This is a genomic window from Nemorincola caseinilytica (assembly GCF_039540515.1).
In the GTDB taxonomy this organism is placed as follows: domain Bacteria; phylum Bacteroidota; class Bacteroidia; order Chitinophagales; family Chitinophagaceae; genus Nemorincola; species Nemorincola caseinilytica.
In genome coordinates this window covers 115,343-173,013 of record NZ_BAABFA010000004.1, presented here as the reverse complement: position 1 = coordinate 173,013, position 57,671 = coordinate 115,343, and the positions used below count along the sequence as shown (strand labels likewise).

The 57,671-nt window shown below is 51.3% G+C and carries 45 protein-coding genes and 2 tRNA genes (2 of these 47 running past the window's edge); 19 read left to right on the top strand and 28 right to left on the bottom strand.

What is annotated here, in order from left to right; all coding sequences use genetic code 11:
* From ABD843_RS01475 to murB, 10 genes are all read right to left on the bottom strand, one after another.
* Positions 1-1,433, bottom strand: the 5' portion of a protein-coding gene (locus tag ABD843_RS01475) for a M56 family metallopeptidase (protein WP_345077424.1). The gene continues 433 nt to the left of window position 1, outside the view; only the first 1,433 of its 1,866 coding nucleotides appear in the window; its start codon is at positions 1,431-1,433; its stop codon lies beyond the left edge, outside the window.
* A 51-nt stretch (positions 1,434-1,484) separates the two neighbouring features.
* Complete coding sequence (locus tag ABD843_RS01470) at positions 1,485-1,868, bottom strand: BlaI/MecI/CopY family transcriptional regulator (protein WP_345077421.1); 384 nt, start codon at positions 1,866-1,868, stop codon at positions 1,485-1,487.
* Positions 1,869-1,984: 116 nt separating this feature from the next.
* The gene (locus tag ABD843_RS01465; protein WP_345077418.1) at positions 1,985-2,674 is read right to left on the bottom strand and encodes an alpha/beta fold hydrolase; all 690 of its coding nucleotides are present in this window, start codon (positions 2,672-2,674) and stop codon (positions 1,985-1,987) included.
* A gap of 90 nt (positions 2,675-2,764) precedes the next feature.
* The gene (locus tag ABD843_RS01460) at positions 2,765-4,852 is read right to left on the bottom strand and encodes a DUF4394 domain-containing protein (RefSeq protein WP_345077415.1); all 2,088 of its coding nucleotides are present in this window, start codon (positions 4,850-4,852) and stop codon (positions 2,765-2,767) included.
* Between the two features lie 391 nt (positions 4,853-5,243).
* Entirely contained in the window at positions 5,244-5,642 is a 399-nt protein-coding gene (locus tag ABD843_RS01455) for a hypothetical protein (RefSeq protein ID WP_345077412.1), read from the bottom strand.
* 189 nt (positions 5,643-5,831) lie between these two features.
* Entirely contained in the window at positions 5,832-6,095 is a 264-nt protein-coding gene (locus ABD843_RS01450; RefSeq protein WP_345077409.1) for a hypothetical protein, read from the bottom strand.
* 139 nt (positions 6,096-6,234) lie between these two features.
* Entirely contained in the window at positions 6,235-6,627 is a 393-nt protein-coding gene (locus ABD843_RS01445; RefSeq protein ID WP_345077406.1) for a hypothetical protein, read from the bottom strand.
* A gap of 201 nt (positions 6,628-6,828) precedes the next feature.
* Positions 6,829-7,335 (bottom strand): GbsR/MarR family transcriptional regulator, encoded by a 507-nt coding sequence (locus tag ABD843_RS01440; protein WP_345077403.1) that lies wholly within the window; start codon positions 7,333-7,335, stop codon positions 6,829-6,831.
* A gap of 104 nt (positions 7,336-7,439) precedes the next feature.
* Positions 7,440-10,004: a TonB-dependent receptor domain-containing protein gene (locus ABD843_RS01435; protein WP_345077401.1), complete on the bottom strand. Its 2,565-nt coding sequence runs from the start codon at positions 10,002-10,004 to the stop codon at positions 7,440-7,442.
* Between the two features lie 144 nt (positions 10,005-10,148).
* Positions 10,149-11,183, bottom strand: coding sequence for a UDP-N-acetylmuramate dehydrogenase (murB, locus tag ABD843_RS01430; RefSeq protein WP_345077398.1), 1,035 nt, complete (start codon positions 11,181-11,183; stop codon positions 10,149-10,151).
* A gap of 197 nt (positions 11,184-11,380) precedes the next feature.
* Here murB and ABD843_RS01425 point away from each other — a divergent pair, with 197 nt between their 5' ends.
* Entirely contained in the window at positions 11,381-13,141 is a 1,761-nt protein-coding gene (locus tag ABD843_RS01425) for an Ig-like domain-containing protein (protein ID WP_345077395.1), read from the top strand.
* A 78-nt stretch (positions 13,142-13,219) separates the two neighbouring features.
* On the opposite strand, the gene ABD843_RS01420 is transcribed toward ABD843_RS01425, so the two are convergent.
* Both ABD843_RS01420 and ABD843_RS01415 read right to left on the bottom strand, forming a co-directional pair.
* Positions 13,220-14,353: a cysteine desulfurase family protein gene (locus ABD843_RS01420; protein ID WP_345077392.1), complete on the bottom strand. Its 1,134-nt coding sequence runs from the start codon at positions 14,351-14,353 to the stop codon at positions 13,220-13,222.
* Between the two features lie 177 nt (positions 14,354-14,530).
* The gene (locus ABD843_RS01415; protein WP_345077390.1) at positions 14,531-15,508 is read right to left on the bottom strand and encodes a hypothetical protein; all 978 of its coding nucleotides are present in this window, start codon (positions 15,506-15,508) and stop codon (positions 14,531-14,533) included.
* 167 nt (positions 15,509-15,675) lie between these two features.
* Between ABD843_RS01415 and ABD843_RS01410 the strand changes: the two genes are divergently transcribed.
* On the top strand, positions 15,676-15,921 hold the full coding sequence (locus ABD843_RS01410) for a hypothetical protein (protein ID WP_345077387.1): 246 nt from the start codon (positions 15,676-15,678) through the stop codon (positions 15,919-15,921).
* A gap of 7 nt (positions 15,922-15,928) precedes the next feature.
* Here ABD843_RS01410 and bla read toward each other — a convergent pair whose 3' ends face one another.
* Complete coding sequence (gene bla / locus ABD843_RS01405; RefSeq protein ID WP_345077384.1) at positions 15,929-16,681, bottom strand: subclass B1 metallo-beta-lactamase; 753 nt, start codon at positions 16,679-16,681, stop codon at positions 15,929-15,931.
* A gap of 27 nt (positions 16,682-16,708) precedes the next feature.
* Complete coding sequence (locus ABD843_RS01400) at positions 16,709-18,046, bottom strand: APC family permease (protein ID WP_345077381.1); 1,338 nt, start codon at positions 18,044-18,046, stop codon at positions 16,709-16,711.
* A gap of 146 nt (positions 18,047-18,192) precedes the next feature.
* Here ABD843_RS01400 and ABD843_RS01395 point away from each other — a divergent pair, with 146 nt between their 5' ends.
* A complete protein-coding gene (locus tag ABD843_RS01395) occupies positions 18,193-19,248 on the top strand; it encodes a rhomboid family intramembrane serine protease (protein ID WP_345077378.1) in 1,056 nt (351 codons plus the stop codon).
* A gap of 116 nt (positions 19,249-19,364) precedes the next feature.
* Here the strand turns inward: ABD843_RS01395 and ABD843_RS01390 are convergent, their stop codons facing one another.
* Positions 19,365-24,704 carry a metallophosphoesterase gene (locus tag ABD843_RS01390; protein ID WP_345077375.1) on the bottom strand — a complete coding sequence of 1,780 codons (5,340 nt, stop codon included), beginning with the start codon at positions 24,702-24,704 and terminating at the stop codon, positions 19,365-19,367.
* A gap of 158 nt (positions 24,705-24,862) precedes the next feature.
* Here ABD843_RS01390 and ABD843_RS01385 point away from each other — a divergent pair, with 158 nt between their 5' ends.
* Complete coding sequence (locus ABD843_RS01385) at positions 24,863-26,671, top strand: cytochrome-c peroxidase (RefSeq protein ID WP_345077372.1); 1,809 nt, start codon at positions 24,863-24,865, stop codon at positions 26,669-26,671.
* Here the strand turns inward: ABD843_RS01385 and ABD843_RS01380 are convergent, their stop codons facing one another.
* From ABD843_RS01380 to ABD843_RS01360, 5 genes are all read right to left on the bottom strand, one after another.
* Positions 26,672-28,264, bottom strand: coding sequence for a hypothetical protein (locus ABD843_RS01380; protein WP_345077369.1), 1,593 nt, complete (start codon positions 28,262-28,264; stop codon positions 26,672-26,674).
* Positions 28,265-28,366: 102 nt separating this feature from the next.
* Positions 28,367-29,341 carry a deoxyhypusine synthase family protein gene (locus ABD843_RS01375; RefSeq protein ID WP_345077367.1) on the bottom strand — a complete coding sequence of 325 codons (975 nt, stop codon included), beginning with the start codon at positions 29,339-29,341 and terminating at the stop codon, positions 28,367-28,369.
* 185 nt (positions 29,342-29,526) lie between these two features.
* The gene (locus ABD843_RS01370; RefSeq protein WP_345077364.1) at positions 29,527-30,564 is read right to left on the bottom strand and encodes an OmpA family protein; all 1,038 of its coding nucleotides are present in this window, start codon (positions 30,562-30,564) and stop codon (positions 29,527-29,529) included.
* Between the two features lie 242 nt (positions 30,565-30,806).
* Positions 30,807-30,881, bottom strand: a tRNA-Val gene (locus tag ABD843_RS01365).
* A gap of 146 nt (positions 30,882-31,027) precedes the next feature.
* Positions 31,028-31,105: transfer RNA gene (locus ABD843_RS01360), tRNA-Val, on the bottom strand.
* Between the two features lie 222 nt (positions 31,106-31,327).
* Here ABD843_RS01360 and ABD843_RS01355 point away from each other — a divergent pair.
* The gene (locus tag ABD843_RS01355) at positions 31,328-32,647 is read left to right on the top strand and encodes a citrate (Si)-synthase, eukaryotic (protein ID WP_345077361.1); all 1,320 of its coding nucleotides are present in this window, start codon (positions 31,328-31,330) and stop codon (positions 32,645-32,647) included.
* Positions 32,648-32,726: 79 nt separating this feature from the next.
* On the opposite strand, the gene ABD843_RS01350 is transcribed toward ABD843_RS01355, so the two are convergent.
* Positions 32,727-33,734: a WD40 repeat domain-containing protein gene (locus ABD843_RS01350; protein ID WP_345077358.1), complete on the bottom strand. Its 1,008-nt coding sequence runs from the start codon at positions 33,732-33,734 to the stop codon at positions 32,727-32,729.
* Positions 33,735-34,257: 523 nt separating this feature from the next.
* On the opposite strand from ABD843_RS01350, the gene ABD843_RS01345 reads away from it, so the two are divergent.
* The 4 genes from ABD843_RS01345 (at position 34,258) to ABD843_RS01330 (ending at position 37,752) form a co-directional block, all read left to right on the top strand.
* Entirely contained in the window at positions 34,258-34,872 is a 615-nt protein-coding gene (locus ABD843_RS01345; protein ID WP_345077354.1) for a YdeI/OmpD-associated family protein, read from the top strand.
* 81 nt (positions 34,873-34,953) lie between these two features.
* Positions 34,954-36,120, top strand: a complete 1,167-nt coding sequence (locus ABD843_RS01340) for an AIR synthase related protein (RefSeq protein WP_345077351.1) — start codon at positions 34,954-34,956, stop codon at positions 36,118-36,120.
* A gap of 132 nt (positions 36,121-36,252) precedes the next feature.
* Positions 36,253-36,975, top strand: coding sequence for a hypothetical protein (locus ABD843_RS01335; protein WP_345077348.1), 723 nt, complete (start codon positions 36,253-36,255; stop codon positions 36,973-36,975).
* Between the two features lie 105 nt (positions 36,976-37,080).
* Entirely contained in the window at positions 37,081-37,752 is a 672-nt protein-coding gene (locus tag ABD843_RS01330) for a porin family protein (RefSeq protein ID WP_345077345.1), read from the top strand.
* Positions 37,753-37,758: 6 nt separating this feature from the next.
* On the opposite strand, the gene ABD843_RS01325 is transcribed toward ABD843_RS01330, so the two are convergent.
* Positions 37,759-40,203, bottom strand: a complete 2,445-nt coding sequence (locus ABD843_RS01325; protein WP_345077342.1) for a DUF5916 domain-containing protein — start codon at positions 40,201-40,203, stop codon at positions 37,759-37,761.
* A 42-nt stretch (positions 40,204-40,245) separates the two neighbouring features.
* Positions 40,246-41,886, bottom strand: a complete 1,641-nt coding sequence (locus ABD843_RS01320; RefSeq protein WP_345077339.1) for a DUF6029 family protein — start codon at positions 41,884-41,886, stop codon at positions 40,246-40,248.
* Positions 41,887-41,983: 97 nt separating this feature from the next.
* On the opposite strand from ABD843_RS01320, the gene ABD843_RS01315 reads away from it, so the two are divergent.
* A complete protein-coding gene (locus ABD843_RS01315; protein WP_345077336.1) occupies positions 41,984-42,478 on the top strand; it encodes a TlpA family protein disulfide reductase in 495 nt (164 codons plus the stop codon).
* A 52-nt stretch (positions 42,479-42,530) separates the two neighbouring features.
* Here the strand turns inward: ABD843_RS01315 and ABD843_RS01310 are convergent, their stop codons facing one another.
* The 3 genes from ABD843_RS01310 to ABD843_RS01300 all read right to left on the bottom strand — a co-directional run bounded on the left by ABD843_RS01310 (position 42,531) and on the right by ABD843_RS01300 (position 44,898).
* Entirely contained in the window at positions 42,531-43,217 is a 687-nt protein-coding gene (locus ABD843_RS01310) for a polysaccharide deacetylase family protein (protein WP_345077332.1), read from the bottom strand.
* A 35-nt stretch (positions 43,218-43,252) separates the two neighbouring features.
* Positions 43,253-44,149 (bottom strand): DUF4349 domain-containing protein, encoded by an 897-nt coding sequence (locus ABD843_RS01305; RefSeq protein WP_345077329.1) that lies wholly within the window; start codon positions 44,147-44,149, stop codon positions 43,253-43,255.
* A 170-nt stretch (positions 44,150-44,319) separates the two neighbouring features.
* Positions 44,320-44,898 carry a thioredoxin family protein gene (locus ABD843_RS01300; RefSeq protein ID WP_345077326.1) on the bottom strand — a complete coding sequence of 193 codons (579 nt, stop codon included), beginning with the start codon at positions 44,896-44,898 and terminating at the stop codon, positions 44,320-44,322.
* A gap of 166 nt (positions 44,899-45,064) precedes the next feature.
* Between ABD843_RS01300 and ABD843_RS01295 the strand changes: the two genes are divergently transcribed.
* The 4 genes from ABD843_RS01295 (at position 45,065) to ABD843_RS01280 (ending at position 48,038) form a co-directional block, all read left to right on the top strand.
* Entirely contained in the window at positions 45,065-46,435 is a 1,371-nt protein-coding gene (locus tag ABD843_RS01295; protein ID WP_345077322.1) for a methyltransferase RsmF C-terminal domain-like protein, read from the top strand.
* Between the two features lie 311 nt (positions 46,436-46,746).
* A complete protein-coding gene (gene trmB / locus ABD843_RS01290) occupies positions 46,747-47,505 on the top strand; it encodes a tRNA (guanosine(46)-N7)-methyltransferase TrmB (RefSeq protein WP_345077319.1) in 759 nt (252 codons plus the stop codon).
* A 10-nt stretch (positions 47,506-47,515) separates the two neighbouring features.
* A complete protein-coding gene (locus ABD843_RS01285; protein ID WP_345077316.1) occupies positions 47,516-47,716 on the top strand; it encodes a C1orf53 family protein in 201 nt (66 codons plus the stop codon).
* Positions 47,688-48,038 (top strand): MGMT family protein, encoded by a 351-nt coding sequence (locus tag ABD843_RS01280; protein WP_345077313.1) that lies wholly within the window; start codon positions 47,688-47,690, stop codon positions 48,036-48,038. The genes ABD843_RS01285 and ABD843_RS01280 overlap by 29 nt, the downstream gene beginning before the upstream one ends.
* A 1,030-nt stretch (positions 48,039-49,068) precedes the next feature.
* Here ABD843_RS01280 and ABD843_RS01275 read toward each other — a convergent pair.
* Entirely contained in the window at positions 49,069-49,257 is a 189-nt protein-coding gene (locus ABD843_RS01275; protein WP_345077310.1) for a hypothetical protein, read from the bottom strand.
* 125 nt (positions 49,258-49,382) lie between these two features.
* Between ABD843_RS01275 and ABD843_RS01270 the strand changes: the two genes are divergently transcribed.
* Positions 49,383-50,309: a TIGR01777 family oxidoreductase gene (locus ABD843_RS01270; RefSeq protein ID WP_345077307.1), complete on the top strand. Its 927-nt coding sequence runs from the start codon at positions 49,383-49,385 to the stop codon at positions 50,307-50,309.
* Here ABD843_RS01270 and ABD843_RS01265 read toward each other — a convergent pair.
* A complete protein-coding gene (locus ABD843_RS01265; RefSeq protein ID WP_345077305.1) occupies positions 50,296-52,422 on the bottom strand; it encodes a reprolysin-like metallopeptidase in 2,127 nt (708 codons plus the stop codon). The two genes, ABD843_RS01270 and ABD843_RS01265, sit on opposite strands and share 14 nt — an antisense overlap.
* Before the next feature lie 341 nt (positions 52,423-52,763).
* Between ABD843_RS01265 and hppD the strand changes: the two genes are divergently transcribed.
* The 4 genes from hppD to ABD843_RS01245 form a co-directional block, all read left to right on the top strand.
* Complete coding sequence (hppD, locus tag ABD843_RS01260) at positions 52,764-53,894, top strand: 4-hydroxyphenylpyruvate dioxygenase (RefSeq protein ID WP_345077302.1); 1,131 nt, start codon at positions 52,764-52,766, stop codon at positions 53,892-53,894.
* 172 nt (positions 53,895-54,066) lie between these two features.
* The gene (locus ABD843_RS01255) at positions 54,067-54,867 is read left to right on the top strand and encodes an alpha/beta fold hydrolase (RefSeq protein WP_345077299.1); all 801 of its coding nucleotides are present in this window, start codon (positions 54,067-54,069) and stop codon (positions 54,865-54,867) included.
* Positions 54,868-54,875: 8 nt separating this feature from the next.
* Positions 54,876-57,347 (top strand): hybrid sensor histidine kinase/response regulator, encoded by a 2,472-nt coding sequence (locus tag ABD843_RS01250; protein WP_345077297.1) that lies wholly within the window; start codon positions 54,876-54,878, stop codon positions 57,345-57,347.
* On the top strand, positions 57,344-57,671 hold the 5' portion of the coding sequence (locus ABD843_RS01245; RefSeq protein ID WP_345077295.1) for an Hpt domain-containing protein. The gene runs 47 nt beyond the window's last position; only the first 328 of its 375 coding nucleotides appear in the window; its start codon is at positions 57,344-57,346; the stop codon falls past the right edge of the window. The genes ABD843_RS01250 and ABD843_RS01245 overlap by 4 nt, the downstream gene beginning before the upstream one ends.

Genomic DNA, 57,671 nt, shown 5'->3' with positions numbered 1-57,671 from the left:
TCTGCCTGTATCTGGTCCCAGTCTATGTTCTCCAGTTCTACATGTACGTTCTCCAGTTCCTTGCCCAGGTCGTCCAGGTTCAGCACTATGCTGTTGGCACCTCTGCCGCCCGATGCCATCACTATCTTCTTACATTTCTTCTTGCCCTCGCAGCAGTCGCCTACATCGTTCACGGTCACTACCCTGGCATGGCCATGTTTGTTATCATCGTCATCTACCAGCACCTTTACGTTCACATTGCCTACATGCACATCCTCATCCTCTGTAATGTCTGATGAGGTTTTGGTCTTTGTCACCACTTTTTTCTTACCGCTGCCGTCTACGGTCACTGTCTTCGATGTGGTGGTCTTCTTCTGCGGTGCGGCCTTCTTCTCGGTCTCTACCTTCTGGGCAAATGTGGTGGTGAAAGTGGTCATAGATGCAATGAACAGTGCGGCGGCCACAGCTACTACCACCAGCGAGTACCTGCGATGGGCGATATTCTCTTTTTTCATTTCCATTATTCTTTTTATACGGTCAAACAATTGGTTTCTGCTCCCTGTCGCAGCCAGGGAAAGGCTGTTATTATTCATACGGTCTTCTTCCAGCAGTGCCAGGGCGCGGGCATAATGCAGCGGATCGGCAGCGCAGGACACTACAAGGTCGTCGCAGCAATGCTCGCGCTCGCGGCGAATGACGGACGACATGAGCCATACGAACGGATTGAAGAAAAGTATGGTCTCTACTACCGTCTGAACAAGATTGAAAAGATAATCGTGCCGCTTGATGTGAGCCAGCTCATGCATGATGATGGATTCTACCTGCTCTGTGGTAAGGTGATTGATGGTGGCCACAGGCAGCAGTATCACGGGCTTCAGCGCGCCCAGCATCATGGGCACATTCACCCGCTCAGACAGCATTATCCGCACCGGGCGCGATATGCCGAAATTGTGCCGCCACATGTTCACGAACCCGGTCCACTCTGTAGCAGGTGTAGATGCTGCTGTGCTGGTAAGCGAGCGTAACTGCCGCATATTGATGCTAAAGCGCAGCAGCATGAACAGCAGGCCTACGCTATACACCATCATGATGATGGGCACATACTGCCCTACCAGCGGCAGGTACTCCCTGAAGATATCGAACCGGGCCGGGGTGCTGGCATTGGCGGTGAGCGGCTGTGCAAGGCCGGTGACAGCGCCATTGGCCGCTGTACGGGTGATGTATACTGTAACGCCCTGCAGCTTGCTGTACTGGCTCTCCCATGTATCGGCGAACCATATGAAGAGCGCTGCCAGTGCACCAAATGAAAGGCTGTAGCGGGTGCGGGCGCCCATGCCGGGCAGCGCCCTGAGCACTACAAAAAGCATGCCGTAGATAAGCAGCCCCTGCCACAGCGAATAGAGCAGTGCATAAGAGAAAGAGTGCGCAAGAGATGTAATGGATATGGCGCTCATAGAAAATAGTTTTGGGGAATTAAGTGATGGTATCATGCTAACACTAAAACACTACTTGCTCTTCTTTTCTATCTCCTCCAGGTATTTCTTTATCTGGTCCAGTTCCTTCTTATTGGTCTTGTGGTTGCCCAGCGCCTGCATCACCAGTTGCGATGCCGATCCGTTGAACATGCTATCTATCAGTTTCTTTACCAGTTGGCCCTGTGTCTTCTCCTGCGATATATTAGCGGTATATACATGGCTCTTGCTGCCCGTGTCGCGGGCCAGCAGCTTTTTATCGTGCATTATCTGCATCAACTTCAGCGTGGTGGTATAGCCTGCCTCTTTGCTCTGCTCCAGCACCTCGTGCACATCGCGCACAGTGCTGGGGCCTCGCTCCCAAAGAATGTTCAGTATCTCCAGCTCGCTCTCGGTAGGTTTCGGTGTCTCGCTCATTCCTGTGTCTTTACTGTTCTACGAATTGTTTCGTAAGCAAACCTACGAAGAAATTCGTAAACAAAAAGCACAAAAGCGATCTTATATTTTCTTTAACAGAAGTAAGGGTGGGAATATCACTGCCCGGCGAACCTGTTAATGAGCGCAGCCAGCAGGGCCGCATCTACCTGCTCTATAGGGTGTGGCGTACCCGGTAGTATACCCAGCTGCGCTGTAGGTAGCGCCTTGTATACGGCAAGTGTCTCATCTTGTGTCACCATCTTGTCCCTATCGCCCAGCAGCACCAGCACAGGTGTGGTTATGGCCGCATGGTCTTCCTGTTTTAGCGTATTGTTGACACCAAGGGCCACCATCATATCGGCGGTCTTCTTTAGTACTTCCTTCCAGTCGTTAGGCGCATGGCGCTGCTGCAATGTGGCAGCGAACGCAGGCAGCTTGGCCTCTATCTTCGCAGGGTCCAGCATCAGTATCTCTTTGGCTGCCGTGGCCTCATCCCAATGATATTTTGTGGCCAGTGTTATCACCTTGTTCATCCTGTGTGCATGGTGGCGCGCCAGGTACATACCCACATAGCCGCCCATGCTGTAACCAAAGATGGATACTTTGGAAAGTCCTTTCTCATCCATATACGCCAGCACACTCTGCGCAAAAAGCTGCATAGAAAAAGGCGCGTCTGCAAATGCCCTGCCACCATGGCCCGGAAGGTCGGGCACATGTACATCGTATGTTGCAGACAGGGCATCGGCCAGTGGCATCAGTTGCGAAGAAGAACCTATAGCGCCATGCAATAGCAAGAGTGTTTCCATAGGGGTAAATATAAGGAGCAATTTCTTATATGCACAAAAAAACGCCCCGTCTTCCGGGGCGTTAACGACCATTGATAATTGCTGAACGAATTACTGTTTAACAACTCTCAGGTTTGTGGTCGCAATGCCTGCGCCCGATACCTGCACATTGTACAAACCTACAGGAAGTGTACTCATATCGAGGTACAACACACGGGTACCGGGTGCATATTTGTAAGTGGCTTCTATACGGCCGGTCATGCCCAGTACAGATGCTTGTACTATGCCTGTCGGCTGCTCGTTCAGCATTATGCGCGTATCGCTGAGCACAGGGTTGGGATATACCAGTAGTTTATTGCCACCTGCAGCATAGGGCACTATGGTAGATGGCGGCAATGCCCACCTTCTCAGCGCTATATCCTTTACAGGTGTGCCATACCCTACCCTGCCTACCATGGCAGGCGCGCCTGCCGTACCACGGTGGTATGCGGTGAGCATGCTGCTCATATCGTACATTACAGAGTAGTTGTTCACCATGCTGCTGTCGCCATAGTAGTTGGCCACCATATAGCCATAGTTGCTGGCCGATGCCTGGTCGTAAGATATGTTCATGTAGGCATTGTTGTAGGCGCTGGTATGCAGCAGCAGGCTCAGTATGGCATTCAGGTTCATGATAGTATTGATGTAGCCGCTGGAACCATCTCCATAGCCTGCAGTACTGTTGGTGTTATTGAACATCACCATAGAACCCGTACTGGCATCGAACCCGAACATCTGCGTAACGGTATCGCCGCTATAGCCGGTATAGGCTATCGAGGTCACATTGGCCGTGGTACCGAAGTAGGTATCGCCGGTCACATACTGCAGCGGGCTGTTGGTGGCCACTATGGCGCCGCTATTGGCATCCAGTTGCACATTCACGCTGCCATTGCTGCTGGTAAGTCTTATGCGGTCGTGCGTGGTAGCCGTGGCAATGAACCTGAAACCAACGCGCACATAATTGCCCGACCCATCATCCGTGCCCAGGTTCAGCGATACAGGTGTGCTGTTCACTGCGGTCACTGCGCCGCTCAGGGTATCTATCTTGTATAGCTGGTAGTTATGCGCTGTGCTATTGTAGCCCAGGCCGTACAGCCAGCCATTGGCAGAATAGTCTATGGCTACCATGGCCTGCCCGGCGGCCATACCTGTGAGGCGTACCATCTTGCGTATGTTCTGCGGCCTGTCCGAGTCGAACCATACCAGGTTGCGCATATTCAGCGTCAGCCCCGTTATCATATTTCCTGTGATGGCCGTTGTTGTATCGCGGTCCGATGCAAAGGCGATATCGCGCACATGCAGTGTACCGCTGCCCATAGCGCCCAGATCTATCAGTGTACCTGTACCACTGCTCATGGTATACTTGTACAGGTGCGCACCACCGCTCAGCAGGGCCGTACCGCTCAGGTATATGGTATTCACTCCGGTAAGGGTATCGTACCAGGTATCCATGCCCATGCTGCTACCCGAGGCGAACACCACACCCGATGTAAGCCCTATGGAATGCGTGAAGTTGGATGCATTATTGAAGCCATTGCCAAAGTTGCCGGGCTCCATTTTTACCAGCACATTGTTCAGTACATCGAAGCCCACCTGCTGTGTGGCATCGGCACCAAAGAAGTTATTGGTATAAGCCGTAGCGCCCATCACCATAGTACCTACATGCGCATCGCCCGATGCGAACGAAAGCCCGCTGATGCCTGTGCTCATAAGTGTACCGTTATCGGCATTCAGTATGTAGTTATTGCCATTGCGGCCTATGATGCGTATCTGGTTGCCGGTACTAGAGATAAAGTCCATAGAGGCATTATTGGTCACACCAAGGTCTATGGCCGTCATGCCGCTACCTATAGTTACTGCAGAATACGCGCCGGTAGAGGCGTTATAGGTAATGCGGTACAACTGCGAGATGGTAGTGAGCGAATCGTAACCCAGCGCATACAACTGGCCATTGGACGAACGGGTATCGAGGGCCACCAGTGCCTGCCCCGTTGCCACACCCGATACAGTGTACGGGCCCGACATAGAGCCCGGGGAATTGACATCGCTGATAGCGAAAATGGCATTGGCCGATGTGATACCATAGAGAGTCGTCTGCGCCTGCGCAGAATAGGTAAAAAATGATGCGATAAATGCTAATAGTAATGTACTCCGTTTCATAGCTTCAGGTTTTTAGTGATCGATGAATGAAAGCTCTGCACTTGTATATAGGTGTATATTCGTCACACAAAGTTCCGACGGCCAAAGGCCGATACCATTACAAGATCCGCCTCAGAATTTATAACATCACCACATATATTACCGCAGCATACCTATATACCTGAAAGCTATGAGCGAAGAAAGGGCCGCCGCACCATTATCTACCCGGTAGCGCGCCATGTTCGAGACGAAGAGGCCGCTGGTTCGGAGCCGGTCATCCCGACTTAAAATGAGAGCGGGTGCGCAGACTTTGCGCACCCGCTCTCATTTTATCCTCCACTCTCATTGTTGTGTAACCTAATCTAAGCAACTGTCGTTGAAGCAGTGCATACTCATATGCTAATAATTTGCACTAATTTTTAGTGACTTCTAAAAGCTTCCGTTTCGATTCTGCCTTTCTCAAATACAGTTCTTTTTCTTCATGCAGCTTATAGTATTCACGATACTTATTAATAAACTCAAAGGCTGACTCAAGGTTATTGCACTTCCATATCTTGTTCCAGTAATATAAATAGATCCAAACATAACGCCCATTAGATTGATTTGCAGCAATCATCCCATAAATTTCAAGGGAAGCATTTTTGTCATAGATCAAGGGCAATTTAATCTTCTGTATTAACTCCGTAGCATGTCCGTCTAATAAGTACTTTGCTTCTTTTTCTGATCCTACATAAAGATTATTAGTTGCCAAAATGTAGCTCAACAAATTCCGTATTCTTTTTTCTAAAGAGAGTAATTCAGGATCTTTCATACGAACGTTTTTTTTGTATAAAAAATGAATATTACATAAAAATAAGTAAAAATATATTAAAAAATAATCTAAAAACTCGATACAGGAATGTGTTCCAAAAATTTGTGTAGGATGAACAATCCTTCTTACCCCACAACAAAAGCCGGGTGCAGACCAACAACTGCACCCGGCCTTTCACACCTTTCTCACTCACACATACTGTTTCCTGTCTACCAAACTGCGCACATACCGTGTTTCCTTGTAGCTTATGGCCCCATACCATATGGCCAGGAATGGGGCTATGAAAAATAGAGCAATAAGGCCCGCCGCCACTGTGGATGACCCTTGTATGAACAGATATATAAAGAACAGCACCAGCAACACTACCGCTATTTCGCACCCTAACCTGCTACCATGCCTCAGATGATCGTTCAGGAACAACCGGTTGAACAAGCAACTGAGCGCCTGTACCATACCATACTTACTGTAAAGTATGCCAGCAAAAAATAAGAGGCATCGTAAAGACCCATTCCAAAGGGCACGAGCAGAGCCATTGATTGCAGGTACAGGTCTACCCGTTTCAAGAATAATGTAGTACGCATGGTTATTGGTGTTAGGCGTTCATTTTACTGTAGTCATAAAGGTCGTTCTCGCGTTTGTCTATCAGGGCGCGCTTGCGCAGGCGGAAGAATATGAACATGTTCAGGAAATGCATGCAGCCCAGTATCAGTATTATGAGGCCTATCTTCACGCTTAGTATCTCTATTACCAGCCGTGCGCTGTCTACTTCATTCACTACCCGCAGGGTATATACGGCATATCCTATATTGATGAGGTAAAAACCCACCCATAGCAGGTTGTTCACGGCATCGGCCAGTGTGGCATTGCCATGAAAGATGTCTATCAGGAATACCTTGCCGTTCTTGAACAAGGTATGAGCTACCCATACCGTAAGTGTAACTGTGATGAGGATGTACATGATGTACAGAACGATAATGTGATTCATAAAATATGTTTTAGAAGAGTGATAATGAATGTGATGTGCGACAGGGCCTACAGGGGCTTGCTTTGCCTTGCAGGCGGGGCATGTATATGTTCTGTTCGTTTCATAAATACTGTATTGATAGAATTTTCAGAAATTTTTGAAATTTATTCTTCTTAAAAAAACCGGCTGCCCGGTCTTGAACTATACTTTAGATAACACACCCTACTTGAACATTTTCAGCAACGTACCTGTGAACCAGTGTTCATCCATCCTCACCAATCCATCTACACCCTTGCTGGCCTGGTTGGCAAATTTCTGAATGTCGCCTATAGTGTCCACAAATACTTTTACGTCCTTGCTGTTCTTGTCACCCTCTACTTCCTTCAGCTCGTTCAGGGCGCTCAGTATGGGTTCTACCTCGCGGCGTTTGCGTTCCTTCACTATCCGCATGGCCACCTTCCATATATCTTTCTCTGCGCTGAAGTACTCTTTGCGCTCGCCGGGTATCAGCACCTTTTCTACTATGCCCCAGTCCAGCAGCTCGCGCACATTCATGTTCACATTACCACGGCTTATCTTCAGTTGGGTCATTATATCATCTGCACTCAGCGGATCGGCAGATACCAGCAGCAGGGCATGTATCTGTGCCATAGTGCGGTTTATACCCCACTGCGTGCCCAGTGCGCCCCAGTTCTGAATGAATTGCTGTTTTGCCTCCTGCAGTTTCATGACGTAAAGGTAGAACACATTTTTTGAACTTTCAAAATTTTCTGAAAAATAATTTTCATGAATAGTTCAAATGAAGGAGAACGCCTGCGATCCCAACGGGAAAACTATTGTCCTCGCCTTTGCCCGCCACCGTTACCACCTCCACCACCGCCATTGTCGCTGTCGTCGTTCTGCTTCAGGTTGTTGGCACGGTCCTGCTCGGTAGGCTTTTCGGCCTTTCGGCTCTCGGCACGCTTGGCACCCCTACCCTTATCGCCACCCGGGCCCATACCCTTATTGCCCATATCCTGCTTGCCAAAGCGGTAGGTAAATGTAAGGTTGCCTATACGGGTCTCCTTCACGCGGTCTATGGTCTGTGTGTAGAGGGGGGTATTGTAGTTGTTTATGAACTGGCGGGTCTTGAACACGTCCGAGCAGTTCACTATCAGTGTGGCCTTGTTCTTCCACAGGTTCTTGCGCAGGGCCACATCCAGCCAGTAGCTTTCGCGCTGCCTGCCCTGGGTTATCACCTTCGGCGATTCGTAGTTGCCGTTGAACTGCAGGGAGAAATTGGCAGGCAGCTTTATGCTGGTGTTCACCTTAGAGAACCACCCATAACCACTGGTGTTCGATATATAGGCCGAATAGCCGTCTGGCAATTCGCCTATATTCAACTGGTTATTGAACAGGTTTGCACTAAGTGTTGCATCCCAGATCTTTGTGAATTGCAATTTTGCTGTTCCCTCCAGACCATATGTCACACCCGAAGCTATGTTCATCGGGCGCGACAATAATTGGCCCACCTCGTTCTGCAACCCCAGATCCACATCCAGCGCATCGCCGGTTATAGGTTTAAGAATACGTTCCGAAAGGTTGCTGGTATTTGCAAAATACGCACTGAATATCAGCGTATTACCCTTGTCATCTGAATAACTGTAGTTGGCCTCTATATTGTCTATGAACTCAGGCAGTATGTCAGGGTTACCCATAGATACGGTACCGGGGTTGGACAGGTCTTTAAAGGGCATCATCTGGAAGAAACCCGGCCTGTTGGTACGGCGGCTGTAGTTCAGGTACACGCTATGCTCCTGTGTGAGCTGATAAGACACGAATGCCGATGGAAACAAGTTCAGGAAACTGTTCTTGAATGTCTGCTTCGTGGGTACCTCACCCGTACCATTGTATTGGGCATCTTCTATACGCAGGCCCAGTTGGTAGGCCAGCTTGCCTTTCTGGTCGCTCCAGTTCACATAGGCAGCATGTATCTGCTGCTTGTAGTTATACTTGGTAAGCTGCGTATAGTCTATACGTTTGATGTCTGCTGAATCTGTGTTCCATATCAGCGGATCATTGCTGCTGTAGAACTCATAGAACTGCGATTTCATGCCCGCACCCAGCTTGCCGGTCTCTGTTATGGGGTTCACATAGTCGGCCCATGCATTGAAGCTGTTATTACCTCCCCTACCGGGGGCTTCCGACCTGATACCCAATATTTTACCATTGGTATCTAATTTGGTATCGTATATCTGGCTGCGCTGTATGGTGGAAGATGCGTAGGTGGCATCTATGTTCATCTCCTCGCCCTTCTTCTTGAATTTATGCTTGTAGTCCAATGCGCCGGAGAACGATAGGGGGCCACCCAGACCCTCAGAGTATCGGTTGCGGTACATCTTCATACTACCACCCTCCCTGCCGGGTTCGTCATAAACGTAATAGTCCGAATTGTCGCGAAAACCCCACTGCATGGTATTCACATTGCCGGTAAGGGTAAAAGAGTTGTTCTTGTCCAGGTCGTAAGTAGTGCCCAATGTGTTGAAGAACCCGCCGAACAACCTGGGCACATGCTCATAAGTATAGTACGAGTCTCCGTGCAGGCCGGTATCCTGCCTGTCGGTGGTCACATTATTGAAAGTATTGTTCTGCCTGAAGCTGCTGTTCAGGAAAGTGTTCCACTTACCCTTGCGTACGTTCAGCCCCAGGTTGGCGTTATACTTGTCGCGGGTGCCTGCACCTACGGTCACATTGCCATTTATACCCAGGCGGCCATCTTTTTTGGTGATGATGTTGATGATACCCGTAGTACCCTGCGCATCATATTTGGCCGATGGATTGGTGATGACCTCCACGCTCTCTATACTGCTGGCCGGCAGGCTCTGCAGTGCCGATGTGATGTCGGTACCCATCATGGTGGCAGGCTTGCCGTCTATCAGTACCGTCACATTGCCCTTGCCGCGCAGGCTCACATTGCCATCCATGTCTACCGATATGGCAGGTACGTTCTGCAGCACATCGGTAGCGCTGCCACCGGCCGTGGTGGTGTTCTTCTCTACGTTGAACACTTTTTTGTCCACCTTCAGCTCCATCACTTTCTTCTCAGCGGTCACGTTCACGGCATTCAGCTCGGTGGCCACCGCGGTCAGTTTTATGGCGCCCATCTTCACATCGGGTTTGGCGGCGGTCACAGGCACGGCCACATATTTACTGGTAAAACCTATCGACTCTATGCGAATGGTATAGCTACCCTCGCCTACCGGCGAAATGCGGAACGAGCCATCGTCCTTCGACAGGTCGCCATTGGCCACCGATGAGTCTGCCCGAAGCAGGGTCACATTGGCATAGGCTACAGGGGCCCCACTGCCATCGGTCAGTTTACCCGAAACGCTGCCGCTCACCTGGGCAAGAACAGGCAAGGATAAAAGGACAGCAAAAAGAAAAAGAGAATGCCTAACGGCGGTCGTGCGCATTGTGTAGAGGAAAATAAGATGCAAAAGTCCATGAAATATGGGACAGTTGGGCAGGGTAAAAATGTTAATGTGGTGCCAAATCCCTGTATGTTACCACACCTGCACCTCTCGCTCCAGCTCTATACCGAACTTACCCGCCACAGAGGCCACTATCTCGCCCGATAGCTCCCATACCTCCCTGCCTTTGGCACCACCATAGTTCACCAGTACCAGCGCCTGGCGGGTGTGTACACCGGCATCGCCCCTGCGGTGGCCCTTCCAGCCGCACTGCTCTATAAGCCATGCAGCCGGTATCTTCACCATGCTATCGCTTACCACAAAATGCGGCATAGAGGGGTATGCGGGTAACAGAGCCTCATACTGTGCACGCGGCACGGTAGGGTTCTTGAAAAAGCTGCCCGCATTGCCCGTCACCCTGGGGTCTGGTAGTTTGCTGCTGCGTATGTTCATCACCGCCTGCGCTATCGCCTGTACCGTTGGTGTCTGCACGTCCATTGCAGCCAGTTCCTGTTCTATAGCGCCATAGCTGGTATTGAATACCGGCTGCTTACTAAGCCGCAGCACCACCGATGTGATGAATGCCCGTCCTCTCAGCTCATGCTTGAACACACTATCCCTATACCCGAAACGGCAGTCGGCATTGCCGTATGTTACAAAGGTCTTGTCCTGCAAATGATAGAAGGTCACCTCTTCCAGCACCTCGCGCACCTCTGCTCCATAGGCGCCTATGTTCTGTATGGGGGCCGCACCTACGGTACCCGGTATCAGGGCCAGGTTCTCTATACCACCCCATCCCATACCGGTGGCATACAGCACCAGATCGTGCCATACCTCTCCGGCCTGTACCTGCAGCCATACATTGTGCGCATCCTCCCGCAGCACGCTGTGCCCCTTCAGGGCATTGTGCGCTACTACCCCCTGTACGGGGGCCGTAAGCAATATATTACTGCCGCCACCCAGCACCTGCAGCTTATATGGCAGGTCTGCGACATCCTGCAGGTCGTCCAGGTCACTGATGGTGGCAAAATACTCGGCCACCTCATCTATACCGAATGTATTGAATGGCTTTAGGTGTATGTTCTGTTGCAGCAGCATATAAGGGTAAAGACCTCTACGGGTACGCAAATGTAGCATATATGTACCAGTGCTCTTTGCGGCGGCCTGCGGCACAGTAAGGATGTCATTCTCACCACTCCCAAGAAAAACACACCACTACCATGAAATGACCTATGCCGCACTAACAATGGGTATGCTGGTACAGCCAATACTCCTTTGCATACTATACTTCATCTACATCACCATTAAAAACAACAGTCACACACATGAAGAAAAAGATCGTACTCTTACCATTTATCTGCGCCCTCATCTATGTACTGCTCGGTGGCAATGCAGGCGGCCCCGGCGCTGTCAGCAACCTGGAGCTTACCGGCATCACAGGTACTGCCAGTTGCGGCGGCGCCAGTTGCCATACCATGTCGGGCTCGGTGCTCACCACCATAGAGCTTATAGGACCGCTCGGCAGCACTACCAGCTATACCCCGGGTGGCACTTACAATATCCGCATTTCGGGTTTCAATGCCTCTACCACTGCTGTGCTGCCCCGTTTCGGTTTCCAGGTATCGGCGGTAACTACGGCCACCTCATTGGGTGCCGGGTCTATGACACCGCCCATAGCCATATTCACCCAACTGTCCTACCCTGCCGGTGGCATAGAGGTGGTAGAGCATGCCTCTTCGCTGCCTGCCACCAGCGGCACCGGCGCACCCGGCACATCCTATGTACTGAACATACCATGGACGGCCCCCGGCGCCGGTACAGGCTCAGTGACCCTGCGCGGCATACTGAATGCCGTGAATGGCGACGCCACTAATGCAGGCGATGCCTGGGGCGCAGGCTCACTTGTGGTCACCGAGACCACCGGCGGCCCGGCAGGTATATCGGGCGCCAGTGTAGTATGTGTAGGGGCCAGCACCACGCTTACCCACACCACTGCAGGTGGCACATGGAGCAGCAGCGCCCCCGGTGTGGCCAGCATATCATCGGGCGGCGTGGTCACCGGCCTTACACCGGGCACTACCACCATCAGCTACACCCTCTCTTCCGGTACGGCCACCCACATTATGACGGTGAACCCCAATCCCGGCCCCATATCCGGCACGCCTGCGGTATGCCCCGGCGGCACCACGCCACTATCCAATAGCACTGCCGGCGGCACATGGAGCAGCAGCAATACCGCAGTGGCCACAGTATCGGCCACGGGTGTGGTATCGGGTGTTTCGGCAGGCACTACCACCATATCCTACATCATAGGCGCTACGGGCTGTTATAGCACGGCCACCGTTACCGTAAATACGGTTCCGGCCATCACAGGTACTACCAGTATGTGTACAGGTGGCTCTACCACGCTCTCGCACTCCATACCCGGCGGCACATGGAGCAGCAGCACACCTGTAGTAGCTACTGTCAGCAGCACAGGGGTGGTAAATGGTATATCGGCCGGTACGTCCACTATATCCTATACTTTCGGTACCAGTGGCTGTGCCGCTACCACAGTGGTAACGGTGAATGGCGTGCCTGATGCCAGCATCACCGGTAGCAGCACGGCATGTGTGTCGCATACAACCACCCTTACAGGCAGCCCCACCGGCGGTACATGGACCAGCCTCAATACCGCCCGCGCCACTGTAGGTGCATCTACCGGTATAGTAACGGGCGTGACCCTGGGTACGGTCACTATCAAATACAAGGTAGTAACGGCCTGCGGCACAGACAGCGCCACACACAATATGAATGTACTACCTGCGGCCAGCTGCCCTACAGGTATAGTGGCCACACCTGTGCAGGAAGACGGGCTGCGTATACTGCCCAATCCCAACAGTGGCGACTTCGCTATACGGATCAATTCGCTGAACAATGAAATGGCAGACCTTGTGATATCCGATATGGCAGGCAGAGTGGTAGAACGCACTACGGCACCTACCAATACCGATACGCGTGTAAGACTGGATGTACCGCCGGGCATCTACTTCATAGCAGCCACATGGGGCCCTCAACGATATATTACCAAAATAGAAGTAAAGTAGCTGATACCATATAGACCCCTATAAGGAACGGCCGCCCGATAGAGGCGGCCGTTCTAATTATATACGTTGGCATGGTTTTTATATCAGTTCTTTCAGTTTCTCTATCACCATATCTACCTGCGCGGTAGTATTGTGCCTGCTGAACGAAAAACGTATGGGCACCATAGTGGCAGACATGCCATTGTGTATGGCCTTTATCACATGGCTCACCGAATTGGCACCGCTGGTACATGCGCTACCACCGCTTACGCATATGCCGCTCATATCCAGGTTGAAGAGCAGCAGCTCCGAACGCTCCGTCATGGGGAACGACACGTTCAGCACCGTATACAGGCTGCTGCCAAAGGTATCGCCATTGAATATTATGCCGGGAAAATGCTCCCTCAGCTTTTCGGCCATATACAGTTTCAGGCCCTTTACATGGGCGCTGTCCTGCTCGTAACGCTCTGTGGCCAGCTCCAGCGCCCTGGCAAAGCCTACTATACCGTATATGTTCTCGGTACCGGCGCGCATATTGCGCTCCTGCGAGCCACCGTTTATGTATGGTCTTATCTGTATGTTCCTGTTCACATACAGTATGCCTATGCCTTTCGGCCCGTGGAACTTATGCCCTGCACCGTTTATGAAATGTACTTTCAGCCCTTTCAGGTCAAAAGGGTAATGTCCTACCGTCTGTACCGTATCGCTATGGAATATGGCATCGTACTTTTCGCACAGGTCGCCTACTGCCTTTATCTTCAGCAGGTTGCCTATCTCATTATTGGCATGCATCAGGGTCACTACGGTACGCTCGGGGCTGGTGGCCAGCAGCTCTTCCAGGTGCGCTATATCTATATGGCCCTTATCGGTAAGCCTCACAAAGCTCAGCCTTGCCTGGCCCGTATGCGCAAGGTACTCCACCGTATGCAGCGTGGCATGGTGTTCCAGTGGCGATGTGATGATGTGCCTGCAGCCCAGATCGCGTATGGCGGCATTGAGGGCCGTATTGGTGCTCTCCGTACCGCCCGATGTGAAGAATATCTCTCCCGGCTCGGCATTCAGTATGCGGGCCACTGTCTTGCGGGCATTCTCAATGGCCATCTTGGTCTCGCGCCCATAAGAGTACACAGATGAGGGGTTGCCGAATTTCTCCGAAAGGAACGGCATCATCACATCCAGCACCTGGGGATCTAGCGCGGTCGTAGCGGCATTGTCAAAGTAGATACGGTCCATCAACATTGGTATTTGCGGTGCAAAATTAACCTAAATATTACTATCTCAACCATTTGCCTCCTACCTATGAAGGTTACATGACAAACATTAGAATAAAAATAACAGGTTCTCCTTATAAAACCGAGTGACCGGCCATATCATACGGCCGGTCACAGGTAAACGTCTCACAAGGGGTTATCAGTTCTTGCTTTTCTTCTGTTTCAGGCCATATTTACGGTCGTTGCCATACAGTATGAAGTTGAAGCTGAGGCGAAAATGGTTGACGAATGAACTGATACCCTCCGGCCCGAACAGAGACAGATCGGGCAGGTTATCGTTGCTAAAGGCGATATGGGGCATTTTACCCAGCTCTACACAGGTAGATGATGGGCCGCGGTCGGCACGCCATATCACCCTATAGCCCAGCGGTGCCGAATTGGCATTGTTTATAGGGTATGTCACGCCGCCTACTGTTATGTCCTGCATTTTGCTGGGTCCGCTCAGTACCTGGAAGCTCCAGCTGGTGGCCTTGAAATTGCGGTAACGATAGCCTCCGCTGCTCACGGCCGCCTTCTTTATCTTGCGGAACGATACCCCACCGAAGAAACCGGCGGTACTGATGTAGGAATGGAAGATCTTGTCCTGAGCAGGCTGCAGTTTTTGGGTACCCGATGTGAAATAATGTGCCGAATCGCGCTCCATATAGTAGTTGTGGCCATAAGAGAAGAACCCGCCACCTACGGTGATGAGTTTCCTCAGGTCGCAAGTGGCATGGAAGTAGCGTTCGCTCGTCATATTCGATGACGTCACTATCCTCATCTTCCCCTGATCCATCTTGTCCCTTATGGCCCATTCGGCGCCGGCCTCCATATACCTGCCGCTTTTTTCGGTCTGTGTCGTTTGCAGGTCGCCGGTAGCTGCAACACCTGCGTTAGAGAAACCCCGCACCAGTACCTTGCGGTATTCCACGCCATAGAACAGCTTATTCATCAGGCAGCCCTGCACTATGCCGCCAGCACCTATCTGGTTGCCCGATGCGAATGCCAGTGTAAGGCCCACTTTCACCGGTGCCAGCTTTTTTGTCTGGTCGTCAGTTTTGTAATCTACCATTTGTGCTGTTGCAGCATAGCAAAAAAATGTGGCCAGTATGGCAGCAATGTGTTTGTGTGTTCTCATAATGGTATCATTTATTGCAAAATTCATCCCGGAACATATACCACGAATAATACTTTAGTGGTATTCCTGTTATACCTCGCCTACACTAACCTAAAGTTACAACGATCGGAAAAGGCTTCGTATATTTAACTGGTAATACCATACACATGAAACGAGCGGCGAGATATATGTTAGCATTCGCAATGGCTGCGCTGCTATCGGCGAATGCCATTGCGCAGCGGACCGAGAACGAGACCAATGACAAACGGGCAAAGACAGCGAACGAGCAAACAGCCCCTGCTGCTACCGGCACAGCAAAAAAGTCATCTACTACTACCGGCAAGAACAACTCGGCCGACGAACCAAAAAGATGGTCGCTGCGCGTAAAGCAGGGCGAAAAATGGTACCAGCTTTCGATAGAGCTTACCTATTAACAGCACTTCATCGCCTGGCAGGGAACAGACCCATGGTATGTTCCAGCAACTCCTCATCACCGGCATCATCATGGCCGGGCACTACATGCTTTACATCAGGATATGCGTCTTTTATGGCCTGTACCGTACTGTGCCATGCGGTGGTATCGGCATCGTTCAGGTTGCCACGGCCGGTGCCCACGGCTTTAATGAGGCAGCCTCCGAATAGCACCTTTTCCCGGGATATGTAGCAAACTATATTATCGCGCGTATGCCCGGGGCCAAAGTACCTGCATATCACCTTTTCTCCACCCACATCCAGCACCTTTTCCTGCTCAAAGCCCACCAGTGGTATGGCCGGCCGGTGCACCGTATCGCGCGTGGCATAGGCCTGCGTCAGCTTATTGGCATACGATGCCACGCCCTGCCTGTGGAACTCGCGCAGTCCCCCCAGCCGGTCATCGTGAAAATGGGTCACCACCACCCCCTCGAAGCGCACATACTTGTAGTGTCTTATCCAGGCCAGCAGTTCGGCGGCCACGGTATCGTTCGTGGCGGCATCTATCACCAGTGCCTCTTTGTTGTTGATGTATATGAGCCCGTTGCAGGCCACCTTACCCCATTTATTGTCATAGAGAAAGGTGCGGTGTATAAAGGTATTTTTTGTCAGCCTGTCCACCTCCAGGGTAGGTGACCGGTACAGCGCCGTCTTCCTGAATACATGACACGCCTGCAGCAGCATGGCCACAGAGAATAGCAGGATCAGCCCCCATCGGTTCATTATATAAAGATAGGTAAAAGAGGTACGCTATGTGGTCTTCCCCAGTACAAGCCTGCGCAATTGGTATGCGACAATTCCCGACAGTATCACCCCCAGTGCGAACAACTGGTACTTCGTTTCGTTATTGAAGAATATGAACAGCCATATGGCTATGCTCAACAGGGCAGGCAAAGGGAACAGCGGCATACGGAAGGGGCGTTCATCGTGAGGTCGCCGGTAATGCCACGCTATCACCCCCACCGCCTGCGATACGAACTGTATCAGTATGCGCATCATCAGTATGGTGGTTATCACCTCTCCCAGCCTGAACAGCAGGCTGAACAGGAAACCCGCACCACCTATGGCCAGCAGCGATACATGCGGGAATTTGTACCGCGGATGCACCTTTCCGAACACACTGAAGAAATCTCCGTTCTGCGCTGCCGCATAGGGTATGCGCGAATACCCCAGTATGGCCGAGAATAGCGAAGCCATGGCTATGATGAGTATAAGAAAGGTAGCCACCTGCCCCACGAAATGGTTGTTATAGATACGCTCGAAGTAGATACTTGCCACAAAGTCCGATGCGGCGGCCTCCTGCCACGGCAGCACACCTACTACTACCGTCTGCATACCCAGGTACAGTATGGCTATACCGGTTATGGACAGCAGCATACTGCGGGGTATATTGCGTGCGGGGTCCTTTATCTCTGCGCCCAGGTGGCATACGTTGTAGTAGCCCAGGTAAGAATACACCGCATTCAGCGACGACCGGCCCAGCGCGGCATACAACAGCGTACTACTGCTAAACCCATCGAAACGCCAGTCGAAGGCCTGCCGGGCATTGAAGTGGCCTATACCCGACCCTATGAGCCATAGTATGGTGCCACCCGTTATCACCCACAGCACTACCGATATCTTCCCTATGCTCTTAATGTTTCGGTATAGCAGGACCACCAGCAGTATCACCAGCCCGCCGCTCACCATCTTCTTCTGCACATCGCCCAGCGGCACCAGGAAGGAAGCATATTTGGCAAAGCCTATAGCCCCGCTGGCTATCACCAGTGGCGCCTGTATAGTGGTCTGCCATATGAAGAGGAAGGCCATCAGCCTGCCCCATTTATTGCCGAACAGCTTTTGCAGGAACACATAGCTGCCACCCGCCTGCGGCCATTTAGCGCCCATCTCTGCCCATACCATGCCATCCATATAGGCCAGCAGTGCGCCCAGCAGCCATGCGAATATACTGGCCGGCCCCTGCATCATACCTATTATCATAGACAGGGTAACGAAAGGGCCTATACCCACCATATCTATCATATTGATGGCGGTGGCCTGTGTGAGCGATAGTCCTCGCTCCAGTTTCGGTGTATCGGTGGCGGACAAATAGCAGGAATTGGGCGCAAAGTACTACCATATGCCCACCTTTGCCAATACCATATATCACATTTCCCGATCGCGGCTTCACATTTTCCGATATATAGTGGCCCTCATACCACCTAACTTCACATAGCAAAACCAAATGAGGCTGTATGGAACCAGTGCTGCTACCCGAACATTCAGAAGAGATATCGTTAGATGGCGTGATACCCGAAAGGTATATGCCCGTACTGCAAAAGGCCGCTACCCTGCTGCGCTGGATGACAGTGGCCATAAACGGCAACACCATCATATGCCATACGCCCTACAACGAGCGATCTGCGGGCGAGATAGTGACCATAACCGCTGACCGGAAAAAAGCAACACTACACAGCCGCCCGGCCAATGAATACTATCACGATGCCGCCATGGTACGGAACAATGCCATACTCTTCCGCAAGGCGCTGGCGCAGGTGATAGAAGAGGAGGAAAAGGCCGACCGCAACCTGCACCCCATGCACCGCGAGAAGTATGGAGCCCTGCTTATATCTAAAAGCTATGTGGTAACACCCCTGCTGGTATATGCCAATACGCTTGTTTTCATAGCCATGGTACTTGCCGGTATCTCTCCATTGCACCCTACTGCCAAAAGCCTCTTCCTGTGGGGTGGCAACCTTGCCCCCGCAGTAGTGACCGGGCAGTGGTGGCGGCTCATAACTTATATGTTCCTGCATGGCGGGGCGCTGCACCTCATCATGAACACCTTCGCACTGCTGTACATAGGTATGTTCCTGGAGCCACTCATGGGGCGCATACGCTTTACAGGGGCCTACCTGCTCACAGGCATCTGCGCGGGCCTCCTCAGTATAGCCGTGCATACCAATAGTGTGGGTGTGGGCGCATCGGGTGCCATATTCGGCATGTATGGGGTATTTCTGTCCATGCTCACCACCAGCCACATACAAAAGACACTGCGCAAGACCATGATGCGCAGTATACTTTTCTTCGTGGTCTATAACCTGCTGGCAGGGCTACAGGGGAATACCGACAATGCGGCCCATATAGGCGGCCTGCTCAGTGGTATAGCTATAGGTTATGCCTATTATCCCGACATAGCCCGGAAGTCTTCCCACAAAAACCAACTATTGCTCACGGGCATACTTGCATTGGCCACTGTGGTGCTTGTGGTGGCGAGTGTATATCTAGTGGGTAAGACCATAGGCATATGATATACCACTCCATTAAGACCGACCGCACCTCTCCTCTTCTCGGGAGAGGTCGGGAGGGGCTAAAAGAACAAAGGTGGCACATGGCCACCTTTGTTCTCTATTGTACTTACTGATCCTTATCGTTTCAATATTATATGGAATACCTGCCTGCCCGCAACGTTACCTACTGTAAGCAGGTAGGTACCATCGGCCAGGTGGCTGCCCAGCGATATACGTTCGCTTATCCTGCCCGCAGTGGCTGTGGTATTCTTCCTGCATACTTCCTGTCCCAGTACATTGGTCACTGTTATGGTCACGGCCCCGGCACTTTCCATACCTGTCATTCCTTCTATGGTCACTTCCCCATTAGTAGGATTGGGTATCACGCTTATAGTGCCTGCCTTACCTGTTGTACCTACACCGCTCGATACCACATTCATCACTATGGCATTGAAACCATCCAGTCCGCAAAGGCCCGAGCCTTTTACCATGCACATCACAGTGTCCTTATCAAACAGTTCTGCTGTGGTGAACGTAGCATTCGTAGCGCCTGCCAGTACCTGGCTGTTGATGGCCCATTTGTAAGTAGGTATAGGTCCGCCGCCGGCCACATGTGCAGAGAAGGTCACAGGCTGGCCCTGGGCTATGTTCTGCCCCGGTATGGCCGATATAGTAACCGCAGGTATGTAGCTATCATCTACCTGCATACTCACCAGGTTGCTGTATACATTATCGGCAAGGCGGCAAGGCGCATTGCTGGCCATAGATACTACCACGGCATCACCATCCACAGGAGTGAACGAGTAGGCCGTAAGACCCGTAGCTGCTATCACGGAGTTCTTCAGCCATGTGTATACAGGGGCCGAACCACCATTCACCGATGTCACAGAGAAAGATACAGGCGTACCATTACATACCGAGTCGCTGGTAACGGCCAGCGTAGCCGATGGCATCACGTTCGGCTTTACAACAATGGCTGTATCAACAGTTACAGTAGAACCGGTGACACAAGGCAGCGAGCTGTGCAGTGTCACAGATACCACATCTCCATTGGCAGGCACATAGCTATATGTGGCCAATGTTGCGGGTACTGTAGTGCCGTTCACCTTCCATTCGTAGCCGGGCGTTGCGCCGCCATTCTCGGCAAGGGCATTGAAGAACACAGTAGTGCCCTCGCATACAGTATCAGTGGGGAATATGGCCACCGTAGCCGTGGGTACGGCCACAGGAGTGACAGTTATTGCCGCAACACCACTCATGGTATTGGCGCAGGAAGTGGTAAGGTCGGTAGCTATCACATTATAGCTGCCGGCATCTGTCTGCGCACCAAAGGTCAGCGGCAGGCCTGTACCTATTTCAGGTGTACCTATTGCAGTGGTGCCATTATAGAGCTGGTATTCTATACCTGCCGATGAACCACCAAGCCCTACTGCTACACCTGTACCACCTGCACAATAGCTGCCACCGCCTGTTATAGCATACAGTGTAGGCAGGCCATAGATGCCTATGGTAGATGCACCCGCCATGGAATTGGTACAATTCGTAGTAGTGTTCGTAGCCAGCACGGTATATGTACCTGCGGCCAGTTGTGTACCCATATCCAGCACGGTACCCGTACCTGCTACGCCACTGCCTGTAGCGGCAGTGCCATGGTACAACTGATAATCCACACCGGTCTCAGAGCCCGATAGTGTAAGCGGCACACCTGTACCACCACTACAATAATTGCCGCCCGCACTCATGGTATATACCACAGGCAGCGGATCGATGATGACAGTAGCGCTGCCGTTCATGCCATCGGTACAGCCTGTAGTAGCATTCGTAGCTACTACGGTATAGGTCGTTCCATTCGTCAGATCGCCAAAACCGATAGCGCTGCCTGTACCTGCTTCAGGTCCGCGTACAGCTATACTACCATCGTACAGGTAATAGTTCACGCCGGTCTCACTATTGTCCAGGCCCACAGGCATACCTGCGCCACCCATACAGTAGTTGCCGCCACCGGTCACATTATACACTGCGGGCAATGGGTCTATGCCTATTGTTGCACTGCCGCTCATATCGTTCACGCAAGTAGTTATGATATCTGTAGCTACAACACTATAGGTGCTTGTAGTAGTGAACGTACCAAATGTTATGGCCGACCCCGTACCCGCACGAGGCGCTCCGATGGCCGTTGCGCCATCATACAACTGGTAGTTCACATCTGCCTGGGTATTGCCGAGACCTATGGGTGAGCCACCGGAGCCTGCACAATAGTTGCCACCGCCGGTCACGGTCTGTGCCGTAGGGGACGTATATATGAATACCTGTTTCGTATTCGCCATGCGGTTGGTGCAGCTCGTGGCATCATCTGTGGCCAGTACAGAATAAGTGGCCACAACACTCAGCGTACCGAACGATATAGGTCCACCCGTACCTGCACGGGGTGCTCCAATAGCAGTAGCGCCATCATACAGTTGGTAGGTCATACCGGTCTGGGTATTGGCCAGTCCTACTTCCACACCGGTACCACCCGGGCAGTAGCCGCCGCCGCCTGTCATATTGTAGACTACAGGCAGAGGCTTTATGGTAACGGTAAAGCTCTTGCCGGTACTGCCACATTCGTTGGTAGCAGTTAGGGTAACAGTGGTCACGCCTACGCTGAACAGCGATCCGCTACCAGTACCATTGCCCGAAGCAACGGTAGCGCCCGTGAATGCATATGTGATAGCAGGTGCCGGCCTGCCGGTATCGGCAATGGCATAGGTCACCATATTGTCGCAGCCCTCGCGAATGATGTCTGCAGGCATAGAGGTTATATCGGGCATGGTGCAGAGAAGGTCTACATAATGCTTGTCTGTAAGGCATGTGGCCGACATATCGTCCTTTACCTCTACCAGCGAGTCCTGCGTAGGTGTAACGGTCACGGTGCGGGTGGTAACACCGGGTGCCCATGCATAGTTACCCTCCCACGATGCCGAAAGGTCCACACTGCTGCCATGCAATACCTCTACGGTATCTTTCACTTTCACATCCTTCATTATGGTGAACTTATCCCATATCGTGCCATCCTTGCGTATGAATTTCGCATCCAGGCGATTATTGTTGATATCTACAAAGAACATACCGCCATCATTTATAGAGAATGGCATGGCATTGTGCGGATAACCGCCCTGTACACCGCCACTTGCACCCGACGATCCTGCCACTACATATACAGTACCATGGTTCACCTGGCCCGATGTTGTTGTGTACGGGCAAGAGTTGGCCGAGCCGTCATATTTGGCGCTCGAATTATCTACAGCATGTGCGGCCACATTGAAAGATGCCTCATTGCCATAGTGACCTTTCATAAGATAAGAACGCTCATAGTCGTGGCTGTGGCCACATATGATCATATCCACACCATAACGCTCCAGTATGCGAATGAAGTTCTCGCGTATGCTCACCAGCTCTCCCTCACCATCCGATGTATGGCTGCCCATAGTATAGGGCGGGTGATGCCAGTAGGCTATCACCCACTTTTTGGTATTGGCAGCAAGGTCGGCCTTTATCCACTGCACCTGCGCACCCGCGGTATCATACAGACGCGTAGTACCTGCGTTCTCACGGCCATAAGAGTCCAGCGACAGTATATGCACATCTCCCCAGTTATAAGAATAATAAGCCTCTGTACCCGATGGCACACCGCCGCACTGGCCTGCTGCCGGCATAGAGAAGATACTGTAATAGGGCACGTTCTTATCGTTCTGTCCGGTACCGCTTGCATAGTAGTCATGGTTGCCGGGTGCAGGGAACAGCATATGGTTCTTCAGTATATTGCCCTGGTAAGCATTGAAGAAGCCGGTCTGGTATTCATTATCGGTGCCAGAGTTGTAGGCATTATCACCTACCAGCAGCATCATGTCCGCGGCTTTGAGGCCTATAGAAGAAAGATACGCCCTGTATGCAGAAAGCGCACCTGTCTGGTAGCCGTTAGAGTTCTGGCCGCAATCGCCATAGGCGGCCAGGGTCACCCTGCGCGATGTACCGCTGGCAGGCGCCGTTACGCAGAAGTTGGTAGTATCGCCCTGCAGTACTTCCAGGCTTGTACCAAAACGGTAATAATATTTAGTGTTCGGGCTCAGGCCTCTTACACGCATTTCATGTTCTGTCACCATGGCCGCATCGTCCAGCACTATGTTATAGTTACCGGTGCTGGTACCCAGCTCCAGTTTCGAGTTGCAGGCCACATTCGTGCGCCAGCGCACCGTGAAGGCCGTATCACTACCCATTTGCAGGTAGGGACCACGCACCAGGGTAGGTACTACATGTACCACACCGGCCACTTGCACGTTCATGTCGGCATCAGAGCTCGTTGCCGAGTTCTGGTGCAGCTCTATGGCTATCACATTATCGCCCGTTGCGAAAGCCGATATAGGTAACGCCCTCACTACCGCCTGCTGCTCTGCATACTGGCCGGTGGTGCCATTTATATTATTGGGTGCAGTTGTGTTATAGTTTATCACCGTAGGCGCTGCGGGCATATTGTCTCGCCACACTTCGTTTCCGTTCACATACATTACTATACCATCGTCCCTGAATACCGAGAATCGTACAGAATCATACAGTGTGGGATCGGGTATACTAAGGATCCTGCGGAAATAGCTGGTAGGATATTTGGTGCAGCTACCGCCCGGTATGCAGCCTGCGGTACAGCCCGATGGTCCGGCAGGTATACAGGTAGTTGTCCATGTTTCGCCAAAGCCCATATGGCCACCCGTGCTCAGTGTCCACGATCCGTCGCTGTAGAAAGATGCCCTCCATGCGGTACCCAGGTCGCTGCCCACATAGTATTTCCAGATAGAGCCGTAGGGCATCAGGATAGACCTAGCATAGGCCTTCGCCTGCATATTGAAGGTAAGGTCCGAGCTGGAACCATCGTTCTGGTGCAGCTCCAGCGCTATCACGTTCGTGCCGTTCTGGAATGCAGATATAGGCACATTGCGAATGATAGGCGTATATTCATCAGCTCCGCCTATAGCATTGGGCGCCTTGGTCTGGTAGCTGATGCCGGATGTGGGTGGCGTCAGTGTATGTGCAGGCATATTATCAGAGGCCACTTCCACGCCGTTCACATACAGTATGAAACCATCATCGCGCATGATGCTGAACTGTACGGAGTCGAACATCGATACATCTGCCATGGTGATGGTCTTGCGGAAATAGGTAGTGATATATTTAGTGCCGCACGATGGTGCGCAAGATACCGTACCACAGGCGTTCAAACATTTGGTCACCCATCCGGGGTCGCCATACCCGAAAGTGCCAGTATCGGCCAGCCATGTACCATCGTTGAAAGAAGTGGTACGCCAGGCAGTACCCTGGTCGCTGCCGTTGTCCAGGTACTTCCACTGCGATGAGAACGGGAATATGGTAACAGACTGCGCATGGGCGGTAAGACCCACCAGCAGGTGTACCAGGATAATGGTTCCAAGTAAGTATAGTTTCCTCATGTTCTGAAATTTTGCCCGAAAGTAGAAGGCTACTATTACCGCTATCTGAACGTAATATTTCCGGTGTGTTAAGTCTTTTGCCCGGCGTTAAATAATTATTACCACAGTATTACGCAGCGCATTTACGCCTAAGTTCGCATCGCCTAAAGGCATGTGCTATGAATAGATATTATAAACGCTACGGCATATTGCTTGCACTTGTATCTATAGTGGCATTTCTATCTTTTACCTCCACTACCGACCCCAAGGCAAGAACGGCCGCCTATTACGACAGGCAGTTAAATACGCTCTTGTCGTCGCTTACATCCTTTAATAGGGCTGCCGTTTCGGGCATGCCTAAGGACACGCTGCTGCAGCGGTTCTTTACCTGCAGGCAGCACTACAAGGCCATAGAGCTATTCGTCGATGTATTCCTCATGAACAAGGCCCGCATCATAAATGGCCCCGACCTGCTAAGGATAGACGAAGAGAACCCCAGCGACTCTATGAAGCCTCACGGCTTTCAGCATATAGAGAGCATATTGTATGCGGACAGGATAGATAAAACGGAATTGGCAAAAGAACTAAAACTACTTACCGTTACCATTACCCGGCTCCGCAACGACCCCGACCGTATCTACTACTTCACCGACGATAAGATATGGACAGCCCTGCGACTGGGCACATACCGTGTCATATCTATGGGTATCACCGGTTTCGATGTGCCTCTGTCCTACCATGCATTACCCGAGGCCCGCGCTACCCTTTCTTCCATACAACAGATAGCCGGGTTCTATAAAGAACAAATGGCAGATAGTATATGGAATGCCGGGAACGTACTCTTTAAAAATGCCGATAGCTACCTGGCAGCGCATAATGACTTCAATACTTTCGACCGCCTTTCCTTTATACGCCACTACCTCGCCCCCATATCATCATGGCTGGCACAGGCCGGGCGCGCATATGTGAATACCCATGAGCTATACCCTATCGCCCCCTATGCCTCCCACCTCTTTGCAAAGGACGTCTTCAATACCGATTTTTTCTCGCTGAACAGTGATATGCTTGCTACTCCGCAACGGGTGGCGCTGGGCAAAAGGCTTTTCTACGACCCCATTCTTTCCGGCAATGGCCGCCGCAGTTGTGCATCGTGCCACAAGCCCGAGCTGGCATTTACCGATGGGCTGGTAAAGCCCATGGACCTGTCGGGCAAAAGACAATTGCAGCGCAATACCCCTACCCTATGGAACGCGGCCCTGCAAACGGCACAGTTCTACGACTCCCGCGCAAAGGTGCTGGAACGCCAGCTAAGCGCAGTGGTACACAATGCGGACGAAATGAACGGTTCGCTACTGCAAAGCGTTCCAAGGCTGGCCGCCGACAGTATATATGCCGGCATGTTCCGCAAGGCCTATGCCGCCGATGCGCACCCCATCAGCGAGCATAACATAGCCAATGCCGTATCGTCCTACATACGCACCCTTGTAGCGCTCGATTCCCGCTTTGACAAGTATATGCGTATGGAGACCGACAGCCTCACCGCATCAGAGCGGAATGGGTTCAACCTCTTCATGGGCAAGGCAAAATGTGGCACCTGCCATTACGCGCCCCTGTTCAATGGCCTCACCCCACCTCTCTACCAGGATACGGAATCCGAAACACTGGCCGTCCCTGCTACAGATGCTCCCCGCTCTGCACTGGACGATGACCTGGGCAAGGCAGCCTTTACGCAGCATCCCTTTCATAGATATTCGTTCAAAACACCTACGGTGCGCAATAGTGCGCTCACGGCTCCCTATATGCACAATGGCGTCTTCGCCACCCTCGATGCCGTGCTGGACTTCTACGACAATGGTGGCGGTGCAGGCCGCGGCATAGATCTGCCTACCCAAACACTACCTGCCGAGAAACTGCACCTCACCAAAAAAGAAAAAAAAGACATCATAGCCTTCCTGCATACCCTTACCGATACCACTGCTGCCCGGTAACTATCTGTTGCGTTCGTAGAGGATGGTCCTGCCTGTGGGCGATGTGTACACTATATGATAGTCGCGCTCTACCTCAGCTACCAGTGCTTTGGCGGTCTCATGCTGCCGGTACACAGGGTCAAAGTTCATCATCAGCACATTGTTCACCACTATGCCTGTCTTTTGCCGGTACTCCTCAATGGCCGCAGCGGGTGGTATGGCCTGCAATCCCGGCCAGCGGGCCAGGTGTACAAAGGGATCCAGCTCGGGCCGCCAGTTCAGGGGGAAGTAGCCCGTATTGGCCTCATAGTTGTCCAGCACCAGCGTGTGCGGAATGGCCGTAAGGTATTGGGCCATGTGGCAGAATATATTGTTGCGGCTGCATATCACCTTGCCCTCTCTGTCACGGCCCCAGGTATCGTAGTTCAGGGGCAATACTACCGCACCGGGCTTTATGTGCCCTGCTGCCGACATATGGTCTGCGATAGCGTCTGATGCCTTATATACTATGGGCATGCGAATAAGGAACATCACTACGAAGGCCGCATACAGCAACACTGCACTGCCACGCTGCATCTGCACAGGCAGTGGTATATAGGCACAGCAAATGCACAGCAGCAGCAGTATGAAGATACCCGCCCTTAATGCGAAGTAGCCACCATGCAGCATAGAATCGGGCAGTAGCAGGAACACCGCGAATGCGAACAGCAATGAGAGCAGAAAACCATCATATTTGTGTATGACCTTTATCCTGCACCGATACACCACCGCCAGCAAAAGCAATATCGCGAATACTATACCTGTACCTATCAGTACATCCTCTTCCTTGTGCGAATAGTTGATGAGGTACTTGAGCGCCACCAGATCGCCGAGCCGCCCGGGGGCGAACTTTATCTTTATCTCCTGCAGCCCGCCCATATTATCGGCAAAGCGTTGCAGCATCAGCACAAATGGAGTGATGGACAATACCAGCACCAGCAGCGCCTTTCGCCACTCACCCGTCCTGGCCGGCATTTGCCCCGATAACACATATGTCATACCCAGCGCCACACTGCTTACACAGCCGAACACAAAAGAGACAGGGTGAGAAAAATAGGTGAGCAGCAGGTATACGAAATAAACGACGGCGCCCTGCCACCTCCGCCGCTCCAGGTACGACAGCCATGCGGCCATCAGCAGCATATAAAAGGCTATACTGAACGAAAAGTTATAAAACCCCTGCGGCACGGCATTATGAAAGATAAGCATCAGGAATGCCAGTGGCCATAGCGGGGCATTATTGCCCATTTGGCGCAAAAGGCGGATAGCCCCTGTCATCATCATCAGCACATATATGGTCAGCAGTACCTTCTCTGCCACCACATTGCTGAATGCATATTGCAGTGCCACCAGCAGCAACTCGGTAAGCCAGTTGGGGTCGGATGCATAGTTGAAGGTATAGAAGCGGTGATAGATACTTTCCCCGCTGGCCCACATATCGCTCATTATAGCCGCGTTCGATACATGGCAGGGCCCATCACAGTTGGGGTAATACTGGGGCAGCCACACCTGCAGCAGGCATAGCACTATCCCTGCCCAAAGCAATACCTTACCTATCTTCTCCGTATTTGGCATATGTCTTATAAGCAGCTAAAATACACCATACGGCCTCATAAAGGCACATAAAAAAGAGCGACAAGGTATACCCTGTCGCTCTGCAAATGTTGTTTTCTTTCATTACCAACCCAGCAGGTAGGCAAATATCAGTGGGGCCACTATCGTAGCATCGCTTTCTACTATGAACTTGGGCGTATTTATATCCAGCTTGCCCCAGGTTATCTTCTCATTGGGCACCGCACCGCTGTACGATCCGTAAGATGTAGTGCTATCGCTTATCTGGCAGAAGTAGCTCCAGAATGGCACATCATGCCACTCCAGGTCCTGGTACATCATAGGCACCACGCATATGGGGAAGTCGCCGGCTATACCACCACCTATCTGGAAGAAACCTACACCCTTACCTGCAGAGTTATTGCGGTACCAGTCGGCCAGCCATACCATGTATTCTATACCGCTCTTCATGGTAGATGGCTTCAGTTCGCCCTTTATGCAGTAAGACGCAAATATGTTGCCCATAGTGCTGTCTTCCCAGCCTGGTACTATTATAGGCAGGTTCCTTTCGGCGGCAGCTATCATCCAGCTATGCTTGGGGTCTATCTCATAGTCGGGCTTCATCACCTCGCTCAGCAGCAGCTTGTACATATACTCGTGCGGAAAGTAGCGCTCGCCTTTCTCCTCTGCATCCTTCCATATCTTATGTATATGGCGCTGTATACGGCGAAAGGCCTCTTCCTCGGGTATACAGGTATCAGTTACGCGGTTGTAGCCCTGCTCCAGCAGGTCCCATTCTTCCTGCGGGCTCAGGTCGCGGTAGTTGGGCACACGTTTGTAGTGCGTATGCGCTACCAGGTTCATTATATCCTCTTCCAGGTTGGCGCCTGTGCAGCTTATTATATCCACCTTTCCGGCGCGTATCATTTCCGCCAGCGATATGCCCAGCTCGGCAGTGCTCATCGCACCCGCCAGCGATACCAGCATCTTGCCACCCTCCATCAGGTGGGTCTCATAGCCCTTTGCCGCGTCTACGAGGGCGGCAGCATTGAAGTGGCGGTAATGGTGCTGTATGAATTGTGAGATCGGTCCTTTGTTCATGTAAACCTGTTTTTATAACAGGCCGCAAAGGTACTGCAAACAACACAAACAAGGAAACCCCTATACATACTCATCGGGCATATGTGCCTATACCTATCGGTCGCAAAAAAGAAACATTGCGGAAATAAAGAGAGCGAAGTAACCGATCTACTTCGCTCTCTATATTTTGATCAGGGTAAAAGTGGCTACCGCCTGATAAACTCCACCCGCCGGTTATTAGCTTTTCCCTCCATCGTAGAATTGGTGTCGATAGGCTCTGAGGCGCCAAGGCCCTTAGTAGTGAGCCTGGATGCGGCTATACCCATAGCTATCAATTGTTTTCTTACTTGTTTCGCCCGTTCCAGCGAAAGTTTCATATTGGCTTCGGCATTACCATCGCTATCCGTATGTCCATCTATCTCCAGTTTTACTGTAGGGTTCTTTTTCAGGAAACCGGCAAGTCTGCTGATGAATACCATACTTGTATGTCTGAATTCCGACCGATCCACATCGAACAAGATGGCGTGTGTTGTGTATTTTTTATCTGATAGCAGCCTTTCAATAGGGATCACCTCCGGACCTTTAGCAATGCGAATGTGGCGTATTTTGACCGGCCCCTTTGGAACAATGAAAATATGCAGATCCTTGATCGAGAACCCGGTCAACATAGATACCAGGCTATCATCAACGTAATATTTTGTTTGCTGTCCATGGTGGGATATCGCCAGCCGGTGCCATAGTTTCCGGTCAAAGCCGGAGATGTTTGTTCTCTTATCGGCCAGCGACCCATATTTTTCATAGGCCATACCGCACTCGAAATGCCCCTTGCCGTCCAATGAGTCATATATCCCTCGCCGGTCAAGATCATCGGTCAGTATGCATGCGATAGTGGAGTTGTAGTATTCAAGCAGCACTTCGATCTCTATTGTAAAACTGTCACTAAGGTCATACTTCGGATATGGTTCCAGCACAGGCCGTCCATTGCGATTTATTTTCAAATACATTCCCTCACCATCTTTTTCTACCTGGAACATTTTATATGCATAGCGCAGATCGTAGCTGGAAGTTCCCATTACCTGCAACTTCGATGGAAATGCCCCCACCGTATCTTCACCGAAGTCCTCCTCGTATAGTACCACCTCGCGTTGTTTGAAGTCGGTGGTCACAGTACCTTCTCTATTCTCCTGTGCATATGTCAATAGAGAAGTTAGCAGAAGTACAAAGGTCAGTTCTATTATTTTCATATCAGTTCAGTTCAATGAATTCCTCATTACGGTCGTTCGCCTTTCCCGGTTCACTACCATAGCAGGAAAGAAAAACTACTACCTTCTACGGCATGAGAATAGCCCCAACGCAATACAATAAAACTAAGATAATATGAAAATTGCAGCGGCGCAAATAAAACTATTAGGGCACATCAACCGAACTGACGAGATCAGTCCAAACAAAATAAACGCAAGCGTTATGCTTGCGTTCTCTATTTCTGTGGGAGCACACGGAATCGAACCGCGGACCCTCTGCTTGTAAGGCAGATGCTCTGAACCAGCTGAGCTATGCTCCCTTCCGTTTAAGGACTGCAAATATAAGCACGCTTTCTTACCGTACAATACCTTGACGAAGAAAAAGCAAAAATAAAGACCTGCAGCGCAAGGCATTATATCATACAACGAAAAAGGGTCTCGATATCGAGACCCTTTTGTTTTTATTTGGTGGGAGCACACGGGATCGAACCGCGGACCCTCTGCTTGTAAGGCAGATGCTCTGAACCAGCTGAGCTATGCTCCCTTCCGTTTGAGGACTGCAAAGGTAAGAGCAGTTTTCATTCTTCCAACACCCGTTATCAGATTTTTTTTCGCCCTATTTGTCCGGCATCTACGGGGCCACAATATCCCTGTACATACCCATTCTCCGTATTGCATATCAGCTATATTTTTCCCTGTTTTTGCAGCTTGTTTTCCTTACCTTTGCAAGCATTAAAAATTCACTTCCACCTTCAATACCACACATATGGGTTACGTTAAAGACCTCTTTAAGGAGAAAGCAGACGCTCAAGGCAAAGAGATAAAAAGCATAATAGAGCAGCACGGCAACAAAAAGATAGAAGATGTGACCCTGGCCCAGGTATACCAGGGCATGCGTGGTATCACAGGCCTCGTTACAGAGACCTCCCTGCTGGATGCGAATGAAGGTATACGTTTCCGTGGCTTCTCCATACCCGAGCTGAGGGAAAAGCTGCCAAAAGCAGAGGGTGGAAGCGAACCGCTGCCTGAGGGCCTTTTCTACCTCATGCTTATAGGCGAGGTACCATCGCAGGAAAATGTGGACCACATATCGGCCACATGGGCCCGCCGCTCACATGTGCCGAACTATGTGTTCGATGTCATAGAATCTTTCCCGGTGTCATCACACCCCATGACACAGTTCACAGCCGCCGTGCTGGCCCTGCAAACAGAGTCTAAGTTCGCCAAGGCATACAACGAAGGCATAAGCAAAAAAGAGCACTGGTCTTATGTATACGAAGACACCATGACGCTCATAGCCCGCCTGCCCCGCGTAGCTGCATACATATACCGCCGCAAATACAAGAACGGCGAACACATACAGCCTGATGGCATGCTGGACTGGAGCGCCAACTTCGCTCACATGCTGGGCTACGAGGACGAGAGCTTCAAAGAGCTCATGCGCCTGTACCTCACCATCCATGCCGACCACGAAGGCGGCAACGTATCGGCACATGCTACGCACCTTGTAGGCTCTGCCCTCAGCGATCCCTACATGTCGTTCGCCGCTGGTATGACCGGCCTCGCAGGTCCCCTGCACGGCCTTGCCAACCAGGAAGTGATACGCTGGATAGAAGAGATGTGCGCCGAGCTGAACACAGACAACCCTACTAAAGAACAGATAGCCGACTACATACACAAGACACTTACACAGGGCAAGGTAGTACCCGGCTACGGCCACGCAGTACTGCGCAAGACCGACCCCCGCTTCACGGCGCAAATGGAGTTCGCAAAGCGTCACTGCCCCGAGAACCCCACCGTACAGACCGTATGGAACGTGTATGAAGTAGCGCCACCCATACTGGAAGCTACCGGCAAGATAAAGAACCCATGGCCCAACGTAGACGCGCACTCCGGCGCCCTGCTGAAGCATTATGGCCTGATAGAGGAAGATTTCTACACTGTACTCTTCGGCGTATCGCGTGCGCTGGGTGTACTGGCCAGCCTGTGCTGGGACCGCGCCCTGGGCTTCCCTATAGAGCGCCCCAAGTCTATCACTACCGAGTGGGTGAAGAAATTCCTTGCAAAAAGCGAAACAGTAGCATAAGCTACCTGCACATAAAAGAAGATCGGCCCCTGTTGCAACAGGGGCCGATCTTCTTTCGTACCTATTCTATTCCGTTTTTTTATTCCACAGGTGGGCGGTAGTTCTTTATCTCTTCTTCTATACCCTCCACATTCAGCATGGTCAGTTCTTCGTTCACCCCCAGTACTGCCAGGTACTTTCCATCGGGCGAGCACTTCACTATTTTCAGGTCTCTTTTTGTCTCGAACACCGGCATATGTTTCATGGTGTTGGTAAGCCACGCGAATACCTTGTTGTCGTTCGCTGCCGTGAATAGTACCCTGCCTGTATTGTTGTAGCTCACATCTGTCACCCATCGCTTGTGCCCTTCCCACTTCGCTACCAGCGCACGTCGTTTCATATTGAAGATGTACACCTCCTTGTTCAGGCTGCCTATGGCCATGGTCACACCATCGGGCGATACGTCAAAGTGTTCCAGGTTGCCTATGCTGCTGTGGCTTGCCGTCTCTGTACCCGTGGTCATATCAAAATAGCGTAGCCCGTTGGACAGGCTTGTGAGACCTGCCACTACGGTAGTGCCATCCTTTTCCACATACAGCGATTGTACTTTATTCGCGCCTCTGTACCCCATGGTATAAAATGGTGCGCCGGTGGCTGCGTCCCACACTTTTATGGTCTTGTCCTTGCTACCGGTAAGCAACATCTTTCCATCTTCTGTAAAATACATGGCCGTCACAGCCTTTTCGTGCGCCTTTATGCGGCCTATCACCTTATCGGCCACATGGTCGTACAGTATCACATTGCCCTCCTTGTCTCCGCTGGCCACCACACTGGTACCCGGCCTGAACTTGGTACAGAACACATGCGATGTATGCAACAGGTAGTTCCGCACCACATTCCCCGAGTCGGTAGTGAAAATGCTCACATTTCCCTTGTGATACCCCACGGCCAGGTACCTGCTGTCGCTGCTGAAGCCCACCTGCTGCTCCTTGAAGAAATTCTCATCGAAGGTGTTGGTCCATAATACACGGCTATCGCCCTGCGCCATACAGGCAAAGGCAAATATCAACGCTGCCAGGGTCAGCAGTATCTTTCTGTTGGGGAACATAATGATGCGAATTTACCCCTATATCACAATAAAAAGGCGGTCTCGTAGGAAGGAGACCGCCTCTGGGTATAAAAGGCTTTTTCATAAGGGTAAGAAAGGCCTTTGTCGTCTTAAACCAGGATCCGATAAGGTTATAGGTATCGAACTCGGATCTCTTTTAAATACACTAAGGTCTTGGGGCTGGGTATACTCTTCAGTAATGTCTTTCCGTATATATCCAGTGTTTCTGTTACCTGTTGTTAAGCCAGTTGTTTTATGATCTTCTAATGTTGTTTCGCTAATGCGTTGTTAACTGTATGCAAGGTACATAGGCATCTTTCCCCCAAAGGCCTCCGACCGACGAAATGTCGTTCTGGGCCGACGAACTGTTGTTTCTGGCCGACGAAGTGAATTTACAGGTAGCGAAAATTCGCCCATATTCCCATTCCGTCCTCATTCTGAATGCCTTAATTATTTACCAATAGTTAGTAATGCAGTAAAATATTCGTACTATATATACCCGAACAAGTATTAAATTTGAACTATGGCAAAACATGACCCGCGTGTGGACGCATATATCGAAAAGGCCGCAGATCTTGCAAAACCTATACTGGTGCACCTGCGCGAGCTGATACATACCACCTGCCCCGAAGTAGAAGAGACCTGGAAATGGAGCTTCCCAAATTTCGACTACCGGGGCGGCACCATGTGCAGTATGGCCGCCTTCAAGCAGCATTGCTCTTTCGGGTTCTGGAAGGCAGCCCTCATGCCCGACCCCGATGGCATACTGGAAATAGCCGAGCGGGCAGCCATGGGCCAACTGGGCCGCATCGCCAGCCTCAAAGACCTGCCAAAGGACACTGTGCTGAAGAGGTATATAAAAGCCGCTATGAAACTGAACGAGGAAGGAGTAAAAGCACCTGTTAAAAAGCCTACAAAAGAGCAGAAAGAAGCCCTCACCACGCCCGATGACCTCGCTGCCATGCTGAAAAAGAACAAGGCCGCAGAAAAAGTGTTCAGCGAATTCGCCTACAGCAACAAGAAGGAATACATAGAGTGGATAAACGAGGCCAAGACCGATGCCACCCGCACCAAACGCATGGCCCAGGCCATAGAATGGATAGCCGAGGGCAAGACCAGGCACTGGAAGTATAAGTAGGCTCTCCCCGACCCGACCGCTAAGTTATGTCCGCCGATACGGTACCATTGTTTATTTTTGCCCTGTCAAACAACACATACATTGAACGACCGTTACAGCCAGCGCGGGGTATCCGCACAGAAAGAAGATGTACACAAGGCAGTGGCAAAGCTCGATAAGGGCCTTTACCCCAATGCCTTTTGCAAGATATACCCCGATCATTGGGGTAACGACCCAGCCTACTGCAACCTGATGCATGCCGATGGTGCAGGCACCAAATCCATACTGGCATACATGTACTGGAAAGAGACCGGCGACATGAGCGTATGGAAGGGCATAGCCATAGACAGCATAGTGATGAACATAGACGACCTGCTGTGCGTAGGCGCCACGGGGCCGTTCACTTACTCATCTACCATAGGCCGCAATAAGCACCTTATACCCGGCGAGGTCATATCGGCCCTCATCAATGGCACGCAGGAATACTTCGACCAGATGAGGGAGTACGGCATAGACATACACTTCCTGGGTGGCGAGACCGCCGATGTGGGCGATGTGGTACGCACCGTGATAGTAGATGGCACCATGGCCTGCCGCATGCGCCGCGACAAGCTGGTAACTACCGAGAACATGCGCCCCGGCGATGTGGTGGTATCTCTGGCCAGCTACGGCCAGGCCACCTACGAAAGCGAGTACAACAGCGGTATGGGCAGCAATGGCCTCACCAGCGCCCGCCACGAGATGCTGAACAAGGAATATGCCCGCAAATACCCCGAAAGCGTAGACCCCAACTTACCTGCCGATGTGATGTATAACGGCCGGTTCTCCCTTACCGACCCCACGCCTACCCCGCTCAATGTGGGTAAGATGATACTCTCCCCCACCCGCACCTATGCGCCCGTGGTACTGCGCATACTGCAGCAGCATTTTCATAACATACATGGCATCATACACTGCAGTGGTGGCGGGCAAAGCAAATGCCTCCATTACCTGCCTGCACCGCTTCGTGTGGTGAAGAACAATTTATTGCCGGTTCCTCCGTTATTTACCATGATACAGGAAGCGGCCGGCACCGGCTGGCGCGAAATGTACCAGGTGTTCAACATGGGCCAGCGCCTGGAGCTGTTCACCGACAAGGATACCGCACAGGGTATAATAGAGATAGCCCGCGGCTTCGGCATAGATGCGCAGATATCAGGGTATGTGGAAAGCGCCGAACGCAAGGAAGTAGTGATAGAAAGCCCCTATGGTTCCTTTACTTATTCATGACCTTTTACATGCATTATGGAAATAATATCATTGAATAAAAAATAATAAGTACATTTAAAAGATATTGTGCAGATAAACACTATCTTCACGGTGAAAATTCACAGCCTTACGATAAACACTAAAAAACAAAAAATGAAAAAACTACTTGTCGCCGCTTTCTCAATGCTCCTCTTCAATGCCGCATATGCACAGGATAATTCTGATGACGATGGCATCCTCAACGAGAGAATAGGTCTTGACGGCAGCCCCAAACCCGGCGGCCATGACGATGGCCCCCATCATGGCCATTGGAACCACCTCACCACCCTTGCACTGTCTCCATTCCAGTATACTGAGAACGGTGTAGGTGTAGGCCTCAGCTATGAGCGTGCGCTCGATCATGAAGGCATCATATCGGCATATATGCCTGTCATAGCGTCTTTCAACGTAAGGAACAACAACAACAATAACTACTACAACTACTATGGCAACTATAACCGTGGTACCGACTACATGTTCTATGCCATGCCGGGTGTAAAGTTCTACCCTACAGGTATGGGTAAGGTGAAATATGCCCTTGGCCCCAATGCCGTGGTAGGTTATGGCCGCAGGAGCAACTATGGCTATGCCGATCCTTACTACTACACCTACAGCGGTACCAGCATATACTATCCCCCTTCCTACTATACTTCCAACCGCTTCATACTGGGTATGATGCTGAACAACTCTCTGAACGTGAACGCTACTCCGCACCTGTACATAGGTGCAGAAATGGGCTTCGGCTTCACCTACCTCGATATGAATACCCGTTACAACTATAACGAAGGCATGAAGTTCCTCACACAGGGTTCTTTCAAGATCGGTTATACGTTCTGATAACGATATACGAGCATCACTTTTCAGAGGCTGTCCAAAAGGGCAGCCTCTCTTATTTTCAGAATATTATTCATTAATTTTATGTCACACCAATAATGAATACCCATGAAATGTTCCCTCTTTCTTCTGCTTGTGACAGGTAGTTCGTTCTTTGCTACCTCTGCCCATGCTCAATTCGCCATAGCGCCCGTAGCAGGCTTGTCTGTAGCTAATGGCATATACAGGCAGCAATATGGATACACACGCGAACACACAAGGGCAATACGGGGTCTGAAAGCCGGTCTGCTGGCAGAGATACCTGTATCGCGAACACTGCATCTGCAACCTGCACTTTTATATTCCCGCAATGGCTTCTCGGCAGTGCCATTCAGCTATGACAACAACAAACTGGACATAAGAAGTATCGAGCTGCCCCTAAGCCTGGCCATCAGAACGGCGGGGCCGGGCAAGAGCAGCTTTGTTTTCAATGCGGGGCCCTTCCTGGGTATCAATACAAGCGCAATGCTGGGGGAGATAGAAGCATCCAAACCCAATGACCTTGTCAAGGGCACATACTTTGGAGGAACGATGGGTATAGGCTTTGCCGGGGGAAGCGGCGTATTCGTGCGCACAGATATGCAGGCAGGCTTTGGAGATGTGATGACAGAAAATATCCAGGTCATTTTTCTTCCGCTACAGGCCAGCATCAGCGTAGGCTACCTCATACGCGCCAAACCAAGGGTATCCGAACAGACCGGCAAGGCATCCACAGACAAAGGAACTGACAGAACGAAATAGACCGCATCAGCCGCGCACTTCGCGTTTCCGCACCATCTTTTCCATGGTCTGGTAGTCGAGGTAATAGATGACCTTTACCGAGAGGCTGTTGCTTTGCGGCGCCTGTGTCACATACCGCATGCCCGACAGATAATCGGCGGCCAGCGTACTGCCCGATGAGTAGACACTGTTCTGGTACACAAGGCTCATCTCACTGCCCGGCTTGAACTGCCATACGAAGTTCATGAAGAGGTTGAACGAATTGAAGTTGATATTCTGGCTTATGTTGTTGGGCGCATTGTATAGCAGGCCATTTTCGGCCAGGAACTCATACTTCGCATATTCTGCCTGCGACCAGTAATGTCGCGCATCCAGCTTCAGCGACATGGTACGGGTAAAGATGTAGGATGTGGTAAGCGAATTGATGGCCGTTTGCAACCTGCGTGTGCCCAGGAATATAGAATCGTGCAGGTGTGCCACGAAACCCACATCATTGGCCCGCTGCTCTGCAGAGAAACTGTATATGGCCGATAGCTTGTCGGAGAACCTGTACCTGGGCGATACCGACCACGAGAACACCTTTCGGTCACTGGGGCCATACCATCTCTTGCTGCTCTCAAGATCCAGTGCAAAGCGCCTCCTGTAGTCCGATGATATGAAACCGCCCCACATGCCATTGGCAGGCAACTGGTAGTAACGCCCTATGGTGCGGGGTTCCAGGTAGTCGTAGGCCACGCCGGGCTGTGCATCCCAGTACGAACCTATGGTATGGAAGCTGGTAAAGGTGATCACATGATTGCCATGCACGGCAGCCCTCGAAAATTCATTGGGCTCAAAGGCACGGTAATATTCCATGCCTATCTTGTTGTATGTGGTATTGATCTTGCCGAAGGGAACATAGGTATTGTATACGTTGTAGTACAGCAATGACACAATATTGTTCCTGTCCAGGTAGCCAAGGTCGTTGGGGTTAAAGTGGTCGCTTATCGCTTTGGACATGAGCGTCCAGGTATAGTTGCCGCTCTGCTTGCCCACGTTCAGCAAGGCACGGTAGCCTACATCGGTAGCTGTGGCAGGGTAATACCGCTGGCTCACATCCATAGAGCCTGTGACCCCATAGCGGTTGGCCTTATCTGCAAATTTGAACAGCAGGGCGCTCACATCGGCATCATAGGTCTCACCGGCCCTTGTCACATTGGTATTCATGAAGCTGATGTAGGAATTATTGCGCATGGCCTGGTCTACCACTATCACATTGTAATTGGTGAGCGGCGAGACCTCTGCTTTCCTTTCGGCCCCTGTCGCAGTATCGACCACGGTGGCATATGTGGGCGCCGATACCGCATTGAACACGCCCACACCTGTTTTCCCCTGTGTACGACCCGATACCTTGAAGGCATTGTACAGCCGCGAACTTGCGGGCTCATTGGTCACTATCTCATGGGCTGGTAGCCCGGTCCTTAGCTGCCAGCCGTTGATAGGCGTTCCACCCACACGGCGCGAATAGAACAGGTCATTCTTATTGAAAAGGTCCACACCCTCGGTAAAGAAGTAACGTCGCTCATCATAGCGCACCTCTATGGCCGATAGGTTCAGCACCTTGTCATCGAACCTCGTCTGCCCGAAATCGGGTACCAGGGTCATATCCAGCGTAAAGCTCTCGCTAAGGCCGTATTTTATATCCAGCCCACCATTCACACTTTTGCCGAAGGCGCCTGCATTATCTACCCCGTATGCCGATAGGTATGGCAGCAGGGCCAGGCGCAGCGGCGCCTTTATATCGTGTATGCTGTCTACCCTGCCAGACTGCCCTATCACATTCTGTATCATGGGGCTTACCGGGTTCCAGTAAGAGCGTTCCCTGTACCGCCTTATGATGCGCTGAAAATTGACACCCCACTGCTGCACCTGCTTCTTCGGAAAGCGCAGGGCCGAATATGGTATCTTCATCTCCACGCTCCACCCGCTATCGGTATGCGCCACGCGCGAGAACCATGCGGCGTTCCAAGACCGGTCCACGGCATCGAATTTCACTATACCATCTGCCTGCACACCTGCTGCCGTCACCGCGAACTGGGTAGCGTTCTGCCTGTCGAAGTAGGTATCGAAGGTCACAATGAATGCATCGGTATTATTGTCCTCGAACTCGTCTCTTGGTGATAGCTGCTTTACTATGCTATCGGGGTTGCGCTCATACATCATGGCGCCTATGTATACGGCCTCATCGTCGTACAGCAGGCTCACAGTTGTACGCTGTGTAGAGGGCTCTCCCGGCCGTGGTGCCGTCTGTATGAAGGAGGTAGCACGGGGTGCAGCGCCCCATATATCTTCTGCCAGGCGGCCATCTATAGCTATAGCCCCACTGCGCTGTGTAGCATAGAGCGCACGAATGGGGCTCTGTGCACGCAGGCTGCCGCAATGCCATAACAGCAGCGGCAGCAATAGGGAGAGATATATGGTATTAGACCGCACGTTGCCAGCCTGTTTACACTATGTAGAAAGAATTGTGAGCATTTAGAAGCTGGAAGTGACCGTGGCCTTCACCCCGCTGAACGCAGGCTCGTAACGGCATACGCCACCCGTACAGTTGATACCGTCCACCTGTTTCACATATGCCAGCGTGAAGCGGTTGGCACCGCGCGTATGCGCTACAAAGATGTTGTAGTAGTTCTGTGTCTTGGCTATATAGCCGGGCGGGGTGTTCACACCCGTAGTATTGGGTGCGCAGTTGAACATGTCGGTAACGGCTATAGACCACCTGGGTGCCACGTTATATTCCAGCAGACCGAACAGCCACGATCCGTAGTCCAGCTCTGCGTGCATATACTGCGCTTCCAGCCTTATAGACTTGTTGTCGTTTATCTTGTAGGTTATCTCGGCAAAGGGCGTGATAGCCGTCAGTATAGGCCTCGATACTGCTGTACCGCGGTTCTGGTACAGGGCCACATTATAATCTATGTATTGTACACCGCCTTCCAGCACCCATTTGTCCATGCCCTGATATATGGCCTCGGCATATGCTTCCCTGTACAGCTTCTCACCATCCAGTGTGTTTATGTGCGAGTAGGTAAGGTTGATGGTAGTAACATCGCTGGGCGAAAGCGTCAGATTAGCAGTACCGGCCATTTCTGCTATATCCTGCGATGGTGGCTGGTAGCGCGACATCAGGCGCAACGGCCTCATCACGGCCACTACAGGCTGCCAGTTCAGCATACCCTGCAGCAGCACTTCGTTGGGCGATGTGCGCATCACGAAGTGGTCTGTACGCTTCCCGGTAAGGCTTATGGCATACCCTTTGCGGCCATAGTTCAGCGATGTGAATATGATATTGCCATCGCTCAGCCCCAGGTCGTTATTAGGGGTATTCGTAAGCCTTATCGCCTCATGTGTCTTGTACGCACCTTCTATGTACCAGGATAGATTCTTGTAAATAAGGTTATTGTACACGGTGAAGGCATACATATTGTACTTCGGGATGAACCTCATAGAGGTGTCCATATTATTGATGGCCTCTACTATCGAGTTCATAGATGTGGCATCGAGGGTACGGTTCATCACACCTATACCGGGCGATATATGCACCTTGCCCAGGTCGTGGTCGGCCTCAAAGTTGATGGCCTTTATCACCGGCATGTAGCGAACATTGTTTATCAGGTTGTTGGGGCTGTTATTGTTCTTCAGCTGTCCCACAAAACCCTTGGCCGATATGCTGTTGCTGAACTTGTACTTCAGCTCGAAACCCGTAAGGGCGTTATCTATCAGCAGCCCCCTGTCCTCGTAAGAGCGGAAAAGTATACCTGTACCTATCTGGTCGTATATGGAACCGCCTATTATCGTCAGGTCGCCAAGGTCTTTGGTCACGCTCCAGGCGCCTATGCCAAAGTCCGTATTGGGGGCTATGGGATCCTTCAGGTTCGAGTTCGCAAATCCATCGGCACGCACAAAGAATGTAAAACCATTGGTAGCATACCTTAGCGTCAGCCATGCATCGCTGCCACTCAGCGCATTGTCGTAAAGAGGGTTATCGGACGCGCGTATGGCGGTGTCCTTCATAAAGAAATTCAGGTTGGTCATAAAGTCGCCTGAGAACGTACCTTGTGCAAGACCGCGGCCTGAGATAAGGAATATCAAAAAGTATAACGCTATTCTTTTCATTTCTTTCTCTTAATTGTTAAGTTTTTCCGAAATTAGCCCCGAAGTTCAGAGATCGGCAAAGTTTTGGTTTATTATTGTTAAAAACAAATCCATTTGTATGAAAAAACTGCTCTCACTGGCAATGCTCGTAATTGCCTCGGTAACAGCAAATGCGCAGGACCTTCCTAATACCCAGATAAAGGATGCGAACACGGGCAAGAAACTGCCTTTCAACCAGACCATAGAGCAGGGCAAGGTCACCGTTATCAGCTTCTGGGCCACATGGTGCGTGCCGTGCAAGAAAGAGATAAAGAATATATCGCTGAAACTGGCGGATTGGAAAAAAGAGGCCGATTTCAACTATATGACCGTATCTATAGACGAGGCGCGTGCAGAGGGTATCATGCGTACCTATGCCATAGCCCAGGGCTGGACGTTCCCTTATTATATAGACGTGAATTCCGACCTCAAGCGTTCGCTCAACTTCCAGTCGGTACCCTATACCCTTATCATAGGTAAGGATGGCAAGGTTGCCTGGCGCCATATAGGCTATGAGGAAGGTGGTGAGAACGAAGTATTCGCAAAGGTGAAAGAACTAGTAGCAGCCAAATAATGAACATATCCGCCATTTCCTAATAGAAGCGCTATCCACCCGGTAGCGCTTCTTAGTTCATCACTACAAATTCGTATCCATTGGTCTGCAGCCATTCTATAATATGCGGCAGTGCCTGCAGGGTGGCGTTGCGTTCCCAGTACATGGCATGCAGCAGTATTATGCTGCCGGGCCGTACATTATCTTTCACATGCTGTAGTATGGCATCGGCATCGTGCATATTGCCTGTCTCGGGTTCTACATCCCATGTAGCAGTGATGCGGTTAGTGCGGGAAAGATAATAAGGCAGGTAGAAGAGCTTTTTGCAGTACGGCGGCCTGAAGTATATACGCCCCTTATATCCTGTAGCCAGTATCAGGCTGTCTGTCACATCAACCTCCTTTCTTATCTCGCCGGGGCTCATCAGCATCAGCCTGCGATGGCTGTAGCTGTGGTTGCCTATGCCATGCCCGGCTGCCAGTATGACCCTTACCCCCTGCGGATGACCCAGCATCTCTTTTCCGGTAAGGAAAAAAGTGGCCTTTATATGATACCGGTCCAGTATACGCAGTATGGTATCGGTACGCTCGGTGGGGCCGTCATCAAATGTGAGGGCCACTACTTTCTTATCGGTATCCAGCCTGTATACTATCTTCCCAAAGCACTGGAACGTACGCGACCGGCTCAGCAAGTAAAGTGCCGGGCCGGTCGCTGCAAGTATCAGTACAGTTAGTATCACATATTTCTGCTTCCTTGTCATACTCTTCATAAAGATAGACATATACCTCTATCGCATCACTGGCGCACAGGTATCCGCCTGTGCCGACGCGTATACACCACTATGCCCATGGCTATAGCTGCTATGAGCAGTATGGGCCATATGGTCACCAGTGCCAGCAGCAGGAACCTGAACAATGCTGTACCATTGCGCAGCGCTGTATCCAGTTGTGCAGAATAGGGCACGGCTGCTGCATACTGCGCATCGGCCACTGCCTGGGCATATACCACACTCGGCTGCGAGTAGCGTACCACTATCGTAGAATACTCTACATTGCGCAGCAGGTTCTGGTTCTCTATATGCCGCCTTACTATCTGTTCTTTACGCTCATCGGCATAGCGCTGCACATTTATGGCGTCTGTCACATCCTGCGCCAGTTGCAATGCCTTGGTGGTGCTGTGCAGGTCGCCCGGCCGGTTCAGCAGTTCGTTCTCCATGTACTTTCCCGTTACATCGGTCTGTGTCAGCCTGCGGTCCTCTACATACAGGGCGCCTGCCGGTATCACACCCATTACCGAATCGAGCATGGCCGAAGGCACGCGCAGCCGCAGCTCGGCGGTAGTATTGCATACTCTTACCTCCTTCAGCGAGTCCTTTTTATACGCCACCATCTTTACCGGCTCTGCATTGTTGCTGATGCGGCTCTCCTCTACACTGCCACCTATGGCCCTTACACATTTTTCCAGTCGCGTTACCGCGGCCAGCACATCGGGTACACGGCATTCTATATCGGCCGTGCGTACCAGCTTGCGTTCATCGGGCGGAAAGGCTTCGGCTTCCGAACCTATCGAGGTATCGGCTATCGTCTCTGTAGCGGGGGTGCTATTTGCCCGTAATTCGGACCCTATCTGCTCGTTGCCGCAAGAGCAGAGCACTACCAGTGGCAACAACCACAGCAATTTGGAGGATGGCATAGTATTTCAGTGTTTTTGGTTCAAGATATCTATCCCCTCATCCCGCAAAAGGTGATCGGCAATACCTGTTAAACAATACATAAATGAGCATGCGCGCCGGCACCACCATTAAAAACAAAGGAGCCGCATCAGTGATGCGACCCCTTGTTATATATCTTTCGTCTGAAGAGTTATTTCTTGCTGCCGGCCTTAGCCTTGGGCTTGTCTGCCACCTTGGGAGCAGGCTTGGCCTCGGTAGCGCCCTTGCCCATATCGGCCTTTGCCTTGGCTATTATATCGTTGCCCGCGTTCAGGAAGGTCACTTCTTCTTTGCCGGCCTCAGAGCCCGCAGGGTATCCCTGTGTGCCATAGGCATTGATGTTCATTTTGCCGCTGGCGGCATCCTGTGTCATAGAGAAATACCATATGGTAGGATAGCCCTGCACCTGGAAGGCCTGCTGCAGACCATTGTTCTGCTGCTGCAGTTCCTGCGACAGCTGTTTCCTGCGGGGAAAATCCAGCTCCAGCAGTATCACGTTCTCCTTGGCCCACTTCACGAAGGCAGGCTTTGCGAACACGTCGCGCTCCAGCTTATGGCACCAGCCGCACCAGTCGCTGCCGGTAAAGAAACCGAATATGGGTTTATGCGAGGTCTTCGACAGCTCATGCGCTTTCATCAGGTCGGTATGCCACTCCAGACCATCGCCATGTTGCGCCATTGCACCCATTGCCAACAAAAGCACGAAAAAAGTAGAGAATAGTCTTTTCATAAAAGTACCGCAGTTTATATCCGGTATCCTAACAAATGTAGGCAGTAATACCTTACCATTATTGTCGCCCGCCCAGGTATTTTTACCACCCATCACATTTTAACATATCCCACCATATCATGCCATCTTCTACTTAGCAGAGAAACTACCTATTTTTGAGGCGCTCATGTCATCCACCCTCCACATTCCCGCATCGCTTCTGCAAGACCTGAGGCCGTTACCCGGTTTCGACGAGCAGGCCTTTGTTGCAGCACATGCGCAGCCTGCACCCGTATCGGTAAGGCTGCACCCGGTGAAGGGAGGCGGTATCTACACAGACCTGCCCGCCATACCCTGGTGCGATGGCGGCCGCTACCTTCCCGAACGCCCCATATTCACGCTCGACCCGGCCTATCATGCCGGGGCATATTATGTACAGGAGGCTTCGTCCATATTCCTGCATCATGTGCTGCGGGGCATCATAGGTCAGCGAAAGGGGTTGCGTGTACTGGACCTCTGCGCGGCCCCGGGTGGCAAAAGCACCCTTATAGCCTCGCTGCTCGATGCCGATGGTCTCCTGGTATCGAACGAGGTCATACGCACACGCGCATCTATACTGGAAGAGAACATGCTGCGGTGGGGATATATGAACACATGGGTCACCAGCAACGACCCGCGCGACCTGGGCAGGCTCACCGGCTATTTCGATATAATAGTGGTAGATGCCCCCTGCAGCGGCTCTGGCCTATGGCGCAAAGATGCCGCTGCGCTCAATGAATGGAGCGAGGCCAATGTGCAGCTCTGCGCCGCGCGTCAGCAGCGTATACTGGCCGATGTATGGCCCGCGCTCAAAACAGGCGGCACACTTGTATATGCCACCTGCTCCTACTCCCCGCAAGAAGATGAGGACATACTGGACCACCTGGCCACAGAACTCCATGCCGGTACCCTGCCCATACCTATCGATGCAAGCTGGGGCATAGAAGAAGTGGTATCTCCACTGCAGAAACAGACCGGCTATCGCTTCTTCCCGCACAGGGTAAGGGGTGAGGGGTTCTTTATAGCGGCCATGACAAAGAACGATGATGCGGGCAGCCTGAAGACAGCCGACAAAAAGCACACGCCCGATAAGAAGATACAACAAATGGCAGGTCACTACTTCGGCAACAGTGATGTACTGCTGCTACCCGGTAAGGACGGCAGCTACAATGCCATTCGCCCGCAACACCATACCGACCTGCAGCTATTGCAAAAAGCGGTCTTCCTGCGCAGAACGGGTATAGAGGCAGGCATGCCATCGGCAAAAGAATGGCTGCCTGCACATGATATAGCACTGAGTGTGGACACTACAAAAGACATACCTCATATAGATGTGAGCAAGGAACAGGCCCTGCACTTTCTGAAGCGCGAAGAGATGGGCATGGCCGATGTACCCAAAGGCTGGTATATAGTAAGGTACAATGGCCTGGGCCTGGGCTGGGTAAAAGCACTGGGCAACCGCATGAACAACTACCTGCCGAAGCACTGGCGCATACGCATGAACATAGACGAGATATGACCCCTCTATATGAGGCTGAATAATATTCGGCCAAGGCGGCCAAAATGAAGAAAATGTTATTACCTTTGCGCCACTGGTAAGTCTTATACGGCCAGCTCCCATTGGATCCCCCAGGACAGGAATGTAGCAAGGGCGTTTGGTTGTAGCGGTGCGATGTGAGTAACTTACCAGTTTTTTTATTTATACCTACCCAAGAGACGAATTCCAAAGATCAAATACCAAATTCCAAACTCTCAAATACCAGAATTCAGACCCCAAACCCTAATTCATAATTTATAACTCCTAATTCATAACTTCTAATTCCCACCCGCATGGGACACAAAAAACTGGTCAAATTCAGGGCCATAGAGACCTATAGGAATGTACTGCAATACCCCGAGAACATAAAGGGAAGCTGGCATACCGTTTTCGGGAACGATAACCCCATAACGCTGGAGCTTGCCTGCGGCAAGGGCGAATATAGTGTGGGCCTGGGCAGGCAATACCCCGACAGGAACTTCCTGGGGGTGGACATAAAGGGCAACCGCATATATACCGGCGCCAAAACGGCCCTGGAGGAAGGGCTGAACAATATCGCTTTCCTGCGCACCCACATCAGCCACATCACTAAGTATTTCAACGCTAATGATATAGAGGAGATATGGATCATCTTCCCCGATCCTTTCCTGAAAAAAGAGTCGAACCGCCTTACGCATGCACGCTACCTGTACCTGTACGAGCAGATACTGAGGCCGGATGGACGCATCAACCTAAAAACCGACTCGAAGGAGCTCTACGATTTCACCCTGGAAGTGATAGCCGAACAGGGCTGTTATGTACATGAGAACATAGCCGATGTCTATGGTCAAGGCAAGGCCATCGGGCCACTGGCCATACAGACGTTCTACGAAAAAATGCATCTTGCCGAAGGAAGGACAATATATTTTCTTTCTTTCTCGCTGCCGGCAACAGGCGTAAAGCTCACCGGCCGGTTCAATAAGGAACCATTGCCCGAAGCAATGCCCATACTTGCCATGGAGCAGGAAGAGATAAAAGAAGGAAATACCGAAGAAGCGCTGGAACCCGCATAGACAACAGCATATGCAGGAAGGAAGAGACTATTATATAACCGGGGAAGGGTTGCTGGTATTCACCGCCCATTACCTTGCAGAGCGGGGCTATTGCTGCGGCAATGGCTGTCTCAACTGCCCCTATGAATATGAGCGTGTACCCGAGCCTAAAAGGTCGCAACTACTGAAAAAACGTGCCGACAATGCCCAAAGAACAAAAGGACAAGGATAGCATATACGACGCCATTTACGATGTGGTGCGCGCCGTTCCCAAAGGCAGGGTCACCAGCTATGGTGCGGTGGCCGCAGCTATAGGCGCCGCATCGGGCGCACGCCTGGTAGGCTATGCCATGAACAATTGTACCGACATAAAGCCAAAGGTGCCGGCCCACCGTGTGGTGAACCGCAATGGCCTGCTCACAGGCAAGCACCATTTCTCCCCGCCCGAAAAAATGCAGCAGTTGCTGGAAAAGGAAGGAGTAAAAGTAAAGGACGATATGGTGCAGAACTTCGACAAAGTATTCTGGGACCCTATAAAGGAACTGGAGATGTAAAAAAGAGAAGGGCGGCCTTACGGGGCCGCCCTTCTCTTTGTCTCATAGTGATAGGCAATGTCTTTTTTGTGGGGCCCGGCGCCATCGCTCCGGCGATACCGGAGCGATGGGTCTCATGGGTGATGGGTCAGTTCTCGATAGTGATAGGCAAGTAATGATAGGTGTGAGTGATAAAGGGTCAGTTCTCAGGGTGTGATAGGTAAGTAGTGATAAGTGTGTGATAAGGGTCAGTTCTCAAAAGTGATATAGGGTGTGATAGGTTTCGGGTGAGTGATAGGTCAGTTCTCAAAAGTGATAGAAGTGTGATAGGTTTCGGGTGAGTGATCGGGTCAGTTCTCAAAGAGCGATGGGTCGGTTCTCAAGTAGTGAAAGGGTCAGTAAGGGCTTTAGGTGGTCAGTTCTCATAGTGTCCATACTACATACGGCACAGATCCTGCTAATGCGCATTTATATCTGGTGGTCTCTTGTTCGTCTGGTAGGGTACTCGTTGGGGCGCCTGTTCAGGAACTGTACCGTGTTGTAGTAGCGGGTTCATTTGGTGTGTGTGTGGTTTTCGTGTGGTGTTCTGCTTTCTCTAGTGCAACAACCGTGCAAAAAACCATTGCCTTAACAATGTTTTTACACGCTAAAAAATAGCCATTGAGATACATGCGAATGCACATGCAACATGTCCCACATATTTCCTGCAGAAAATACCGGTCCATGATAATGAGCAACGAACATGTGGATATATTTCCACAACGCAACATACTTTTGGGGCATACAGCCCAAAAACGAAAGGAATAAGAGGAGGATGGAGAAGAGTATATAACCCATGAACACGACCTATATTACCAACACAGCCGCATGTTCAGGCAGGCATATCAAATGGTATCATCAGATATCAGGAGAGAAACCCATTTCGTGACGGAGCTCTGCCCCGAACACTTTCATGTTACCCATAGCTGTTAACATGCTCTTGGGCACGGAATGATATGGCCTTCCCATGGGTATAGGTATACAGGCAGGATAAAATGAGACCTGCAGATGACTATATCTTTTTAGCAAGCTCCAGTATGGCGGCAATGGCCTGCGGACGGGGTTGCAGAAGGTCTGCAGAAAGGCGCTCCAGTATCTTTTTCTCCAGCCTTATGGTGGCAAAGGCATTATCTGTACAGTGGATGGCTGCGGTAGAGAGAGACGGTATGGCAGTAAGTTTTTTGTGTATAGTTCTTTCCATTTACGGGTGGTTTATAAAAGAAACGCACACTTCGGAAGATCATTGTGCTGGAATTGAAAATTAATGTTAAAGGATATAGATATGTACCACCGAATAACTAAGTTTGACGGATCACCCCTCTGAACATGACGATAGGCATCACAGGTGGCACCGGCCTGGTGGGTACTCACGTTGCGCGGCTGCTCACCGAGAAAGGCCATAGCGTGGTACTCCTCACGCGCCATCCCCGGGGCAAAAAGCCCGGGAACAATATACGTTATGCCCTCTTCGATGCCGAGGCGGGCAAATGTGATACCGCCACACTATCGGCACTGGATGCAGTGATACACCTGGCCGGAGAGCCTATTGCCGCACACAGATGGACCCCGGCCCAAAAGCAAAAGATAGTGGACAGCCGCGTACATGGCACCCGGTTCCTTGTGGCCATGCTTCGCCAGTACAGCGCTCACTGCCAAACATTCATCGGGGCATCGGCCATAGGTATATACGGACCGGATAGGCTAACCGCAAAGCCATTTACCGAAGACATGCCCCCTGCTACAGACTTCCTGGGCGATACCTGTATGAAATGGGAGGCCGAACAGCAAAAGATAGCCCCCATCATGCGGCTGGTAACGCTGCGCACAGGTATAGTGCTGGCAAGGGAAGGGGGGGCATTGCCGCAATTCCTGCGTACCGCACCGTTCAGGCTATTACCCATACCGGGAAGTGGCAAGCAAATAATAAGCTGGATACACATGACCGACCTTGCCCGGCTTATAATATATGCGCTGGAACAACCCGGCATGAGCGGCCCTTACAATGCAGTAGCGCCTGCGCCCATACCCGCCAAAGAGCTGATGACCGCTATCGCAAAAGAAAAAGGAGGCTTCTACCTAAAACCACATGTACCTGCATTCGTATTGCATGCTGTACTGGGAGAAATGGCAGTGGAAGTGCTGAAGAGCGCCACTGTAAGCGCAGAGCGCACAACAGCTACAGGTTTCACCTTCAATTATCCCGGCATAAGAGCGGCCCTTCACCACCTGCTGGCACCCATCAGTTCACCGTGAATTTGCGGGTGATGTGCCTGCTGGAGCTATCTATCATTTTCAGTATATACACTCCCCTGCCCCACATGTATGATGGCAGATCGGCCTGTTCTTCTATATTTCCCCTCCATACTACCTGGCCTATGCTGTTTATCACCACAGACTCCAGCACACCGGCGCCTTTGGCCTCTACATGCAGGTTGTTGTGCGCGGGCACAGGGTATATGCGTATAGCCGACTCATAGTTGTGCGTGATGGAAAAGTCCTTGCTATTGATGTTAAAGAACACATTGTTCCCTCCCTTCACCTTTATACGCACATGGTTGCAGGTCGTATCGGGATTGGGCATGTTCACCGTGGCAGACCCATCGTTGGGAAAATTGCCAAGGAAATAGGGCCACGTCATACCACCATCCAGCGACAGGAATATATCTACTCTTGTGGCGCTGATGGGAGCTATATTAGTACTTACCAGGTCCCAGGCCACCGTTTGCTGACTGTAGCCCTCATAGGTGATACCTGTAGTGTTCTGGCTGGTAACGGTAAAGCCCCTGGTACCAACATTTATGGCATAAAGCTTTACACTATCATCGGGCATATGAAAACTGCCGGCCATGCTGTGCCTGCCACGCAGCGATAGCCTGAACATGAGCGAACGCGCCACCTCAGGTACTTTTTCGCCCGATGCGTTGTTCACGCCGGCATTGCTGAGCGTACCCGCGCGCACCATATCCATATTGGGGAATACCCTCAGCGGTGTCTTTACCGGGGTATATGAACGGAACAAAGGTCCCAGTTTCACATCAGCGAATTTTTTGCCGAAATCGGTACCGCCAATGTCCATTTGCTCCCAGCAATAGGTAAGCGTAGAATCGCCGGTGGAGTCTACAGCATAGGGCGCCATCAGTTCGAAGGGAGTGCGCGTGGGTATGGTATAGGTAGCGGTAAAGGGTGCTATACCCGGAGCCTTGTACCCCGTGGGTATCTTAGTAGCACAGCCGTTGCCCAGGCCGGTAGCATAGAACATTATCTGCTGCACGCTGGCACCGTGAAAGTAGGGATCGCTGTGGGGCTGCAGATTATCGGGCCCACATATGCCTGCATAGGCCATTATAGTAGATCCGCTACCCGGCTCGAATGAGCGGGGATATACACCATTGCCCTGGCAACTGCCGGATACACCATTGTTGAACGTATGATCGGCACCGAACTCATGGCCTATCTCATGGGCCACATAGTCCACATCGAAGGCATCGCCATATGGGTTAGGTTTACCTGTTACTCCAAGGGCCTTCACGCTTTGCAAGCACACCACACCTACCTGGGCCAGACCTTCGCCACCCACGCTGAAAACATGCCCTATGTCGTAATTCGCATCACCTATCAGCGTATCGCACACCTGCTGGTTCTTGTCTATAAGTCCATTAGGGTCTTTAGCAGCATCAGCGGCCGCAAATGGGTCGCCAAGGGCTATGGGGAATATGAGTGTATCCTCATTGTCTACAAAAGTGAATGTAATGGCCACTTCCTGTTCGTATATGCCGTTTATACGGTTCACCGAGGTGGTCATTTTGCTCAGTACGTTCTCCTTAGATGGCGCTACCATACCTGTCACGGCCTCGGCATAGAAATGGCTGCAAGACAATGCCAGGCGGTATCTGCGCAGCACGCTGCCTGCCAGCGTTCTTTGCTGTCGCTCACCCTTTTGGCCCAAAGGTGCGGCCTGCTCTATGGTATTGCCTGTGACGTGGCACCTGAAACCGCCCTCCGGCGTTTCGGCATCGCGTTTGTAATGTACTATGTAATAGCCGCTGTGTTCGTTATCGGCAGGATCGATGAAGGAGGTGTTACCGCCGTCGCTCACCATAGCATGAAAACCGTATGCGGTCATATCCAGTTTGGCGGTCACCCCGGCATCATCGGTAGCCACTGCCGAATAGGTGCCGATGCGCGGATAGCGTGCGGCCAGCGCAGGTGGCAGCACATCGCTGCGCCACACCCTGAAAGTGCGGAAAGTACCATCGGGCATTGGCAGGTCCAGTACCCTGTCCGCCCCCTTTGCTGCCGTACCTGACAGCAGCTGCCGCAGAGCGGCCTCATCGGCCCGGTAGGCCAGGTACGCTTTGAAAGGCAACGGCCTGTCGGCCTGAACAGCTCGCTGTTGTACCCGTTGCCATATATCTCCGGCCAGTGCCGGTAACGCCGTGCATAGACACAGCAATAGAGTCGGTACAGAATATCGTTTCATTCAGTATTATAATAAGGAGCGACCTAAGCTACGCTCCCGGGCAAGTGAAATGTATATAACAAAAATAAAGAAAAACACGGTATACAGGTACATATGCAGGGATGCCAGCCTGCGGTGTAGCCCGCACACCCTATTTCGCGCGCTTTGCCTATTTTTGCATCAGGGAAGCACAGTACCCCCATACCGTGCCCCATTATTATCCTCTAACATAAGACCATAAGAAGAAAATGGAAACACTCACAGTAAGCCAAAAAATGCTACAGGCAAAGGACTTTTTGCCTATCAATGGTACAGACCATGTGGAGTTCTATGTAGGCAATGCCAAGCAGGCCGCCCACTACTACAAGACCGCTTTCGGTTTTCAGTCGCTGGCATATGCCGGCCCCGAAACAGGGGTGCGCGACAGGGCATCGTATGTACTGCAGCAGGGCAAGATAAGGCTGGTACTTACAACAGCCCTTAGTTCTGAGCATCCTGTAGCAGAACATGTGAAAAAGCATGGAGATGGCGTGAAGATACTGGCCCTGTGGGTAGATGATGCATACAGGTCTTACGAAGAGACCACATCGCGCGGGGCAAGGTCTTATATGGAACCAACTACCCTCACCGATGAGAATGGTGAGGTGCGCATGAGCGGTATATATACCTATGGCGAAACAGTGCACCTGTTCGTAGAGCGCAAGAACTACAATGGTATATTCATGCCCGGCTATAAGGAATGGAAAAGCAGCTACCAGCCCTCTGATACAGGCCTGCTGTATGTGGACCACTGCGTGGGCAATGTAGGCTGGAACCGCATGAACCCCACCATAAAATGGTACGAGGACGTGATGGGCTTTGTGAACATACTGTCTTTCGACGACAAGCAGATAAATACCGAATACTCTGCCCTGATGAGCAAGGTGATGAGCAATGGCAATGGCTTTGTGAAATTCCCCATCAACGAGCCTGCAGAGGGTAAAAAGAAGTCGCAGATAGAAGAATACCTGGAGTTCTACGAGGGTGAGGGCGTACAGCATGTGGCCATAGCCACTGCCGATATAGTGAAGACCGTACGCGAACTGAAAGCGCGCGGTGTGGAATTTCTGGATGCGCCACCCAATGCATATTACGAAGAGCTACCAAACCGTGTAGGTAAGATAGACGAGGACATGGCGCCACTGCAGGAACTGGGTATACTGGTAGACTGCGATGAGGAAGGCTACCTGCTGCAGCTCTTTACCAAACCGGTAGAGGACCGCCCCACCCTGTTCTTCGAGATCATACAGCGCAAGGGCGCCAAGAGCTTTGGCGCAGGCAATTTTAAAGCGTTGTTCGAATCGATAGAGCGCGAACAGGCCAAGCGTGGCAACCTTTAATATCGATAAGTTCTTTTTGTAAAAAATGCAGGGCACAGACCCTGCATTTTTTGTGCTTATAAGAGTTTTAATACAGCGCTATTCCTTTGGTTTGTTAACTTCACAAAAAAATTCTATTTTAGTACATATAAGTGCATAATTACCAACTTCATTACAATAAAACGACGAGGATATGCTATCAGACCCACTTGTAAAGAACAATGTAACGGTAGTAAATAACGACAGTAAAGGCAGGACCATCATTTTCGCTCATGGTTTCGGCACAGACCAGAATGCCTGGAAGGAGGTCTCTACCGCCTTTGCGAATGATCACAGGATGGTGTTGTACGATAATGTTGGCGCAGGAAAGGCACAGCCCGAGGCCTTCAGCCCGAACAGATACGATAGCCTGCATAGCTATGCCGATGACCTTGTAGAAATATGCGCCGCGCTGGATGTAAAGGATGCCATAATGGTAGGGCACTCTGTAAGCGGTATGATAAGCCTGCTGGCCGCCATAAAACAACCTGATCTTTTTTCTGAAATGATATTGGTGGGCGCTTCGCCGCGTTACCTGAACGATGATGGATATGTGGGAGGTTTCGACCAGCCGTCGCTGAACGGACTGTACGATGCCATGGCCAATAATTATTATGCCTGGGTAAGCGGTTTCGCACCTGCGGCCATGGCCAATCCCGACAGGCCCGAACTGGCCATGGGCTTTGCCGAGACCCTAAGTGCGATACGCCCGGATATTGCACAATCTGTGGCCAGGGTCATCTTCCAATCGGACCACCGTGCCGACCTGCATAAACTGAACAAACGCACACTGCTGCTGCAGACAAAACATGATATAGCTGTACCTATGCAGGTAGCCGAATACCTGGCCAGGAACATAGGCAACAGCACTATGCATGTAGTGGATGCGGAAGGGCATTTTCCCCACATAAGCGCAGCGAAAGAAATAATACGGGAAATAAGGAATTTCATATAACCAACAGCGTGGAAACAGTACAGCAAGCGAACTGGCTGAAAGAGGCGGTGAATTTCTTCGTAGACCTTTACCCCATAAAAAGGCAGCGAGACCTCAATGCCATATATCGTGAGGTCACCTTACTGCTACAGAAATATGCTCATGCACAGGCTGCGGCCATCATCAGGCTGGAAGACAGTATCACGGCTCGGGTACTTTATGCATCAGACAACTACATAAGTGGCTTCATAAATGCTACGGTGATAGATGAGGTGGTCTCTATCTATGAGATACGCATTGCCAACGGAGCCCTCATCACCAAAGCCCCCGATGATATACTGGTGCTGATACCGGTAAAGGAAAAAGCCTTCACAGGGGTGTTCGCACTGTTCATTGACAAAGGAACGGATGTGAACGATGCGTTCCGCCAGTTCCTGCAGCATGTATGGACCGGCCTCAAAGAGACCGCCATGCTCATACAGACATACTACTCTATAGAAGAGCTCAGTACCCGTTTCAATGCCATACTTGGCACCATACCCGAGAGTATCGTATTCATAGACGACAGCGGCCGGCAAGGCTGGCTGAATGGCCCCGCAGCACGCCTGCTGCACCTGAACGAGGACAATAATGCCCCTATGGCCATCGCTGCGGCCATGCAGCAGCTTCGCAATGATGCGGTGAACCGGGAGGATATATTAAAAGAAGCCGGCCAGTTGTTCAGTTCTCCCAACAGATCGATAAAGAACTGGGAATGGCTCTTTGGCACACCGGTAGAGCTGGCACTGAGCGTATCGTGCGTACCTGTACGGTCGACCAACATCAGCGGCAGGCTATGGGTATTCGACGACATAACAGAGATATACAAGGCCAATGACATGCTGAAGGAACTGAACACGGAACTGGTGGAAAAACGCCGGATAGCCGATGAGCAGAATAAGGCGAAATCGGATTTCCTGGCAAATATGAGCCACGAGATACGCACACCCATGAATGGAGTGATAGGTATGGCCAGCATTCTTGCCAATACACAACTTACCGAAGAGCAGGCAGATTATGTGGAGACCATACGAATAAGTGGTGAGACCCTCCTTTCCATCATCAACGACATACTCGACTTCTCGAAAATAGAATCGGGAAAAATGGAACTGGAGGCACAGCCTCTGAATATACGCACTGCTATAGAAGAGACCTACGACCTGCTGGCTATGAAGGCCGGTGAAAAAGGGATAGACCTGCTCTACTATATAGACCCGATGGTACCTGCAGAGATACATGGCGATATGGTGCGGCTGAAACAGATACTGATGAACCTGGTATCGAACGGATTGAAATTCACAGAGCGCGGCGAAGTGCTGGTGAATGTTACATCTATCAGCAACGAACAGGATGACCATATACTGCAGTTCTCGGTGAAGGATACGGGCATAGGCATACCACAGGATAAGTTCTACAAGCTGTTCGACACTTTTTCGCAGGTAGACTCTTCCACCACCCGCAAGTTCGGTGGCACAGGCCTGGGGCTGGCCATATGCCGCAGGCTAGTGGCGCTGATGGGTGGCACCATCAAAGCCGAAAGCACGGTAGGCGTAGGCTCTACCTTTACATTCACCATATCGGCAAAGGCCAGCCGTATGGCAATAAACTATACTGCCCGCGACAAGACCAACGAACAGAAACTGACCGGCAAACGGGTGCTGGTACTGGACGACAATATCACCAACCTGAAAATAATGCAGGCACAGTGCGAGCTATGGCATATGCTGCCGCTTACTACCTACAGTTTCGATGAGGCAGAGGCCGCTTTGCGCAGCACCCCCTTCGACCTGGTAATGGTAGACATGCTGATGCCCGGGAAAGATGGTGTAGAAGTGGCCCGGATATTAAAAAGGGAATACCCGCAACTACCTATCATACTATTCAGCTCTGCGGGCTACCTGCCGCTGGATGCTGCAGAGATGAAAGAGCTCTTTGCCGTGGTATTGCACAAACCGGCCAAGCAGGCACAGATAGAGCGTGCCTTCATAGAGGCGCTTAATATGAGATCGCCGGTAGCAAGAACGGGCGCCGAACCGATCCCTACATCTCCTACAAGAACACAGAACGACACAGCACAGGTAAAGATACTGGTGGCAGAAGACAACGATATAAACCAAAAGATGATAATGCGGGCCCTGGAAAAGCTGGGCTATACGGCCGACCTGGCAGAGAACGGCAAAATAGCAGTAGAGCTCTTGCACAGCACCCGATACCAGCTTATCTTTATGGACGTAATGATGCCCGAAATGGATGGCTATCAGGCCACCCGTATCATACGCGATATGTATGGGGACAGAAGCGACCGGCCGGTCATCATTGCAACAACAGCGAACGCCCTTACAGGCGACCGCGAGAAGATCTTCGAGAATGGCATGGACGACTATATACCCAAGCCCTTCAAGATGCAGGATATAAAGAACAAGATAGACGAGTGGACGCCTAAATTACCACAACTACAATGATCTCTTCTGAAGACAAGTATGAGTACATCGATATGGCCTACATTCTCGATGTGGCCGATGGTGATGATAGTTTTATGGAACAAATGATAGATACCTACCTTGTTTCCATACCCGAGAACATGGATAAAATGATAGCTGCCGCCCGCAATAATGACATGCCCCAGATAGCTTTTAGCGCTCATACGCTCAAAGGCGCTTTCAGTTTTATAGGCAGTACCGTGTTATTCCACATGCTGGATACCGTAGAAAGGTACTGTGCTGATGAACAGAGAACAGCAGAGATACCCGACCTGATAACCGAAATAGTACCGCTTGCGGCAAAAG

Coding starts and splice junctions, on each gene's coding strand:
- ABD843_RS01445 (WP_345077406.1), bottom strand. CDS start 6,627: ATGAATCACATTATCGTTCTGTACATCATGTACATCCTCATCACAGTT.
- ABD843_RS01415 (WP_345077390.1), bottom strand. CDS start 15,508: ATGAGAACACACAAACACATTGCTGCCATACTGGCCACATTTTTTTGC.
- ABD843_RS01350 (WP_345077358.1), bottom strand. CDS start 33,734: ATGTTCCCCAACAGAAAGATACTGCTGACCCTGGCAGCGTTGATATTT.
- hppD (WP_345077302.1), top strand. CDS start 52,764: ATGGAAACACTCACAGTAAGCCAAAAAATGCTACAGGCAAAGGACTTT.
- ABD843_RS01330 (WP_345077345.1), top strand. CDS start 37,081: ATGAAATGTTCCCTCTTTCTTCTGCTTGTGACAGGTAGTTCGTTCTTT.
- ABD843_RS01300 (WP_345077326.1), bottom strand. CDS start 44,898: ATGAAAAGACTATTCTCTACTTTTTTCGTGCTTTTGTTGGCAATGGGT.
- ABD843_RS01395 (WP_345077378.1), top strand. CDS start 18,193: ATGGAACCAGTGCTGCTACCCGAACATTCAGAAGAGATATCGTTAGAT.
- ABD843_RS01380 (WP_345077369.1), bottom strand. CDS start 28,264: ATGCCAAATACGGAGAAGATAGGTAAGGTATTGCTTTGGGCAGGGATA.
- ABD843_RS01375 (WP_345077367.1), bottom strand. CDS start 29,341: ATGAACAAAGGACCGATCTCACAATTCATACAGCACCATTACCGCCAC.
- ABD843_RS01370 (WP_345077364.1), bottom strand. CDS start 30,564: ATGAAAATAATAGAACTGACCTTTGTACTTCTGCTAACTTCTCTATTG.
- ABD843_RS01275 (WP_345077310.1), bottom strand. CDS start 49,257: ATGGAAAGAACTATACACAAAAAACTTACTGCCATACCGTCTCTCTCT.
- bla (WP_345077384.1), bottom strand. CDS start 16,681: ATGAACCGATGGGGGCTGATCCTGCTATTCTCTGTGGCCATGCTGCTG.
- ABD843_RS01320 (WP_345077339.1), bottom strand. CDS start 41,886: ATGAAAAGAATAGCGTTATACTTTTTGATATTCCTTATCTCAGGCCGC.
- trmB (WP_345077319.1), top strand. CDS start 46,747: ATGGGACACAAAAAACTGGTCAAATTCAGGGCCATAGAGACCTATAGG.
- ABD843_RS01285 (WP_345077316.1), top strand. CDS start 47,516: ATGCAGGAAGGAAGAGACTATTATATAACCGGGGAAGGGTTGCTGGTA.
- ABD843_RS01460 (WP_345077415.1), bottom strand. CDS start 4,852: ATGAAACGGAGTACATTACTATTAGCATTTATCGCATCATTTTTTACC.
- ABD843_RS01470 (WP_345077421.1), bottom strand. CDS start 1,868: ATGAGCGAGACACCGAAACCTACCGAGAGCGAGCTGGAGATACTGAAC.
- ABD843_RS01440 (WP_345077403.1), bottom strand. CDS start 7,335: ATGAAACTGCAGGAGGCAAAACAGCAATTCATTCAGAACTGGGGCGCA.
- ABD843_RS01270 (WP_345077307.1), top strand. CDS start 49,383: ATGACGATAGGCATCACAGGTGGCACCGGCCTGGTGGGTACTCACGTT.
- ABD843_RS01450 (WP_345077409.1), bottom strand. CDS start 6,095: ATGGTACAGGCGCTCAGTTGCTTGTTCAACCGGTTGTTCCTGAACGAT.
- ABD843_RS01410 (WP_345077387.1), top strand. CDS start 15,676: ATGTTAGCATTCGCAATGGCTGCGCTGCTATCGGCGAATGCCATTGCG.
- ABD843_RS01420 (WP_345077392.1), bottom strand. CDS start 14,353: ATGGACCGTATCTACTTTGACAATGCCGCTACGACCGCGCTAGATCCC.
- ABD843_RS01425 (WP_345077395.1), top strand. CDS start 11,381: ATGAAGAAAAAGATCGTACTCTTACCATTTATCTGCGCCCTCATCTAT.
- ABD843_RS01465 (WP_345077418.1), bottom strand. CDS start 2,674: ATGGAAACACTCTTGCTATTGCATGGCGCTATAGGTTCTTCTTCGCAA.
- ABD843_RS01335 (WP_345077348.1), top strand. CDS start 36,253: ATGAAAAAACTACTTGTCGCCGCTTTCTCAATGCTCCTCTTCAATGCC.
- ABD843_RS01295 (WP_345077322.1), top strand. CDS start 45,065: ATGTCATCCACCCTCCACATTCCCGCATCGCTTCTGCAAGACCTGAGG.
- ABD843_RS01310 (WP_345077332.1), bottom strand. CDS start 43,217: ATGACAAGGAAGCAGAAATATGTGATACTAACTGTACTGATACTTGCA.
- ABD843_RS01385 (WP_345077372.1), top strand. CDS start 24,863: ATGAATAGATATTATAAACGCTACGGCATATTGCTTGCACTTGTATCT.
- ABD843_RS01305 (WP_345077329.1), bottom strand. CDS start 44,149: ATGCCATCCTCCAAATTGCTGTGGTTGTTGCCACTGGTAGTGCTCTGC.
- ABD843_RS01315 (WP_345077336.1), top strand. CDS start 41,984: ATGAAAAAACTGCTCTCACTGGCAATGCTCGTAATTGCCTCGGTAACA.
- ABD843_RS01355 (WP_345077361.1), top strand. CDS start 31,328: ATGGGTTACGTTAAAGACCTCTTTAAGGAGAAAGCAGACGCTCAAGGC.
- ABD843_RS01455 (WP_345077412.1), bottom strand. CDS start 5,642: ATGAAAGATCCTGAATTACTCTCTTTAGAAAAAAGAATACGGAATTTG.
- ABD843_RS01390 (WP_345077375.1), bottom strand. CDS start 24,704: ATGAGGAAACTATACTTACTTGGAACCATTATCCTGGTACACCTGCTG.
- ABD843_RS01280 (WP_345077313.1), top strand. CDS start 47,688: ATGCCCAAAGAACAAAAGGACAAGGATAGCATATACGACGCCATTTAC.
- ABD843_RS01255 (WP_345077299.1), top strand. CDS start 54,067: ATGCTATCAGACCCACTTGTAAAGAACAATGTAACGGTAGTAAATAAC.
- ABD843_RS01345 (WP_345077354.1), top strand. CDS start 34,258: ATGGCAAAACATGACCCGCGTGTGGACGCATATATCGAAAAGGCCGCA.